This window comes from Streptomyces sp. NPDC006552, assembly GCF_040611655.1.
GTDB lineage: Bacteria > Actinomycetota > Actinomycetes > Streptomycetales > Streptomycetaceae > Streptomyces.
Genome location: NZ_JBEXOS010000025.1, coordinates 1 through 55,866, shown reverse-complemented (window position 1 = coordinate 55,866; position 55,866 = coordinate 1). Strand labels below are relative to the sequence as shown.

The 55,866-nt window shown below is 71.8% G+C and carries 55 protein-coding genes (1 of these 55 only partly in view); 34 read left to right on the top strand and 21 right to left on the bottom strand.

The window, feature by feature from the left end:
- The 9 genes from ABZY33_RS16850 to ABZY33_RS16810 all read left to right on the top strand — a co-directional run.
- Positions 1-1,364: the 3' portion of an ABC transporter substrate-binding protein gene (locus tag ABZY33_RS16850; RefSeq protein ID WP_356492331.1), read on the top strand. It extends 433 nt beyond the left edge of the window; 1,364 of the gene's 1,797 nt are visible here — the last part of the coding sequence; its start codon lies off the left edge, out of view; the stop codon is at positions 1,362-1,364.
- Positions 1,365-1,481: 117 nt separating this feature from the next.
- Positions 1,482-2,459, top strand: a complete 978-nt coding sequence (locus ABZY33_RS16845; RefSeq protein ID WP_356492330.1) for an ABC transporter permease — start codon at positions 1,482-1,484, stop codon at positions 2,457-2,459.
- A 10-nt stretch (positions 2,460-2,469) separates the two neighbouring features.
- Complete coding sequence (locus ABZY33_RS16840) at positions 2,470-3,531, top strand: ABC transporter ATP-binding protein (RefSeq protein WP_356492329.1); 1,062 nt, start codon at positions 2,470-2,472, stop codon at positions 3,529-3,531.
- A 27-nt stretch (positions 3,532-3,558) separates the two neighbouring features.
- Complete coding sequence (locus ABZY33_RS16835) at positions 3,559-4,680, top strand: dipeptide ABC transporter ATP-binding protein (protein WP_356492328.1); 1,122 nt, start codon at positions 3,559-3,561, stop codon at positions 4,678-4,680.
- Positions 4,681-5,127: 447 nt separating this feature from the next.
- On the top strand, positions 5,128-6,765 hold the full coding sequence (locus ABZY33_RS16830; RefSeq protein WP_356492327.1) for an ABC transporter substrate-binding protein: 1,638 nt from the start codon (positions 5,128-5,130) through the stop codon (positions 6,763-6,765).
- A 19-nt stretch (positions 6,766-6,784) separates the two neighbouring features.
- Positions 6,785-7,708, top strand: coding sequence for an ABC transporter permease (locus tag ABZY33_RS16825; RefSeq protein WP_356492326.1), 924 nt, complete (start codon positions 6,785-6,787; stop codon positions 7,706-7,708).
- An 88-nt stretch (positions 7,709-7,796) separates the two neighbouring features.
- Positions 7,797-8,723 carry an ABC transporter permease gene (locus ABZY33_RS16820; RefSeq protein WP_356492364.1) on the top strand — a complete coding sequence of 309 codons (927 nt, stop codon included), beginning with the start codon at positions 7,797-7,799 and terminating at the stop codon, positions 8,721-8,723.
- 5 nt (positions 8,724-8,728) lie between these two features.
- A complete protein-coding gene (locus ABZY33_RS16815; protein WP_356492325.1) occupies positions 8,729-9,712 on the top strand; it encodes an ABC transporter ATP-binding protein in 984 nt (327 codons plus the stop codon).
- The gene (locus ABZY33_RS16810; RefSeq protein WP_356492324.1) at positions 9,699-10,856 is read left to right on the top strand and encodes a dipeptide ABC transporter ATP-binding protein; all 1,158 of its coding nucleotides are present in this window, start codon (positions 9,699-9,701) and stop codon (positions 10,854-10,856) included. Before ABZY33_RS16815 ends, ABZY33_RS16810 begins: the two co-directional genes overlap by 14 nt.
- Positions 10,857-10,994: 138 nt before the next feature.
- Here ABZY33_RS16810 and ABZY33_RS16805 read toward each other — a convergent pair whose 3' ends face one another.
- The gene (locus ABZY33_RS16805; RefSeq protein WP_356492323.1) at positions 10,995-13,157 is read right to left on the bottom strand and encodes a prolyl oligopeptidase family serine peptidase; all 2,163 of its coding nucleotides are present in this window, start codon (positions 13,155-13,157) and stop codon (positions 10,995-10,997) included.
- Between the two features lie 173 nt (positions 13,158-13,330).
- Here ABZY33_RS16805 and ABZY33_RS16800 point away from each other — a divergent pair, with 173 nt between their 5' ends.
- The 4 genes from ABZY33_RS16800 to ABZY33_RS16785 all read left to right on the top strand — a co-directional run bounded on the left by ABZY33_RS16800 (position 13,331) and on the right by ABZY33_RS16785 (position 17,055).
- Positions 13,331-13,525, top strand: coding sequence for a hypothetical protein (locus tag ABZY33_RS16800; protein WP_356492322.1), 195 nt, complete (start codon positions 13,331-13,333; stop codon positions 13,523-13,525).
- 45 nt (positions 13,526-13,570) lie between these two features.
- Positions 13,571-14,503 (top strand): N-acetyl-1-D-myo-inositol-2-amino-2-deoxy-alpha-D-glucopyranoside deacetylase, encoded by a 933-nt coding sequence (gene mshB, locus ABZY33_RS16795; protein WP_356492321.1) that lies wholly within the window; start codon positions 13,571-13,573, stop codon positions 14,501-14,503.
- Between the two features lie 65 nt (positions 14,504-14,568).
- On the top strand, positions 14,569-14,937 hold the full coding sequence (locus tag ABZY33_RS16790) for a DUF6113 family protein (RefSeq protein ID WP_356492363.1): 369 nt from the start codon (positions 14,569-14,571) through the stop codon (positions 14,935-14,937).
- Positions 14,938-15,090: 153 nt separating this feature from the next.
- Positions 15,091-17,055, top strand: coding sequence for a hypothetical protein (locus ABZY33_RS16785; RefSeq protein ID WP_356492320.1), 1,965 nt, complete (start codon positions 15,091-15,093; stop codon positions 17,053-17,055).
- A gap of 62 nt (positions 17,056-17,117) precedes the next feature.
- Here the strand turns inward: ABZY33_RS16785 and ABZY33_RS16780 are convergent, their stop codons facing one another.
- Together ABZY33_RS16780 and ABZY33_RS16775 are read right to left on the bottom strand one after the other, a co-directional pair.
- On the bottom strand, positions 17,118-17,960 hold the full coding sequence (locus ABZY33_RS16780) for a transglutaminase-like domain-containing protein (protein WP_356492319.1): 843 nt from the start codon (positions 17,958-17,960) through the stop codon (positions 17,118-17,120).
- A gap of 49 nt (positions 17,961-18,009) precedes the next feature.
- Positions 18,010-19,014 carry a GNAT family N-acetyltransferase gene (locus ABZY33_RS16775; RefSeq protein WP_356492318.1) on the bottom strand — a complete coding sequence of 335 codons (1,005 nt, stop codon included), beginning with the start codon at positions 19,012-19,014 and terminating at the stop codon, positions 18,010-18,012.
- 140 nt (positions 19,015-19,154) lie between these two features.
- Between ABZY33_RS16775 and fdxA the strand changes: the two genes are divergently transcribed.
- Both fdxA and ABZY33_RS16765 read left to right on the top strand, forming a co-directional pair.
- A complete protein-coding gene (gene fdxA, locus ABZY33_RS16770) occupies positions 19,155-19,475 on the top strand; it encodes a ferredoxin (protein WP_111666449.1) in 321 nt (106 codons plus the stop codon).
- Between the two features lie 130 nt (positions 19,476-19,605).
- Positions 19,606-20,709, top strand: a complete 1,104-nt coding sequence (locus ABZY33_RS16765) for a bifunctional succinyldiaminopimelate transaminase/glutamate-prephenate aminotransferase (RefSeq protein WP_356492317.1) — start codon at positions 19,606-19,608, stop codon at positions 20,707-20,709.
- 88 nt (positions 20,710-20,797) lie between these two features.
- Here the strand turns inward: ABZY33_RS16765 and ABZY33_RS16760 are convergent, their stop codons facing one another.
- On the bottom strand, positions 20,798-21,277 hold the full coding sequence (locus tag ABZY33_RS16760) for an ATP-binding protein (RefSeq protein WP_356492316.1): 480 nt from the start codon (positions 21,275-21,277) through the stop codon (positions 20,798-20,800).
- Between the two features lie 298 nt (positions 21,278-21,575).
- Positions 21,576-22,508: a heavy metal transporter gene (locus ABZY33_RS16755; RefSeq protein WP_356492315.1), complete on the bottom strand. Its 933-nt coding sequence runs from the start codon at positions 22,506-22,508 to the stop codon at positions 21,576-21,578.
- Between the two features lie 71 nt (positions 22,509-22,579).
- On the opposite strand from ABZY33_RS16755, the gene dapE reads away from it, so the two are divergent.
- Together dapE and ABZY33_RS16745 are read left to right on the top strand one after the other, a co-directional pair.
- The gene (gene dapE / locus ABZY33_RS16750) at positions 22,580-23,662 is read left to right on the top strand and encodes a succinyl-diaminopimelate desuccinylase (protein ID WP_356492314.1); all 1,083 of its coding nucleotides are present in this window, start codon (positions 22,580-22,582) and stop codon (positions 23,660-23,662) included.
- Positions 23,663-23,749: 87 nt separating this feature from the next.
- Positions 23,750-24,499 carry a TIGR00730 family Rossman fold protein gene (locus ABZY33_RS16745; protein ID WP_356492313.1) on the top strand — a complete coding sequence of 250 codons (750 nt, stop codon included), beginning with the start codon at positions 23,750-23,752 and terminating at the stop codon, positions 24,497-24,499.
- 3 nt (positions 24,500-24,502) lie between these two features.
- Here ABZY33_RS16745 and folP read toward each other — a convergent pair whose 3' ends face one another.
- The gene (folP, locus tag ABZY33_RS16740; RefSeq protein ID WP_356492312.1) at positions 24,503-25,363 is read right to left on the bottom strand and encodes a dihydropteroate synthase; all 861 of its coding nucleotides are present in this window, start codon (positions 25,361-25,363) and stop codon (positions 24,503-24,505) included.
- 143 nt (positions 25,364-25,506) lie between these two features.
- Here folP and ABZY33_RS16735 point away from each other — a divergent pair, with 143 nt between their 5' ends.
- Together ABZY33_RS16735 and ABZY33_RS16730 are read left to right on the top strand one after the other, a co-directional pair.
- Positions 25,507-25,899 (top strand): DivIVA domain-containing protein, encoded by a 393-nt coding sequence (locus tag ABZY33_RS16735; RefSeq protein ID WP_356492311.1) that lies wholly within the window; start codon positions 25,507-25,509, stop codon positions 25,897-25,899.
- Positions 25,896-26,489 (top strand): DNA-3-methyladenine glycosylase I, encoded by a 594-nt coding sequence (locus ABZY33_RS16730; RefSeq protein ID WP_356492310.1) that lies wholly within the window; start codon positions 25,896-25,898, stop codon positions 26,487-26,489. Before ABZY33_RS16735 ends, ABZY33_RS16730 begins: the two co-directional genes overlap by 4 nt.
- Positions 26,490-26,511: 22 nt before the next feature.
- Here ABZY33_RS16730 and ABZY33_RS16725 read toward each other — a convergent pair whose 3' ends face one another.
- Positions 26,512-27,315 carry an enoyl-CoA hydratase-related protein gene (locus ABZY33_RS16725; RefSeq protein ID WP_356492309.1) on the bottom strand — a complete coding sequence of 268 codons (804 nt, stop codon included), beginning with the start codon at positions 27,313-27,315 and terminating at the stop codon, positions 26,512-26,514.
- Positions 27,316-27,636: 321 nt separating this feature from the next.
- Between ABZY33_RS16725 and ABZY33_RS16720 the strand changes: the two genes are divergently transcribed.
- The gene (locus ABZY33_RS16720) at positions 27,637-27,801 is read left to right on the top strand and encodes a DUF3117 domain-containing protein (RefSeq protein WP_356492308.1); all 165 of its coding nucleotides are present in this window, start codon (positions 27,637-27,639) and stop codon (positions 27,799-27,801) included.
- Between the two features lie 90 nt (positions 27,802-27,891).
- Here the strand turns inward: ABZY33_RS16720 and ABZY33_RS16715 are convergent, their stop codons facing one another.
- Positions 27,892-28,590 (bottom strand): O-methyltransferase, encoded by a 699-nt coding sequence (locus ABZY33_RS16715; protein WP_356492362.1) that lies wholly within the window; start codon positions 28,588-28,590, stop codon positions 27,892-27,894.
- A gap of 145 nt (positions 28,591-28,735) precedes the next feature.
- Here ABZY33_RS16715 and sigE point away from each other — a divergent pair, with 145 nt between their 5' ends.
- The 5 genes from sigE (at position 28,736) to ABZY33_RS16690 (ending at position 34,107) form a co-directional block, all read left to right on the top strand.
- Complete coding sequence (gene sigE / locus ABZY33_RS16710; RefSeq protein WP_356492307.1) at positions 28,736-29,515, top strand: RNA polymerase sigma factor SigE; 780 nt, start codon at positions 28,736-28,738, stop codon at positions 29,513-29,515.
- On the top strand, positions 29,512-30,507 hold the full coding sequence (locus ABZY33_RS16705; protein ID WP_356492306.1) for a zf-HC2 domain-containing protein: 996 nt from the start codon (positions 29,512-29,514) through the stop codon (positions 30,505-30,507). Before sigE ends, ABZY33_RS16705 begins: the two co-directional genes overlap by 4 nt.
- Positions 30,508-30,637: 130 nt before the next feature.
- Positions 30,638-32,671, top strand: coding sequence for a trypsin-like peptidase domain-containing protein (locus ABZY33_RS16700; RefSeq protein ID WP_356492305.1), 2,034 nt, complete (start codon positions 30,638-30,640; stop codon positions 32,669-32,671).
- Between the two features lie 165 nt (positions 32,672-32,836).
- Positions 32,837-33,316: a sec-independent translocase gene (locus tag ABZY33_RS16695; protein ID WP_356492304.1), complete on the top strand. Its 480-nt coding sequence runs from the start codon at positions 32,837-32,839 to the stop codon at positions 33,314-33,316.
- Between the two features lie 134 nt (positions 33,317-33,450).
- A complete protein-coding gene (locus tag ABZY33_RS16690; RefSeq protein ID WP_356492303.1) occupies positions 33,451-34,107 on the top strand; it encodes a hypothetical protein in 657 nt (218 codons plus the stop codon).
- A gap of 52 nt (positions 34,108-34,159) precedes the next feature.
- On the opposite strand, the gene ABZY33_RS16685 is transcribed toward ABZY33_RS16690, so the two are convergent.
- From ABZY33_RS16685 to ABZY33_RS16675, 3 genes are read right to left on the bottom strand one after another with little or no spacing between them, the layout of a single operon-like run.
- Positions 34,160-35,293: an Mrp/NBP35 family ATP-binding protein gene (locus tag ABZY33_RS16685; protein WP_356492302.1), complete on the bottom strand. Its 1,134-nt coding sequence runs from the start codon at positions 35,291-35,293 to the stop codon at positions 34,160-34,162.
- 44 nt (positions 35,294-35,337) lie between these two features.
- The gene (locus ABZY33_RS16680; protein ID WP_356492301.1) at positions 35,338-35,907 is read right to left on the bottom strand and encodes a DUF1003 domain-containing protein; all 570 of its coding nucleotides are present in this window, start codon (positions 35,905-35,907) and stop codon (positions 35,338-35,340) included.
- On the bottom strand, positions 35,897-37,210 hold the full coding sequence (locus ABZY33_RS16675) for a CBS domain-containing protein (protein WP_356492300.1): 1,314 nt from the start codon (positions 37,208-37,210) through the stop codon (positions 35,897-35,899). The genes ABZY33_RS16680 and ABZY33_RS16675 overlap by 11 nt, the downstream gene beginning before the upstream one ends.
- 189 nt (positions 37,211-37,399) lie before the next feature.
- On the opposite strand from ABZY33_RS16675, the gene ABZY33_RS16670 reads away from it, so the two are divergent.
- Positions 37,400-38,152, top strand: coding sequence for a hypothetical protein (locus tag ABZY33_RS16670; protein ID WP_356492299.1), 753 nt, complete (start codon positions 37,400-37,402; stop codon positions 38,150-38,152).
- Positions 38,153-38,243: 91 nt separating this feature from the next.
- On the opposite strand, the gene ABZY33_RS16665 is transcribed toward ABZY33_RS16670, so the two are convergent.
- Together ABZY33_RS16665 and ABZY33_RS16660 are read right to left on the bottom strand one after the other, a co-directional pair.
- Complete coding sequence (locus tag ABZY33_RS16665) at positions 38,244-38,759, bottom strand: hypothetical protein (RefSeq protein WP_356492298.1); 516 nt, start codon at positions 38,757-38,759, stop codon at positions 38,244-38,246.
- A 32-nt stretch (positions 38,760-38,791) separates the two neighbouring features.
- Complete coding sequence (locus ABZY33_RS16660; RefSeq protein ID WP_356492297.1) at positions 38,792-39,922, bottom strand: magnesium and cobalt transport protein CorA; 1,131 nt, start codon at positions 39,920-39,922, stop codon at positions 38,792-38,794.
- 478 nt (positions 39,923-40,400) lie between these two features.
- Between ABZY33_RS16660 and ABZY33_RS16655 the strand changes: the two genes are divergently transcribed.
- Positions 40,401-40,991: a suppressor of fused domain protein gene (locus tag ABZY33_RS16655; RefSeq protein WP_356492296.1), complete on the top strand. Its 591-nt coding sequence runs from the start codon at positions 40,401-40,403 to the stop codon at positions 40,989-40,991.
- 18 nt (positions 40,992-41,009) lie between these two features.
- Here ABZY33_RS16655 and ABZY33_RS16650 read toward each other — a convergent pair whose 3' ends face one another.
- Entirely contained in the window at positions 41,010-42,266 is a 1,257-nt protein-coding gene (locus ABZY33_RS16650; RefSeq protein WP_356492295.1) for an MFS transporter, read from the bottom strand.
- A 185-nt stretch (positions 42,267-42,451) separates the two neighbouring features.
- On the opposite strand from ABZY33_RS16650, the gene ABZY33_RS16645 reads away from it, so the two are divergent.
- From ABZY33_RS16645 to ABZY33_RS16635, 3 genes are all read left to right on the top strand, one after another.
- The gene (locus tag ABZY33_RS16645) at positions 42,452-43,102 is read left to right on the top strand and encodes a DUF6758 family protein (RefSeq protein WP_356492294.1); all 651 of its coding nucleotides are present in this window, start codon (positions 42,452-42,454) and stop codon (positions 43,100-43,102) included.
- Positions 43,103-43,443: 341 nt separating this feature from the next.
- Positions 43,444-44,316, top strand: coding sequence for a PHP domain-containing protein (locus tag ABZY33_RS16640; protein ID WP_356492361.1), 873 nt, complete (start codon positions 43,444-43,446; stop codon positions 44,314-44,316).
- A 113-nt stretch (positions 44,317-44,429) separates the two neighbouring features.
- Complete coding sequence (locus ABZY33_RS16635) at positions 44,430-45,035, top strand: MarC family protein (RefSeq protein ID WP_356492293.1); 606 nt, start codon at positions 44,430-44,432, stop codon at positions 45,033-45,035.
- Between the two features lie 81 nt (positions 45,036-45,116).
- On the opposite strand, the gene ABZY33_RS16630 is transcribed toward ABZY33_RS16635, so the two are convergent.
- Positions 45,117-45,269 carry a hypothetical protein gene (locus ABZY33_RS16630; RefSeq protein WP_181512666.1) on the bottom strand — a complete coding sequence of 51 codons (153 nt, stop codon included), beginning with the start codon at positions 45,267-45,269 and terminating at the stop codon, positions 45,117-45,119.
- Positions 45,270-45,531: 262 nt separating this feature from the next.
- Between ABZY33_RS16630 and ABZY33_RS16625 the strand changes: the two genes are divergently transcribed.
- Positions 45,532-46,443 (top strand): NYN domain-containing protein, encoded by a 912-nt coding sequence (locus ABZY33_RS16625; protein ID WP_356492292.1) that lies wholly within the window; start codon positions 45,532-45,534, stop codon positions 46,441-46,443.
- Here ABZY33_RS16625 and ABZY33_RS16620 read toward each other — a convergent pair.
- Both ABZY33_RS16620 and ABZY33_RS16615 read right to left on the bottom strand, forming a co-directional pair.
- On the bottom strand, positions 46,440-47,333 hold the full coding sequence (locus tag ABZY33_RS16620) for an alpha/beta hydrolase (RefSeq protein WP_356492291.1): 894 nt from the start codon (positions 47,331-47,333) through the stop codon (positions 46,440-46,442). The two genes, ABZY33_RS16625 and ABZY33_RS16620, sit on opposite strands and share 4 nt — an antisense overlap.
- Positions 47,334-47,436: 103 nt before the next feature.
- Positions 47,437-49,737, bottom strand: a complete 2,301-nt coding sequence (locus tag ABZY33_RS16615) for a DEAD/DEAH box helicase (protein ID WP_356492290.1) — start codon at positions 49,735-49,737, stop codon at positions 47,437-47,439.
- 513 nt (positions 49,738-50,250) lie between these two features.
- On the opposite strand from ABZY33_RS16615, the gene ABZY33_RS16610 reads away from it, so the two are divergent.
- Positions 50,251-50,997 (top strand): ferritin-like fold-containing protein, encoded by a 747-nt coding sequence (locus ABZY33_RS16610; protein ID WP_356492289.1) that lies wholly within the window; start codon positions 50,251-50,253, stop codon positions 50,995-50,997.
- 35 nt (positions 50,998-51,032) lie between these two features.
- On the opposite strand, the gene ABZY33_RS16605 is transcribed toward ABZY33_RS16610, so the two are convergent.
- The 4 genes from ABZY33_RS16605 to ABZY33_RS16590 form a co-directional block, all read right to left on the bottom strand.
- Entirely contained in the window at positions 51,033-51,305 is a 273-nt protein-coding gene (locus ABZY33_RS16605; RefSeq protein WP_356492288.1) for a hypothetical protein, read from the bottom strand.
- A gap of 222 nt (positions 51,306-51,527) precedes the next feature.
- The gene (locus tag ABZY33_RS16600; RefSeq protein ID WP_356492287.1) at positions 51,528-51,755 is read right to left on the bottom strand and encodes a DUF3107 domain-containing protein; all 228 of its coding nucleotides are present in this window, start codon (positions 51,753-51,755) and stop codon (positions 51,528-51,530) included.
- Positions 51,756-51,923: 168 nt separating this feature from the next.
- A complete protein-coding gene (locus tag ABZY33_RS16595) occupies positions 51,924-52,565 on the bottom strand; it encodes a TetR/AcrR family transcriptional regulator (protein WP_356492286.1) in 642 nt (213 codons plus the stop codon).
- A gap of 193 nt (positions 52,566-52,758) precedes the next feature.
- Positions 52,759-52,977 (bottom strand): hypothetical protein, encoded by a 219-nt coding sequence (locus tag ABZY33_RS16590; RefSeq protein WP_356492285.1) that lies wholly within the window; start codon positions 52,975-52,977, stop codon positions 52,759-52,761.
- Positions 52,978-53,159: 182 nt separating this feature from the next.
- On the opposite strand from ABZY33_RS16590, the gene ABZY33_RS16585 reads away from it, so the two are divergent.
- Positions 53,160-54,332, top strand: coding sequence for an alpha/beta hydrolase (locus ABZY33_RS16585; protein WP_356492284.1), 1,173 nt, complete (start codon positions 53,160-53,162; stop codon positions 54,330-54,332).
- 59 nt (positions 54,333-54,391) lie between these two features.
- Positions 54,392-55,663 (top strand): DUF3152 domain-containing protein, encoded by a 1,272-nt coding sequence (locus tag ABZY33_RS16580; RefSeq protein WP_356492283.1) that lies wholly within the window; start codon positions 54,392-54,394, stop codon positions 55,661-55,663.
- Positions 55,664-55,866 lie beyond the last annotated feature (203 nt).

Here is a 55,866-nt window from a genome sequence, read left to right as displayed (position 1 = left end):
GGGTCAAGGACCAGAACGGCCACGTCATCACGTCGGCCGACATCCGCCACACCATAGAGCGGCTGTACGACTCGTTCCTGACGGACGGTCCGACGTACATCCAGACGTGGCTCTCCGGCTCCGGCACCAAGTACCGCAAGGCGTACGCCGGCCCCTACAAGGGCAAGCACCTGCCGGACTCCGTCCTGGCCACGCCGGACGACAAGACCATCGTCTTCCACTTCCTCGCGCCCCACACCGACGTGCCGCAGGCGCTCGCCATGGCCGCCTACGGCGTCGTGCCGGAGAAGACGGACACGAAGCAGAAGTACGACCAGGCCCCGGTCGCCACCGGCCCGTACAAGATCGCCTCGTACAAGCCGGGCAAGAACCTCTCGCTGGTCCGCAACGACCAGTGGGACGCGAAGACCGACCCGGCCCGCCACGCCTACGTCGACGGCTGGAACATCGACTACAACGTCTCCAAGGCCGACCAGACCAAGACGATCCTGGCCGACCGCGGCGAGGCCAAGAACGCGATCATGTTCTCCGGCCAGATCGACGCCACCCAGCTGCAGAAGATCACGCGCGACAAGGCCGTGATGAAGCGCACCGTCCAGGGCTACGCCCCGTACGTGTGGCAGCTGAACATGAACATGGACCGCGTCAAGGACAAGAAGGTCCGTGACGCCATCGCCCTGGCGATCCCGGCCACCGCGGCCGCGCACGCCGACGGCGGTGCCTACGGCGGTGACCCGGCCAACTCGCTCATCTCGCCGGCCACCCCGGGCTACGACAAGTCGTCCGACCCGTTCAACCGGGCCAAGAAGCCCAACGGTGACATCGCCGCGGCGAAGAAGCTCATCGACGAGGCCGGCGCCAAGGGCATGAAGCTGACCTACGGCTACGCCCAGACCGACGTCCGCGTCACCCAGGCGAACCTGATCATCAACAACCTGAAGAAGATCGGCCTCGACATCCAGAAGAAGGACATCGACGCCGCGACCTGGTACGAGCAGATGGGCAAGGTCAAGAACGGTCTTGACCTCTACATGACCGGCTGGGGCCAGGACTGGGCCGACGGCAACACCGTCTTCCCGCCGTCCTACGACGGCAGCGCCATCCAGGACGGCGGCTCGAACTACTCCCACGTGAACGACAAGCACGTGAACTCGGAGATCGCCCGCATCCAGCTCATCGCGGACGCCGCCGAGCGCGCCAAGGAGTACGCGAAGCTGTCGGACTACATCTCCAAGGAGATCAACCCGGCCGCCCCGATCTACTACACCAAGGTGTTCCAGATCGCCGGCTCCAACGTCGGTGGCCTGCGGTACTCGACGGTGACGAGCTACACCGACCCGACCGCGATCTACCTCAAGAAGTAGTCGGCACCAGGCAGTCCCCGGTGGTGAGAGCGCGGCGGAGCTCTCACCACCGGGCCGCCGGACCACCCCCCCTCTCCTGGCCTCCCACCGCCGCCGTCCTGAGAGCAGCTTCCTGCCATGCTTCGATTTCTGATACGCCGGACGTCTGGCGCAGCACTCATCCTCCTGCTGATCAGCGCCTTCACGTTCTTCATGTACTTCGCCATCCCACAGGACCCGGCGCTGCTCGCGTGTGGCAAGAACTGCACCCCGGACGCGCTGGACATCATCCACAAGAACCTGGGGCTCGACTCGCCCCTCCCGGTGCAGTACTGGGATTTCCTCAAGGGCATCTTCGTGGGCCGGGACTTCGCCGTCGGGCACTGTGACGCGCCCTGCTTCGGCGTCTCGTTCCGCAACAACCAGATGGTCTGGGACACGATGATGGACCGGCTCCCGCTGACCGTCTCGCTGACCGTCGGCGGCCTGGTCGTCTTCCTCACCGCCGGTCTCGGCGCAGGTCTGCTGGCCGCCAAGTTCCGCGGCACCTGGATCGACAAGCTCTTCTCCGGCGCCTCGCTGGTGACCAGCTCCTTCCAGATCTACCTGCTCGGCCCGATCGTGATGGGCATCTTCGTCTACAGCACCGGCTGGCTGAAGCGGCCCAAGTACGTGCCGTTCACGGAGAACCCGGGCGCCTGGTTCATGGGGCTGCTGATCCCCTGGATCGTCATGGCGACGATCTTCACGGCCAACTACACGCGCATGGCCCGGTCCTCGATGATCGAGCAGCTCCAGGAGGAGCACGTACGCGCCGCCAAGGCCAAGGGCATGAGCAGCCGCTACGTCTTCTTCCGGTACGCCTGGCGCGGCTCGCTCATCCCGATCATCACCATCATCGGCATGGACATCGCCGCCCTGCTCAGCGGCGGCATGGTCACCGAGCTGACCTTCAACCTGGCCGGGTTCGGCCGCCTGGCCATCGAGTCCGTGACCAACAAGGACCTCCCGGTCCTCATGGGCGTCATGCTGGTCAGCGCCGCCTTCATCATCATCTTCAATGTCATCGTGGACGCCCTGTACGCCGTCATCGATCCGCGCGTGCGGCTGTCCTAGGAGAACGACCGTGACCACACTCACCAAGCCCGAAGGCGCTCCGGCTCCTACCGGTTCCGACGCGTTCCTGTCGGTGCGCGACCTGAAGGTCCAGTTCTCCACCGAGGACGGCGCCGTCAAGGCGGTCGACGGACTCTCCTTCGATCTGGAGCGCGGCAAGACGCTCGGCATCGTCGGCGAGTCGGGCTCCGGCAAGTCGGTCACCAACCTGACCGTGCTGGGGCTGCACCCCAAGAAGAACACCACCATCGACGGTGAGATCCTTCTGGACGGTCAGGAGCTGCTCACCGCCACGGAGTCCGAGCTGGAGAAGCTCCGCGGCAACAAGATGGCGATGATCTTCCAGGACTCGCTGACCGCGCTCTCGCCGTACTACACGGTGGGCCGGCAGATCGCCGAGCCGTTCCGCAAGCACACCGGCGCTAGCAAGAAGGAGGGGCGCGACCGGGCCATCGAGATGCTCGGCAAGGTCGGCATCCCGCACCCCAAGCAGCGCGTCGACGACTTCCCGCACCAGTTCTCCGGCGGTATGCGCCAGCGCGCCATGATCGCGATGTCGCTGGCCTGCAACCCCGAGCTGCTCATCGCCGACGAGCCGACCACCGCGCTCGACGTGACGGTCCAGGCGCAGATCCTCGACCTGCTCAAGGACCTGCAGCAGGAGTTCGGCTCCGCCATCATCATGATCACGCACGACCTGGGCGTGGTCGCGAACATGGCCGACGACCTCCTCGTGATGTACGCGGGCCGCGCGGTCGAGCGGGGCTCCACCCGCGAGGTGCTCAAGTCGCCCGAACACCCTTACACCTGGGGCCTGCTGGGCTCGATGCCGCGGCTGACCTCGGACGTCAACGAGCCGCTGATGCCGATTCCCGGCTCACCGCCCTCGCTGCTCAACCCGCCGTCCGGCTGCCCGTTCCACCCGCGCTGCGCCTTCACCGACCAGGTGTCCGGCAACCGCTGCTCGGGCGAGCGGCCGGTGCTTCCCCTCGGGCGGGGTGCCGCCTGTCACCTGACGGCGGACCAGAAGCAGCAGGTGTACATCGAGACGATTCAGCCCCGGCTGGGCTGAGCAGAGACCGGCGACTGGGGCAGAACCATGAGCGACAACAAGAACAGCACCACGGCGGTCGCCGACGCGATCCCCGGCCAGCGCGACGGTGACACCGCCCCGCTGCTGAAGGTCGAGGGCCTGCAGAAGCACTTCCCGATCAAGGGCGGCTTCCCGATCCGGCGCACCGTCGGCGCGGTCAAGGCCGTCGACGGCGTCGACTTCGAGGTCTACCCGGGCGAGAGCCTCGGCCTCGTCGGCGAGTCCGGCTGCGGCAAGTCGACGACGGGCCGCCTGCTGACCCGCCTGTACGAGCCCACCGCGGGCACCGTCACGTACAACGGCCAGGACATCAGCCACGCGACGCGCAGGCAGCTGGCGCCGATCAGGTCCGAGATCCAGATGATCTTCCAGGACCCGTACGCCTCGCTGAACCCGCGGCAGACGGTCGGCGCGATCATCTCCGGCCCGATGGAGATCAACGGCATCAACCCGCCCGGCGGCCGTGAGGCGCGGGTGCGGGAGCTGCTGGAGATCGTCGGGCTCAACCCGGAGCACTACAACCGCTTCCCGCACGAGTTCTCCGGCGGCCAGCGCCAGCGCATCGGCGTGGCCCGCGCGGTGGCCCTGGAGCCGAAGCTGATCGTCGCGGACGAGCCGGTCTCGGCGCTCGACGTCTCCATCCAGGCCCAGGTCATCAACCTGCTCCAGAAGGTGCAGCGCGAGATGGGCATCGCGTTCGTCTTCATCGCGCACGACCTGGCGATCGTGCGGCACTTCTCGCAGCGCGTCGCGGTGATGTACCTCGGCAAGATCATGGAGATCGCCGACCGCGACTCCCTCTACGCCCGGCCCCGCCACCCGTACACGCACGCGCTGATGTCCGCGGTGCCGGAGGCGGACCTCGACGTGGAGAAGAAGGAGCGGATCCGCCTGGAGGGCGACGTCCCCTCCCCGATCGCGCCGCCGTCCGGCTGCCGCTTCCGCACCCGGTGCTGGAAGGCGCAGGACAAGTGCGCCACGCAGGAGCCGCCGCTGGTGCAGATCGCCGGCAGCAAGCCGGGGCACCTCACGGCCTGCCACTTCCCGGAGGAGCCGACGATCGAGGCGCGGGCGGAGGACATCGTTCTTGACCCGGCGCTGGTGGCGCTGGAGTCCGACGACAGCTGACTCCGTCGGTCGAGCGGTACCCGGGCCCGGGCTGGATTTCCCTCCAGCCCGGGCCCGGGTGTTTTCCGTGTCGTGCCCCGGCTGCGGGCCGGTGGGGGCTGCTCGCGCAGTTCCCCGCGCCCCTGAGGGGGCTTGCGGCTTCGCCGCTGCTCCCCTCAGGGGCTCCCGATGAGATGGCGCACGAAGTGCGCATCTCGGGGGCGCGGGGAACTGCGCGAGAAGCCCCACCGGCCGGCAGTCGAAGTACTGCCTAGGGGCGCGGGGAACGGCGCGAGAAGCCCCACCGGACCCGCGGCCGAAGTACTGCCCAGGGGCGCGGGGAACTGCGCGACCCGCCTCCATCCGCCCGCGGCCGAATCTCGTAAGGGTGTCCCCAACGTGCGGCATGTTCCCTTCGCCCCGATATTTAGGCGTACGTGACTTGGGACTGGTAGAGGGAGGCACCCTATGCGTGGAGCCACGCACGCCAAGTGGGCCGCGACAGCGGCCGTCGTAGCGCTGACGGCGACGGCCTGCGGCGGCGGCGACAGCGGCGGCGGCGGTGGCGGGGGCGACGGCTCCGGTGTCGTCCGGTCCTCCTGGGGCGACCCGCAGAACCCGCTGGAGCCGGCGAACACCAACGAGGTGCAGGGCGGCAAGGTCCTGGACATGATCTTCCGCGGCCTCAAGCGGTACGACCCCAAGACGGGCGCCGCCAAGGACATGCTGGCGGAGAAGATCGAGACGTCCGACCAGACGAACTTCACGATCACCGTCAAGGACGGCTGGACGTTCTCCAACGGCGAGAAGGTCACCGCGAAGTCCTTCGTGGACGCCTGGAACTACGGCGCGAGCCTGAAGAACAACCAGAAGAACGCGTACTTCTTCGGCCAGATCGACGGCTACGACAAGGTCCACCCGGACTCCGGCAGCCAGTCCGCCGACAAGCTGTCCGGGCTCAAGGTCACCGGCGACCGCACCTTCACGGTCAAGCTGAACCAGAAGTTCTCGACCTGGCCCGACACCCTCGGCTACGCCGCCTTCGCCCCGCTGCCCAAAATGTTCTTCAGCGACCACGACGCGTACGTGAGCAAGCCCGTCGGCAACGGCCCGTACACCGTGAAGTCGTACCAGAAGGGCTCGCAGATGTCCCTGCGCAAGTGGGACAAGTACCCGGGCAGCGACAAGGCGCAGAACGGCGGCGTGGACCTCAAGGTCTACACGGACAACAACACCGCCTACACCGACCTGACCGCCGGCAACCTCGACCTCGTCGACGACGTGCCCGCCTCGCAGCTCAGCAACGCGCAGAACGACCTGAACGGCCGCTACATCAACACCCCGGCCGGCATCATCCAGACCCTCGCCTTCCCGTTCTACGACTCCGCCTGGAACAAGGCGGACAGCGACAAGGTCCGCAAGGGCCTGTCCATGGCGATCAACCGCAAGCAGATCACCGAGTCGATCTTCGAGAAGACCCGCACCCCCGCCACCGACTGGACCTCCCCGGTCCTCGGCAAGGACGGCGGCTACAAGGCCGGGCTCTGCGGAGAGTTCTGCGACTACAAGCCCGACGAGGCGAAGAAGCTGGTCAAGGAGGGCGGCGGTATCCCCGGCGGCCAGGTGAAGATCGGCTACAACGCCGACACCGGCAGCCACAAGGAGTGGGTCGACGCGGTCTGCAACTCCATCAACAACGCCCTCGACAACGACAAGGCCTGTGTCGGCAGCCCCACCGGCACCTTCGCCGACTTCCGCAACAAGATCACCCAGAAGAAGATGACGGGCCCCTTCCGCGCCGGCTGGCAGATGGACTACCCGCTCATCCAGAACTTCCTGCAGCCGCTGTACTACACCAACGCCTCGTCCAACGACGGCCACTGGTCCAACAAGAAGTTCGACTCCCTCGTCGACAAGGCGAACGGCGAGGCGGACCAGTCGACGGCGGTCAAGACGTTCCAGCAGGCCCAGGAGGTCGTCCGGGACAACATGGCGGCCATCCCGCTCTGGTACCAGAACGGCAGCGCCGGCTACTCGGACAAGGTCTCCGACGTGGCGCTGAACCCGTTCAGCGTCCCCGTCTACAACGAGATCAAGGTCAACTGACGCCAGGAGCGGAGCCCTCATGGGACGGTACGTGATCCGGCGGCTGTTGCAGATGATCCCGGTCTTCATCGGGGCGACCCTGCTGATCTTCCTCATGGTCAACGTGATGGGCGACCCCATCGCCGGACTGTGCGGCGACAAGGCCTGCGACCCCGCCACCAAGGCACAGCTCTCGAAGGAGTTCGGTCTCGACAAGCCGGTCTGGCAGCAATACCTGACGTACATGGGGAACGTCTTCACCGGCGACTTCGGCACCGCGTTCAACGGCCAGAAGGTCACCGAGCTGATGTCGACCGCGTTCCCGGTCACCATCCGCCTGACGATCGTGGCGATCCTCTTCGAGATCGTCGTCGGCATCACCCTCGGCGTCCTCACCGGCCTGCGCCGGGGCCGTCCCGTCGACACCACCGTGCTGCTGCTGACCCTCGTCGTCATCTCCGTGCCGACGTTCGTCACCGGTCTGCTGCTGCAACTGCTGCTCGGCGTGGAGTGGGGCTGGATCAACCCGGCGGTCTCCACGGAGGCCACCTTCGGCGAGCTGATCGTGCCGGGACTCGTCCTCGCCTCCGTCTCGCTGGCCTACGTCACCCGCCTGACGCGCACCTCCATCGCCGAGAACAAACGGGCCGACTACGTCCGCACGGCGATCGCCAAGGGCCTGCCCCGGCGCCGCGTCATCACCCGGCACCTGCTGCGCAACTCGCTCATCCCCGTCGTCACCTTCATCGGCGCCGACGTCGGCGCCCTGATGGGCGGCGCCATCGTCACCGAGCGCATCTTCAACATCCACGGCGTCGGCTTCCAGCTCTACCAGGGCATCCTGCGCCAGAACACCCAGACCGTGGTCGGCTTCGTGACGATCCTCGTGCTGGTCTTCCTCGCGGTGAACCTGATCGTCGACCTCCTGTACGCCGTACTCGACCCGAGGATCCGCTATGCCTGAACCGCACGCGCCCGAGCCCCCCTCCGGACGGGCCGGAGCCACCGGCGGCGGACGCGCGCCCGAGGACGGCGCCATCGCCGCGACCGGGATGGGCGGCGCGATGGACCTCGCCACGAGCGAGGGCGCGCTCGTCGAGGGGCCCGCGGTCGGACCCGGCGGGCCCGCGGGCAAGCCCCGCAGCCTGTGGTCCGACGCCTGGCGCGACCTGCGCCGCAACCCCGTCTTCATCCTGTCGGCCCTGGTCATCCTCTTCCTGGTCGTCATCTCGATCTGGCCGCAGCTGATCGCCTCCGGCAACCCGCTCTCCTGCGACCTGTCCAAACGCCAGCAGAGCTCCCAGCCGGGCCACCCCTTCGGCTTCGACGGCCAGGGCTGCGACGTCTACACCCGCACCGTGTACGGCGCGCGCAACTCCATCACCGTCGGCGTCTGCGCCACGATCGGTGTCTCCCTGCTCGGCTCGGTCCTCGGCGGCCTGGCCGGATTCTTCGGCGGGTTCTGGGACGCGATCCTCTCCCGGATCACCGACATCTTCTTCGCGATCCCCGTCATCCTCGGCGGCCTCGTCCTGCTGTCGGTCGTCACCAGCAACACCGTCTGGCCGGTCGTCGGCTTCATGGTGCTGCTCGGCTGGCCGCAGATCTCCCGCATCGCCCGCGGCTCGGTCATCACCGCCAAGCAGAACGACTACGTGCAGGCGGCCCGCGCGCTCGGCGCCTCCAACTCCCGGATGCTGCTGCGCCACATCACACCGAACGCCGTCGCGCCCGTCATCGTCGTCGCGACCATCGCCCTCGGTACGTACATCGCCCTGGAGGCGACCCTCTCCTACCTCGGCGTCGGCCTGAAGCCGCCCGCGGTCAGCTGGGGCATCGACATCTCGGCCGCCTCCGGATACATCCGCAACGCCCCGCACATGCTGCTGTGGCCGGCCGGAGCGCTCGCCCTGACGGTCCTGGCGTTCATCATGCTCGGCGACGCGGTGCGCGACGCCCTCGACCCGAAGCTGAGGTAGCGCCCATGCCGTTGCTCGAAGTACGCGATCTGCACGTCGAGTTCCGCACCCGGGACGGCGTCGCCCAGGCCGTGAACGGCGTCGACTACTCCGTCGACGCGGGCGAGACGCTCGCGGTGCTCGGCGAGTCGGGCTCCGGCAAGTCGGTCACCGCGCAGGCGATCATGGGCATCCTCGACGTCCCGCCCGGCCGGATCACCGGCGGCGAGGTCCTCTTCAAGGGCCGGGACCTGCTCACGCTCAAGGAGGAGGAGCGCAGGAAGGTCCGCGGCGCCGAGATGGCGATGATCTTCCAGGACGCGCTCAGCTCCCTCAACCCGGTGCTCTCGGTCGGCGACCAGATCGGCGAGCTCTTCACCGTCCACCGCGGGATGTCCCGCAAGGACGCCAAGACCAAGGCCGTCGAGCTGATGGACCGGGTCCGCATCCCGGCGGCCAAGGAGCGGGTCGGGCAGTACCCGCACCAGTTCTCCGGCGGCATGCGCCAGCGCATCATGATCGCGATGGCGCTCGCCCTGGAGCCCGACCTGATCATCGCGGACGAGCCGACCACCGCCCTCGACGTGACCGTGCAGGCCCAGGTCATGGACCTGCTCGCGGAGTTGCAGCGCGAACTCCACATGGGGCTCATCCTCATCACCCACGACCTCGGCGTCGTCGCCGACGTCGCCGACAAGATCGCCGTGATGTACGCGGGCCGCATTGTCGAGCACGCCCCCGTCCACGAGATCTACCGGGCCCCGGCCCACCCGTACACCAAGGGCCTGCTCGAATCGATCCCGCGCCTGGACCAGAAGGGCCAGGAACTCTTCGCGATCAAGGGCCTGCCGCCGAACCTCATGCACATCCCGCCCGGCTGCGCCTTCCACCCGCGCTGCCCGATGGCCCAGGACGTGTGCCGCACGGACGTCCCGCCGCTCTACGTGGTCTCCGACGAGCGCCGCAGCGCCTGCCACTTCTGGAAGGAGACGGTCGATGCCTCACGCTGAGGGCGGCTCGCACGTCAGCAAGGGCGACCTCAAGCGCGAGGGCGAGGTCGCCGAACACCTCCTGCACAAGTCCCAGGCGCAGTCCGCGTACGCGAAGAACGGCTCGGCCTCCGGGCGCGAACCCCTCCTCGAAGTACGCGGGCTGGTCAAGCACTACCCCCTCACCCAGGGCATCCTGATCAAGAAGCACGTCGGCGCGGTCAAGGCCGTCGACGGGGTCGACTTCGACCTCGGCCACGGCGAGACCCTCGGCATCGTGGGCGAGTCCGGCTGCGGCAAGTCCACCGTCGCCAAGATGCTGGTGAACCTGGAGCGCCCGACCGCGGGCGTCATCAAGTACAAGGGCGAGGACATCACCCGCCTGTCCGGCCGCGCCCTCAAGGCCGTGCGCCGCAACATCCAGATGGTCTTCCAGGACCCGTACACCTCCCTCAACCCCCGCATGACGGTCGGCGACATCATCGGGGAGCCCTACGAGATCCACCCCGAGGTCGCGCCCAAGGGGGACCGCCGCAAGAAGGTGCAGGACCTGCTCGACGTGGTCGGGCTCAACCCCGAGTACATCCACCGCTACCCGCACCAGTTCTCCGGCGGCCAGCGACAGCGCATCGGCATCGCGCGCGGCCTCGCGCTGCGCCCCGAGATCATCGTCGCCGACGAGCCGGTCTCCGCGCTCGACGTGTCGGTGCAGGCCCAGGTGATCAACCTGCTCGACCGGCTGCAGAACGAGTTCGACCTCTCCTACGTCTTCATCGCCCACGACCTCTCGATCGTGCGGCACATCTCCGACCGGGTCGGCGTGATGTACCTGGGCCGCATCGTGGAGATCGGCTCCGACGCGGAGATCTACGAGCACCCGACGCACCCCTACACGCAGGCGCTCCTGTCGGCCGTGCCGGTGCCCGACCCGCGGGCCCGCGAGCACCGTGAGCGCATCATCCTCAGCGGCGACGTGCCCTCGCCCGCCAACCCGCCCTCCGGCTGCCGCTTCCGCACCCGCTGCTGGAAGGCGCGGCAGCGCTGCGCCGACGAGGTCCCGCTCCTGGCCGTCCCCGAGGTCTTCCGCACCGGCGACCCCGGCCCGGCCCAGCACCCCTCGGCCTGCCACTTCGCCGAGGAGAAACAGGTCGTGCCGAGCGAGTAGACACATACTGGCAACGCGGCCGACCCACCGCCGCCACACCTGCGAGGCACGCTGTACGGGTACGGCCGTGCGGGTGCCGTGGACCGGGGCCGCAGCGCACCATGTCGCTGCGGCCCCGGTCGTCTCCCCGCGGGCCGGCTACGCCAGCCCCAGCGACCGCTTCAGGAAGTCGACCTGGAGCAGCAGCAGGTTCTCCGCGACCTGCTCCTGCGGCGTCATGTGCGTCACCCCGGACAGCGGCAGCACCTCGTGCGGGCGGCCGTCGGCGAGCAGGGCGGAGCTGAGCCGCAGGGCGTGCGCGACGACCACGTTGTCGTCGGCGAGCCCGTGCACGATGAGCAGCGGCCGGTGCGGCCCGGCGGGGTCCACGAGCCCCTCGTCCGTCACCAGCGAACTCGCCGCGTACGTCTCGGGGGACGTGGCGGGGTCGCCGAGGTAGCGCTCCGTGTAGTGCGTGTCGTACAGCCGCCAGTCCGTCACCGGGGCGCCCGCGATGCCCGCGTGGAAGACGTCGGGCCGCTTCAGCACCGCGAGCGCGGAGAGGTAGCCGCCGTAGCTCCAGCCGCGCATCGCCACCTTGGACAGGTCCAGGGGGAAGCGGCCGGCCAGCGCGTGCAGGGCGCTCACCTGGTCGTCGAGCGTCCGCGTGAAGTCGCCGCGGATCGACTTCTCGCGGCCGGGGGAGAGACCGGGAGTGCCCCGGCCGTCGGCGACGATCACCGCGAAGCCCTGGTCGGCGAACCACTGGGAGGTCAGGTACGGGTTGTGCGCCGCGTACACGCGCTGCCCGTGCGGGCCGCCGTACGGGTCGAGCAGCACCGGCAGCGGGCCGTCCCCGTCCGCGTACGACGCGGGGAGCAGGACGGCGCACGGGATGCCCTCGGCCTCCGTCAGGGTCACGCGCGGGCGGAGCAGGGGGCGCTCGGCGTACGAGGCGATCTCGGCGACGTGCTTGCCGTCGCGCTCCACACGCACCCGGGCGCCGGGGGAGTCCGGGGTGGCCGAGACCAGCACGGTGACCGCGCCCGAGCGGACGGCGGTGTGGACGCCGGGTCCGGCCGAGAGGCGCTGCACGCCCAGCTCGTTGACGCGGTAGACGTGCACCTCGCCGGTCTCCGGGGCGGTCGCGTCGGCGCCCGCCGAGGCCGACAGGAGCACATCGCCCGCGCCGACGTCCAGGACGGCCCGCACATGCAGCTGGGCCCCCGTCAGCAGCCGTTCCCCGACCGCGAGCACCCGCGCGCCGCCCTCGTCGGCGATCCGCACCAGCTGTCCGCTCGGCGACCAGCACGGCACGCCCGGGAACAGCTCCAGCCACTGGTCGTCCTCGTCGACGTGGACCATCCGCGTCGAGCCGTCGTCCGGGTCCACGGCCAGGTAGGCCGTGCTGAGCTGGTCGCGGGCCTGCACGAGGACCAGCGGGGCGCCGTCCGCCGACCAGTGGACGCGGGCCAGGTACGGGTAGGCCGAGCGGTTCCAGTTGATCTCGGTGCGGGAGCCGTCGAGGCCGTACGCGAACAGGCGGACCTCGGCGTTGGGCGTGCCGGCCGCCGGGTAGGCGGTGCGGACCGGCTCGCGGTCCGGGTGCGCGGGGTCGGCGATCCACCAGCGCCGCACGTCCGCGTCGTCGGCCCGCGCCACCAGCAGCCGGTCCGCGTCGGGCGACCACCAGAAACCGCGGGAGCGGCCCATCTCCTCGGCGGCGATGAACTCCGCGAGCCCGTAGGTGACCGTCGCGGACTCCGGGGCGGCGAGCGCCCGGTCGTCCTCGCCCTCCGCGGTGACCACCCGCAGGGCGCCGCGCGCGACGTACGCGACGTGCCGCCCGTCCGGGCTCGGGCGCGGGTCGATGACCGGCCCCGCCACCGGCAGCTCGCGGACGGTGCCGGTGCGCAGCCCGGCCGTGAAGAGGCGGCCGGACAGGGCGAACGCGGCCAGCTCGACGGCGGCGTCCGTCGCGTACCCCACGATGCCCGAGCCGCCCTCGCGGCTGCGCTCGCGCCGGGCCCGCTCCTCGGCCGACAGCCGCTCCGCGCCGCCGCCGAGCAGGGCCGCGGGGTCGGCGGCGATCCGCTCCTGACCGTCCGTCACGTCCAGGACCCACAGGGCGTTGGCCCGGTCCGTGCCGGCCGGGGAGCGCAGGAACGCGACGCGTCCGCCGTCGGGCGCCACCGTGAAGGCGCGCGGCGCGCCCGCGGTGAAGCGCTGCGTGCGCGCGTGCTGACGTGGGAAGGAATACGTCTCGTCACCGTCGCCGGAAGCGGTCGCGGACCCGGCGTCGTCGCCGTTCTCGATGGTCATCCCCGAAGCCTAGGGCTCATGCCGGGCATGCGCCCCCACGCGCTCCAGCCCGCCCCCAGTGCGACCTCGCCCCGACTCATGCGGCACGACGGATAGTTATGATTCGTTGCGCTGCGTGGGTACCCAGCAGGGGGCATCCGCCGGCGTTCGATCACTTTGGAGGAGGGACCGCTGTGGCACTCTCGATCTCGGCCGTGGTGCTGTTCGCGATCATCGTCTTCATCCTGGTCAAGAAGTCGGGCCTGAAGGCGGGACACGCGGTGGTCTGTGTGCTTCTCGGCTTCTACCTGGCGAGTTCCTCCATCGCCCCCACCATCCAGGAGTTGACGACGAACGTGGCGGGCATGATCGGCGGGATCAAGTTCTAGCCGAGGCGGCGGGGGGTCGCGGGCCCGGGGTTCTAGGCTGGGGGCATGACGGAACTGCCCCCTCGGCGTCTGCTCCTGGTGCACGCGCACCCCGACGACGAGTCGATCAACAACGGCGCCACGATGGCCGCGTACGCCGCCGACGGTGTCCACGTCGCGCTCGTGACGTGCACCCTCGGCGAAGAGGGTGAGGTCATTCCGGACGAACTGGCCCATCTCGCCCCGGACCGCGAGGACCTGCTCGGCCCGCACCGCATCGGCGAGCTGGCCGCCGCCATGAAGGAGCTGGGCGTCACCGACCACCGCTTCCTGGGCGGGCCCGGACGCTACCGCGACTCGGGGATGATGGGCGCCGAGCAGAACGAGCGGCCCGGGTCCTTCTGGTCGGCCGACCTCGACGAAGCGGCGGCCCACCTGGTCGCCGTCGTCCGCGAGCTCCGCCCGCAGGTCCTCGTCACGTACGACCCGGACGGCGGCTACGGCCACCCGGACCACATCCAGACCCACCGCGTGGCCATGCGCGCCGCCGATCTCGCCGCCGAGCCGGCCTTCCGGCGCGATCTCGGAGATCCGCACACGATCCGCAAGATCTACTGGAACCGTGTACCCCGTACGGTCGCCGAGGAACGGTTCTGCGCACTCGCGGCCGTGCTCGACCGCACGCCCTTCGCCACCGCCGCCGCCCTCACCGACGTCCCGGGCGTCGTCGACGACGCGCGCGTCACCGCCGAGATCGACGGCCGGGCCCATGCCGACCGCAAGGCGGCCGCGATGGCCGCGCACGCCACCCAGGTCGCCGTCGCCGACCTCGACGGCGACGGCGTGTTCGCCCTGTCGAACGGACTTGCGCAGCCTCTGTTCGACGTCGAGTACTACGAGTTGGTGCGGGGCAGGCCCGGATCGGCGTACGAGAAGGACCTGTTCGACGGCGTCGACGCGACCGACGGCGGCACCGGCACCGAGGGAGCACCCGCCTGATGAGCAGCAGCAAAGACGCCGGCAAGGCCACGGCGCACGAGAGCGGCCTCCCGTTCGCCGGGTCGATGACCCCGGCCCGGGCGGTGGTGCTCGTGGTCCTGTTCCTGCTCGGCGCGCTCATCGGCATCGCGGGCGCGCTCCTCCAAGGAGGCTGGTTCCCGGGCGGGTTGCTGCTCGCGCTCCTCGGCACGGCCGGTCTGTTCCACGGCGGCGCGCGGCTCACCGGCAACCGGTCCGGGGCGCTGGCGCCCGCGGCGGGCTGGCTCGTCGCGGTCATCCTGCTCACCACGACCCGGCCCGAGGGCGACTTCGTCTTCGGCGCGGGAGTCGGCTCCTACCTCTTCCTCCTCGGCGGAATGGCGGTGGCTGTGATCTGTGCCACGCTCGGCCTCGCGCAGCAACCACCCGCGTCCACTGCCCGACTTGGGAAGTGACGTCGCACTTGCGACCGCTGCGCGCGGCGCCCCGGGCGGGATTCACCATCCGTCCCAGCGTGCCGCCCGGCCGCGGCCAGTATGGTGGTGCGCGCCGCCGAGCAGCCCGCGTGAGGTCGAGACGGGCGGCGGAGCCAACCGGGAGAACCTGCTTTGAGTCGTGAAACTGACAGTTCGTCCTCCGGGCCCCAGGGGCGCGGCGCTGCCGCCTACCCGTCGGGGACGCCTCCGTACGGCACGTCCGCGCAGGGCGCGGCGTCCGGCGACACCGAACCGCTGGGCCAGGTGCCCCCGGTCGAGCCGGGCACCCCGGACACCCCGAGGACCGAGACGACGCTGACGACGCGCATCCGGATCAACATCCCGGGCTCGCGTCCCATCCCGCCGGTCGTCATGCGGACACCGATGAGTGATGTCGACGGCGGGCCCCAGGACGGCGCCGAGGCGCCGGCCGGGCCCCCCGAGCCCGACACCGGCCGCCCGTCCGCGCTCGCCGGATACGCCGCCCCGGACGCGGACGCGGACCCGGGCACCGCCACCGGTCCCGGTGACGCCCCGGCCGGCGCGTCCCGCGAGGAGAAGACCAGCGACTGGTTCGCGCCGCGCAAGGGCGCCACGAAGCCCGGCACGGGCGCGAGCGCGAACGGGGCGGGCGCGGCGGCGTCCGGCCCGGCCGCGGGCACCCCGCCGCACGGCATGCCCGGCGGAGCCCCGTCCGCCCCGTCCGGCGGCTTCGGCGCGCCCGGCGGCCCGGCACCGTCCGGCCCCGGCGACCGGGACGGCCTGCCCTACTTCTCCGGCAACCCCGGCGCCCCGGACCCCGGCGCGCCGCGCGGCGCGGGCCCGTCCGGGCCCACCACGGGCCCCGCCACCGGCGACGGCCCGATGGTCACGCCGCTCGCGCCGAACCCGGCGGTCCGCCCCGCCCAGGGCACGCGGAACCCGCCGCCGATGAGCGACGACACCGCGATCCTCACCCCGCAGAAGCCGGCGCCCGAGCCGCCCGGCGGCCATGTCTCCGGCTCCACGCTGACCAGCGGCATCCCGGTGGTGCCGCCGGGCAGCAAGGGCCCGGGCTCGCCGTTCGCGCCCGGCGCCCCGGCCCCGACCCCGCACACCCCGCCGAAGCTGCCCGACCCGGTGCCGGCGGCCCCGGCCCCCGCGAAGAAGAAAAAGGGCCGCAGCAAGCTGGTGCTGCTCGGTGCGGGCATCGTCGGCGTGGCCGGAGTCGCGTACGGCGCGGGCCTGTTGATGAACCACTCGGACGTGCCGAAGGGCACCACCGTCCTCGGCGTGGACATCGGCGGCGGCACCCGCGACGAAGCCGCCGCCAAGCTCGACGAGGCGCTCGGCAAGCGCACCGGCCAGGCCCTGAAGCTCCAGGTCGACGGGGAGAGCGTCGACCTCAAGCCGGACCAGGCGGGGCTCTCGCTGGACAGCGCCGCCACCGTCTCCGCGGCCGCGGGCAGCGACTACAACCCGGTCTCCGTCATCGGCTCGCTCTTCGGCAACCAGCGGGTCGTCGACCCGGTCATGCCCGTCGACGAGGAGAAGCTGCACGCCGCGCTCGCACAGGCCGCGGGCGGCGCCGCCGCGTCCGGCGACGGCACGATCAAGTTCGTCCCCGGCAAGGCCGTCGCCGTCTACGGCAAGGCGGGCAAGGGCATCGACGTCGACAAGTCGACCACCGCCGTCGAGCAGGCGTACCAGGCCCAGGTCGAGACGGGCGCGTCGACGCCGGTGCGGGTGGCGACCACGACCCGGCAGCCGACGGTCTCGGACGCCGAGGTCGACCGGAAGATGCAGCAGTTCGCCGAGCCGGCCATGTCCGGCCTGGTCACGATCAAGGCGGGCGCCGCCTCGATCCAGTTCGGCCCGGACAAGTCGCTGCCGAAGATCCTCGGGATGAAGGCGATCGACGGCAAGCTCGTCGAGACCTACGACCGGGCGGCGCTCAAGAGCCTGTACGGCAACGTCTTCGACGGTGTCCTCATCACCCGGGGCAACGGCGAGAAGACCCCGGTCCAGCCGACCGACGTCGCCTCGGCGATGGGCAAGGCCCTGCTGGGCAAGACCCCCGCCGAACGCACGGCGACGATCCCGACGGACGCGGGCTAGGACAGCATGCCGAGGGGCCCGCGCGACAGCCGTCGCGCGGGCCCCTCGGCATGGCGCACCGCTCAGTTCAGCATGGCCCGCGCCGCCCGCGCCTGTCCCCGCACCAGCTCCGCGGCGCCGGTGTCCACCGCCTCGACGACCTCCGCGTACGACTCCAGCTCCACGGCCCCGGTGACGAAATCGCCCCGCTGCACCAGCAGCTGGGCCCGCTCGTAGCGCAGCCGCGCCGGATGCGAGGGCAGCAGCAGGGACAGGTCCATGGCCCACAGCGCCACGTCCGAGTGCTCCGGCCGGGTCGCCGCCCAGGCCCGGATGTTGTTCAGGATCCGCAGCACCACCTCCAGCGGGCCGGCGGGCCGCAGCATCGACGCGTCGAGCGGCGCCCCGGTCGCCCCCGCCACCAGCAGCTCCGCGTCCGCCCCGGTCAGTACCCGCCCCGAGCCGAACGGATCGGCGAGCACCTGTTCGCCCGGGTCGCCGAAGCCGACGACGAAGTGGCCCGGCAGCGCCACCCCGTAGACCGGCGCACCGGCCCGCCGGGCCACCTCCATCCACACCACCGACAACAGGATCGGCAGCCCGCGCCTGCGCCGCAGGACCTCGTGCAGCAGCGACGACTCCAGCCGCTGGTAGTCGGCGGCGGACCCGTGGAACCCGAGGCGTCCGCCGAGCAGTTCGCCGAGCGCGGTGGCCCAGGAGCGGGGCCCGCCGGGACGGAACGGCAGCTGCCCGGCCAGCTCGTCCAGCGCGATCTGCGCGCCGTCCATGCCGGCCTCGTCGAGCGTCTCGTCCGCCTGGGCGGCGAGCAGCAGGCACAGCCGCGTCAGATCGGGCCGCTCGGACCGGGCCTCCTCGGCGAACCGGCGCCGCAGCTCCGTGGAACGTGGGGACAAGTGGGGGGACATACGTGCCTCGTGCCCTCTCAGACCGATCGGTGGCGCGCACGGCAGCGGCTCACCGGCTGTCGCGCTCCGGAGCACGGTAGTGGTGATACGTGTGATGGGGGGCGAAACCCAGGTGCGCGTAGAGCGCGTGCGCCCCCGCGTTGCCGTCCTCGACCTGGAGCCAGGCCGCCGACGCGCCCTCGTCGAGCGCCCGGCGGGCGAGCGCCGTCATCACGGCCGTGGCGAGCCCTTGCCGCCGGAGCGCCGGGTCGACCTCGACGGCGGCGAACCCGGCCCACCGCCCGTCGACCACGCACCGCCCGATCGCCGCGGGCACACCCCCTTCACCGGGCACCGTCGCGAACCACACCGACGGACCGGCGCGCAGCACCCGCAACGCGACCTCGCTCACCCCCTTGCGCTGGTACCGCTCCAGCCACGCGTCCCCCGGCGTCCGGCTCAGCACCACCCGCGGGTCGTCGGGCGCGTCGGCGAGGGGCGCGAGCGCCGCGATCCACAGCTCGGCGCTGACCTCCCGCCGCCACCCGCGCGCCTCCAGCTCGGCGCAGAGCAGCTCCTGCGTCCCGGTCGCGCCGGTCGCGGCCTGCACGTAAGCGGGCAGCCCCCGCGCCCCGTACCACTCCCGTACGCGCTCCAGCGCCGCGTCGAGCGGCAGCCCCGGATCGCCCGCCGGCAGCACGGAGTTGGCGCGCCGGGTGAAGCCCGCGGCGGCCCGCAGCTCCCACTCGCCGAGCCGCTCGCTCTCGACCGGCTGCCAGCCCCGGGAGGCGACGCGCGCCAGCTCCGGGTAGGTGGCGGCCGGGCCGCGGCGCCGGGCCGGTTCGGCGGGCACCACCTTCCCGGCGACGAGCGTGGCCGCGTCGACGCTCACCCGTTCCCCGGTCCGCCGTGTGATGAGCAGCACATCGTCATTCCACGATGTGAGAACACCGACCGTGTCGGTGAACTTCCGACCCGCGGGCCCCTCCTCGCTCACCCGTCGTACCGATACGCGTTTCCCCACGTCAGCGCGGGTCAGGCGAACCTCAAGCCGTCCGCTCGCAGTGAATTCCACAGCTCGGTCCACCCCTCCTGTTCGGATCATGGCCAGGAACGGAGATACTAGGGGCGGGCATCGACGACGCCGCGCTCCCGCGCGCCAGGCGGCGGAGCCTGCGGAGGCCCGCCAGCGCCCTATCGAGGAGGAACGACAGCGTGACCTACGTCATCGCGCAGCCTTGTGTCGACGTCAAGGACAAGGCGTGCATCGAGGAGTGCCCGGTCGACTGCATCTACGAGGGCTCCCGGTCCTTGTACATCCACCCGGACGAATGCGTCGACTGTGGTGCCTGTGAGCCGGTCTGCCCGGTCGAGGCGATCTTCTACGAGGACGACACTCCGGAGGAGTGGAAGGACTACTACAAGGCGAACGTCGAGTTCTTCGACGAGCTCGGTTCGCCCGGTGGTGCCTCGAAGATGGGCCTCATCGAGAAGGACCACCCGTTCATCGCCGCGCTGCCGCCGCAGAACCAGTAACTGCGCACGCGGTACGCACAGGCGCTGCCCCGGTCCCGTACGGCGTTCCACAGCCGTACGGGACCGGGGCATTTGTCCCCCCTCACCAGCACCGCACGAGGGCCCTACGCAAGAGAAGTGAGCTGACCAGGTGTCCGCAGTCCCCGCTCCCGTCGACCGCCTCCCCACCTTCCCCTGGGACAAGCTGGAGCCGTACAAGAAGACGGCCGCGGCGCACCCGGACGGCCTCGTCGACCTCTCCGTCGGCACGCCCGTCGACCCGGTGCCCGAGCTGGTCCAGAAGGCGCTGACGGATGCCGCGGACTCGCCCGGCTACCCGACGGTGTGGGGCACCCCGGAACTGCGCGACGCGCTCGTCTCCTGGTGCGGACGGCGCCTGGGCGCGCGGGGCCTGGCCCACACGAACGTGCTGCCCGTGGTCGGGTCCAAGGAGCTGGTGGCCTGGCTCCCGACGCAGCTGGGCCTCGGCCCGGGGGACACGGTGGCCTACCCGCGGCTCGCCTACCCGACCTACGAGGTGGGCGCCCGGCTGGCCCGCGCCGGGCACGTCGCCTACGACGACCCGACCGACCTCGACCCGGCCGGCCTCAAGCTGCTGTGGCTCAACTCCCCGTCGAACCCGACGGGCCGCGTCCTCGCCAAGGACGAGCTGACCCGCATCGTGGCCTGGGCCCGCGACCACGGCATCCTGGTCTTCTCGGACGAGTGCTACCTCGAACTGGGCTGGGAGGCCGACCCGGTCTCGGTCCTGCACCCGGACGTGAACGGCGGCTCGTACGAGGGCCTGGTCACGGTCCACTCGCTCTCCAAGCGCTCGAACCTGGCCGGGTACCGGGCCGCGTTCCTCGCCGGTGACGCCGCCGTCCTCGGCGACCTGCTCCAGATCCGCAAGCACGGCGGCATGATGACCTCCGCCCCGACCCAGGCGGCGGTCGTCGCGGCGCTCGGCGACGAGGACCACGTCCACGAGCAGCGCGCCCGGTACGCGGCCCGCCGCGGGCTGCTGCGCGAGGCGCTCACCGCGCACGGCTTCCGCATCGAGCACAGCGAGGCGAGCCTGTACCTGTGGGCGACCCGCGACGAGTCCTGCTGGGAGACCGTCGCCCACCTCGCGGAGCTGGGCATCCTGGTCGCGCCGGGCGACTTCTACGGCGAGGCGGGCGAGCGGTTCGTCCGCGTCGCGCTGACCGCGACGGACGAGCGCGTCAAGGCGGCGGTGGCCCGCCTGTCCTGACGGGCCGTCGGCCGCCGCGCGGGCACGGGAACGGGGGTGCGGGGAGCGATCCACTCCCCGCACCCCCGTCTCACCGGTCCTCCGGCGCTCAGCCGAGCGGCAGCTGCTTGACCGGCAGCTGGTCGGTGGGGAGCCCGCCGGCGACCGGCAGGCCCTTCGGGGCGAGCGAGTCGGTGGGCAGCTCACCGGCGACCGGAAGACCGCGGTCCGTCGCCGTGCCGGCGGTCTGGCCGACCACGTCACCGGCGCTGCCGGCCAGGTCGCCCGCGGCCTTCTGCGCCGCCGGGGTGGCGGTCTTGGCGGCCTTGCCGACCGTCTTGCCGGCGGCGGGCACCGCCGTCTTGACGGCCTTGCCGCCGGTGTCGCCCGCGAGACCGCTGACGTTCCGGGAGGCGCCGTCGACGGTGTTGCCCACGTGCGCGCCGTCCAGCGCGGTCACACCACCGAGGTCGGGCGTGGCCGGAAGCTCGGCAGCGCTCGCGGAGCCGGCCGCACCGACCACGGGGGCCGCACCCGCCGCTACGAGCAGCGCGACGCGGGCGATCCGGCGGGTCAGGGGGAGGGACATGGTGCTCCTTAGACGGGAGAGAGACTCGGTCGTCCGGCTGCCGTGCGGCGGCCGGACGCCGTGACAACAGCCCCAGGGCCCAGGAAGGTTGCGGGTCGGCGACGTAAAGGGTTCGCAATGCGTCGCATTATCGGCTCCGGATAAAAACGGGCAAACGTCATGACCAGCGCGGCGCTGCAAAACCCTTACGCCCCTGCGCCCCCAAGGCCCGTGCGGGCCGGGCGGCGCGGCGCCCGGCGGCTGCGGCCCGGGACAGCCCTGACCGGTGGGGCGCCCCTCGATCGGGTGATCGTCCGCACTATTGAGCGGTGACGATACGGACCTCGTCGCGGGCCTGCGCCGAGGCCGGGGAGGCACCCGCCGCCGGCGTCCTGCGCCATCCGTTCCCCGTCTCCCGCGCGACCCACTCCCGGCCCGCATAGGCAACGCGTTCGATACGCAACGCGGACGAGTTGGCGACGGCCCACTGCGCCAGCTCCCAGCCGCGCTGCCGCTCGCCGCCCTGCGCCGACGCGACGGACGCGGGCACGGGCACCCGCACCGAGTGCCGGTCGCGACCGCGGGCCGGTGCCACGTCCCGCCCGAAGTCCCGGACGAGCGCGGCCTCCACGCGCGCGGGAGTACCGGTCTTCGCGGGGCCGCCCGGACCTCCCTCACAGGTCAGGGTGGCCGCGGCCCGCCCGGTCAGTGAGGCGGACAGCAGCGTGGCGTCCGGCTCGTGCTTGGCGTACGCCTGCGGATAGCCACTGCGCTGCACGCGCTGCGCGGCGACCGTCAGCGGCAGCCGCGAGTAGCCGGGGACCTTGTCCAGGCGCGCGTAGAACCGCTCCGCCGCGTACGCCGGGTCCATGATCTGCTCCGCGCTGCCCCAGCCCTCCGAGGGGCGCTGCTGGAACAGGCCGAGCGAATCGCGGTCGCCGTGGCGGACGTTGCGCAGCCCCGACTCCTGCAGCGCCGTCGCGAGCGCGATGGTGACGGCGCGCTCGGGCATGCCCCGGGAGGTGCCGACCGCGGAGATGGTCGCCGCGTTGGCCGCCTGTTCGGCGGTGAACTCGTAGCGCGCTCCGGCGCCCTCGCCGTGGCCGGCCGCGACGACCGCGCATCTCGGGGTGGGCCGGCTCCCGGTGGCGTACTGCACGGCCACATAGGCGGCCACGGCGAGCATCACGACCACGGCCGCGCCGATGCGCGGCAGGCGTCCGCGCCGGACGGGGGAGGAGGGCTCTGGCACGCCTCCAAGGTACTGGAGGGCGGCACGAGGGGTTACCGACGCGTCACATGGTGGGCGATAGGGTCGGCGGCATGGACCGCACCTCACTCGACCTCACGCAGGACGCCGCTCTCCTCACCGCCCAACTGGTCGACTTCGCCTCACCCAGCGGCAGCGAGAAGGAGCTGGCCGACGCCGTCGAGGCGGCCCTGCGCCCGCTGTCGCACCTGACGGTCGACCGGTACGGGAACAACGTCGTGGCGCGCACGAACCTGGGCCGCGCCGAGCGGATCATCCTCGCCGGCCACATCGACACCGTCCCGATCGCCGGCAACGTGCCCTCCAGGCTCGACGCGGACGGCACCCTGTGGGGCTGCGGGACGAGCGACATGAAGTCGGGCGTCGCGGTCCAGCTGCGGATCGCGCAGACGGTCACCGAACCCAACCGCGACCTCACCTTCGTCTTCTACGACAACGAAGAGGTCGCCGCGCACCTGAACGGCCTCGGACACGTGGCCGAGGCCCACCCGGACTGGCTGGCGGGCGACTTCGCGATCCTCCTGGAGGGCACCGAGAGCCTGGTCGAGGGCGGCTGCCAGGGCACGCTGCGCGTCATCCTGAAGGTGAAGGGCGAACGGGCCCACTCCGCGCGCGCGTGGATGGGAAAGAACGCCATCCATGCCGCGTCCCCGATCCTGGAGAAGCTGGCCGCCTACGAGCCGCGCAAGCCGGTCGTCGACGGCCTGGAGTTCCACGAGGGCCTGAACGCGGTCCGCGTCGAGGGCTTCGTCGCCACGAACGTCATCCCTGACGCCTGCGCCGTCACGGTCAACTTCCGCTACGCGCCCGACCGCTCGATGGCGGAGGCCGAGCAGTTCGTGCGGGACTTCTTCGCCGACTGCCCGGTCGACGAGTTCGTCGTGGACGACCACACCGGCGGCGCCCGCCCCGGCCTCACCCACCCCGCCGCGGCCGCCTTCCTGGCCGCCGTGGGCGGCGAGGCCCGCCCCAAGTTCGGCTGGACGGACGTCTCCCGCTTCAGCGCGCTCGGCGTCCCGGCGGTGAACTACGGGCCTGGCAACCCGATCTTCGCCCACAAGATCGACGAGCGTGTCGACACGGCCCTCATCCTGGAGGCGGAGAAGCGGCTCGCCTCCTGGCTCACCGCTTCCTGATACTCCGAGGTCCCGCCTCCGTAACCCGCGTAGACCTACCCTTGCTCTACGTAAGCGCGCGATACCTGCGCATGGAGGGAGCGGACCATGAGCAACCCGGAGGGCAAGGGGCACCCCAAGGAGCAGCGGACGGGGCCGGTGATCCGTCGCCGCGACCAGGTGCAGCCCGGGACGAGTGACCAGCGTCTGCTCGACACGGAGGGCCCCTCGGGCTGGGTGCACACCGACCCCTGGCGGGTCCTGCGCATCCAGTCGGAGTTCATCGAGGGCTTCGGCACCCTGGCCGAACTGCCGCCCGCGATCAGCGTGTTCGGCTCCGCCCGCACCCCGGTGGACTCACCGGAGTACGCGGCGGGCGTCGAGATCGGCAGAGCCCTGGTGGAGGCCGGTTTCGCGGTCATCACCGGCGGCGGGCCCGGCGCCATGCAGGCGGCGAACCAGGGCGCGGTGGAGGCCAAGGGCATCTCGGTCGGCCTCGGCATCGAGCTGCCCTTCGAGCAGGGCCTCAACCCGTACGTCGACCTGGGCCTGAACTTCCGCTACTTCTTCGTACGGAAGACCATGTTCGTGAAGTACGCCCAGGGCTTCGTCGTGCTGCCCGGCGGCCTCGGCACCCTGGACGAACTCTTCGAGGCGCTCACCCTCGTGCAGACCACCAAGGTGACCCGCTTCCCGATCGTCCTCTTCGGTACGCAGTACTGGAGCGGCCTGGTCGACTGGCTGAAGAACACGGTGATCGCGCAGGGCAAGGCGAGCGAGGTCGACCTGCTCCTGTTCCACGTCACGGACGACGTGGAGGAAGCGATCTCCCTGGTCACCAAGGAGACCGGGAACTAGCGGTCAGGCCAGTCCCCGGCGGGCGACCGCCGGGGGCCGGTGCCCCGCGATGGACGCGACCATGTCGAGGACCTGGCGGGTCTCGGCGACCTCGTGCACCCGGTAGACCTGCGCCCCGAGCCACGCCGAGACCGCCGTCGTCGCCAGCGTCCCGATCACCCGCTCCTTGACGGGCCGGTCGAGCGTCTCGCCCACGAAGTCCTTGTTGGAGAGCGAGACGAGCACCGGCCAGCCGGTCTCCACCATCTCCGGCAGCCGCCGCGTCGCCTCCAGGGAGTGCCGCGTGTTCTTCCCGAAGTCGTGCCCCGGGTCGATCAGGACGGACTCACGCGGCACCCCGAGCGCGACGGCCCGCTCGGCGTAGGCGACCGTGACCTCCAGGATGTCCGCCATCACGTCGTCGTACGTGGCCCGGTGCGGGCGCGTGCGGGGCTCGGCCCCGCCCGCGTGCGTGCAGACGAGGCCCACCCGGTGGCGGGCCGCGACCTCGGCGAGCTTGGGGTCGACGCCGCCCCACGCGTCGTTCAGCAGATCGGCGCCCGCCGCGCAGACGGCCTCACCGACCTCGTGCCGCCACGTGTCGACGCTGATGATCACGGACGGGAAGCGGCGCCGCACCTCCGCGACGAAGCCGACGGTCCGCCGCGCCTCCTCCTCGGCGTCGACCTCCTCGCCGGGGCCCGCCTTCACGCCGCCGATGTCCACGATCGCCGCGCCCTCGGCCACCGCCTGCTCGACCCGCGCGAGCGCCGGCTCGTCCTGGAAGGTGGCGCCCTGGTCGTAGAAGGAGTCCGGGGTCCGGTTCACGATCGCCATGATCACCGGCTCGTGCGCGGCGAACTCGCGCCGGCCCAACCTGAGCATCCCTGTGACTCTCCTCTGGATCCCATCGCAACGGTCGCCTGCGACCTTAACCGTCGGTGCGGCATGGCACGATCGGGGTCGGACGGTTTCGGGACGCCCGTGTACGCAGGTACCGGCCCGGTAGAGCCCAGGGGACGGCAGCGATGGTCATGTTCTTGTTTCTGGTCGCCGCGCTCGTCGTGGTGGTCGCGGCGGTGACGCTCGCGGTCCTCGGCGGCGGTGACGGCGGCGCCCTGCGGGACGAGCCGGCCCAGTTCTACGCGGACCCGCTGCCCCCGGACCGCCCGCTGGCCCGCGGGGACGTGGAGGAGCTGCGCCTGCCCACCGCCGTACGCGGCTACCGCATGGCGGAGGTCGACGACGCGCTGAACCGGCTCGGGGCGGAGCTGGCCGAGCGCGACGCCCGCATCGCGGAGCTGGAGTCGGCCCTCGACACGGCGCACGCGCGGGCCCGCGGACCCGTCGACCGCGCGCCCGACCACGGCTACGCACCGCCCGGCGGGTACGGGGACGAGCCGGGGGAGGACTTCCGATGAGCACGCCCCCGGGAGGAGCGGTCCCCGGCCCGGACGGCAGGCTGCGCTGCCCCTGGGGCCTGTCGACCCCCGACTACGTCGCGTACCACGACCAGGAGTGGGGCCGCCCGGTCCACGGCGACGACGCGCTGTTCGAGCGCCTGTCCCTGGAGGCGTTCCAGTCGGGCCTGTCCTGGATCACGATCCTGCGGCGCCGCGAGACCTTCCGCGCCGCGTTCGCCCACTTCAAGATCGCGGACGTGGCGGCCTTCACGGACGCCGACCGCGAGCGCCTCCTCGCCGACCCCGGCATCATCCGCAACCGGGCCAAGGTCGACGCCACGCTCGCCAACGCGCGCGTGCTCGCCCAGTGGTCCCCGGGCGAGCTCGACGAGCTGATCTGGTCGCACGCCCCCGACGCGGCAAGCCGGCCGGTGCCGAGGACGCTGGGCGACGTACCGGCGATCACCGAGGAGTCGCAGGCGCTCTCCAAGGCCCTCAAGAAGCGCGGCCTGCGCTTCGTGGGGCCCACGACGGCGTACGCGCTGATGCAGGCGTGCGGCCTGGTCGACGACCACCTGCGGGACTGCGCGGTCCGGGCGGCGGCCTGAAAGCCGCGCGTGAGCGCTCCCGCTAGCGGCCGAGGTAGTCCGGCTTCTCCTTGGCGATGAAGGCCTGGACGGCGATGCCGTGGTCCTCGGAGGCCCCGGCCCGCGTCTGGAGCTCGTCCTCCTTCTCCAGGGCCTCCTCCAGGGAGTGGTCCGCGGCGAAGGCGACGGACTCCTTGAGCGCGGCGTAGGCGACGGTCGGCCCCGTGGCGAGCATCAGGGCCAGCTTGCGCGCCGTCTCCGCGAGTTCCGCGGCGGGCACGATCCGGTGCACCGCGCCCAGCTCGAACGCCTCCTGCGCGGAGATGGTCCGCGGGAAGAGCAGCAGATCCAGGGCGCGCCCGGGGCCGACGAGCCGTGGCAGCGTCCAGGAGACGCCGGAGTCGGCGGTCAGGGCCACGCCGGCGAACGAGGTGTTGAACGACGCCGTGTCCGCCACGATCCGGTAGTCCGCGCAGAGCGCGAAGCCGAAGCCCGCGCCGGCCGCCACGCCGTTCACCGCGGCCACCACCGGCTTCTTCATCCCGGTCAGCGCCCGCACGATCGGGTTGTAGTGCTCCCGTACGGTGCTCATGGTCTGCCCCGAGCCGGCCTTCCGGTCCGCCACCAGGGTCCCCACGTGCTCCTTGAGGTCCTGCCCGACGCAGAACGCGCGGTCCCCGGCCGCCGTCAGCAGCACCGCCCGCACCGTCCGGTCCCCGGCGGCGGCCTCCACCGCGTCGCGGAGGGCGACCTTGGCCTCGGTGTTCATCGCGTTCATCGCCTCGGGGCGGTTCAGCGTGATCGTCGCGAGCCCGTCGCTCACCTCGTAGAGCACGGTGTCGGCCATGGCACTCCTCCTATGCGTTCGCTCAGCGTCCGTGCTCAGCATGACGGAGATCACGGCGCCGGGAACGCCCCCGGTATGTGACCTGCGTCAAACAATTCCGCATCGGAAGTGCGGCGCGGGCGGCGCAGTATCGCAGTCACATCGCCGAATTGAGTGGTTTTGCTCAAGCGCGTTGCGTAAGCGATGCCGACCGATGTTGGTCATCGGGTCCCGCGATGCGGGATAATGGCCTGGAAGCAAGGTGTTCGATGCCGGTGACGTGTGCCCGTCCAGAGGGCCGTCGGCTGATGACGTGAGCTGGTTTCAGGAAGGGGAACGAGCATGGCGGCCATGAAGCCGCGGACGGGTGACGGCCCGCTCGAGGTGACAAAGGAGGGGCGGGGCATCGTCATGCGCGTTCCGCTCGAAGGCGGCGGTCGGCTCGTGGTCGAGCTGACGCCGGACGAGGCCGATGCCCTCGGCGACGCCCTGAAGAAGGTCTGCTGACGCGGAAGCGACCCTACCTTTTCGACTGCCCCGGCACACATTGGGTGCCGGGGCAGACGTACGTCCGGCCCGGCTCCCCGAGGGCGCCGCTCAGCGCTTGACGGCGCACAGGAGCCCGTCGCCGACCGGCAGCAGCGTCGGCATCAGCTCCTGGCTCTCGCGCACCGCCCGCAGCAGCTCGCGCAGCCGCACCACTTCCACCGGCTGCGGCCCCGAGTCCACGGTCCGCCCGTCGGCGAAGACGCCCTCGAAACAGACGAGCCCGCCCGGGCGCAGCAGCCGCAACGATTCAGCGAGATAGTCCAGGCTCTCCATCCGGTCGCCGTCGCAGAAGACCAGGTCGTACCCGCTGTCCGCGAGACGGGGCAGGACGTCGAGGGCGCGCCCGGGGATGAACCGGGCGCGGTTGCTGGCGAAGCCCGCCGCGCGGAACGCCTGCCGCGCGAACTGCTGCTGCTCCGGCTCGGGATCGACCGTGGTCAGGACACCGTCCGGTCGCATCCCGTGCAGCAGGTGGATTCCGGACACCCCGGTGCCCGTCCCGATCTCGGCGACGGCCTTCGCGCCGACCGCGGCGGCGAGCAACCGCAGCGCGGCGCCCGCGCCGGGGGACACCGAGCGCAACCCTGCCTCGCGGGCCCGGTCCCGGGCCCAGCGCACAGCGTCGTCCTCGGCGACAAAGGCGTCGGCGAACGCCCAGCTCGTCTGCCGGTTGCCGGTAATGGCCCTCTCCTGTCCCCGCGGTTGCCTGCGCGTGACTTTATCCGTTGGCGCCGGGAACTCGCAGATGGGACCGGCCGTTTAGAGAGGCAGGGGGAGAGAGCGTGCTGGAGCGGGGGGCGGCGGGACGGTGACGGCGACGAAGCGGGCGGCCGGGAGTCGACCGGCAAATCTGAGTAAAAACGCTTATCCGGAGCTAACGGGCGAGGTGGCTATGGTAGGGGCTCCACTGGACACCACCAGAGCTGACAGGGGAGGTGCGGCTGCGCCTGTGGATCGGGGAGGAGTGCTGCGGCGCCTTCTCAGGTCGGCGGGTGAGCCGAGATCCGTGACCGACACCGCTGACCGATTCCGCACCGTCGACTCCGCGCGGCAGACCGCGACCTTTGCCGCTGACGCGGAATCCCAGGCGTGGACTCCGCCCACCTGGGAGGAGATCGTCAGCACGCACAGCGGCCGGGTCTACCGCCTCGCTTACCGCCTGACGGGCAATCAGCACGATGCCGAGGACCTCACACAGGAGGTCTTCGTGCGTGTCTTCCGCTCGCTGTCCACGTACACGCCCGGCACCTTCGAGGGCTGGCTGCACCGCATCACCACGAACCTGTTCCTGGACATGGTCCGCCGCAAGCAGCGCATCCGCTTCGACGCCCTCGGGGACGACGCGGCCGAGCGCCTGCCCAGCCGCGAGCCGTCGCCCCAGCAGGTGCTGAACGACGCGCACTTCGATGCCGACGTCCAGCAGGCGCTGGACACCCTGGCCCCCGAGTTCCGCGCGGCCGTCGTGCTCTGTGACATCGAGGGCCTGTCGTACGAGGAGATCGCCGCGACCCTGGGCGTCAAGCTCGGCACGGTCCGCAGCCGCATCCACCGCGGCCGCTCGCAGCTGCGCAAGGCACTGAAGCACCGTTCGCCCGAGGCCCGCGCCGAGCGCCGCACGCTCGCGACCACGGGGGGGATCCCTGTCCTTGGAGGAGGGGGCGCGACCGCGTGAGTGGATCACGTCTCAACCCCGCCGAGCGCCGGCAGACCGCGACCGACCAGCACCTGGGTGACCGGCTGGCCGCCCTGGTCGACGGCGAGCTGGACCACGATGCCCGCGAGCGCGTCCTCGCGCACCTGGCGACGTGTCCCCGGTGCAAGACCGAGGCCGACGCGCAGCGCCGCCTCAAGAGCGTCTTCGCCGAGGTGGCCCCGCCACCGCCCTCGGAGAGTTTCCTCGCCCGCCTCCAGGGGCTGCCCGCCGGAGATGACGGCGACGACGGCGCGCCACCGTTCGGGGGAGCGGGGTTCGCCACCGGCCGGGCCTTCGGGAGCGGTCCCGGACTCGGGGGCGGCGTCTTCGCCGTGGACCCCGAGCCCTTCGAGTACGTGCCCGCGGGCGCGCACGCCGGCGCGCACGCCGGCGTGCTCCCCGGCACGCAGCGCGGCTTCCGCATCCATGAAGTGGGCCGCCCCGACCGGACCGACAGCGACCGCGCCTCCCGCGGGCGCCGCTTCGCGTTCGCCGCGGCCGGAGCGGTCTCGCTCGCCGCGATCGCACTCGGCGGCGTCACGGCCGGCACCCCGCTCGACAGCCCCGATACGCGCGGCGGCTCGGGCAGCAACGTGACGCCGTTGCGCAGCCAGGCCGCGGGCGCCACGTCCACCTCCGAGACCCAGCGCCGCCGCTCGCCGGCGCCGCTGCTCGGCCAGGGCGGCGGCGCCCTGACGGCGCCGGTCGCGTCGGTGCGGGCGAGCGCGCCGCTGCTGCCGGGCGGCGGGCACAAGGACAGCGCGAGCTATCCCTTCTCGACCCCGCTGCTCTCCGGGGCGGCCCGTCTGTCGCCCCTGATACGACCGACCGCGCCGTTCCCCAGGGTCGCCGTGGTGCTGGAACCGCAGGTGGTCTCCGAACCGCCCGGTTCCGGCACTCCGCCGGTCGGGCCCGCCGCGGCGTCGGCGTCCGCGCCGGTCCTCTCCTCCCGCGCGTCCTCGGTCCGCTGACGCCCCCTGCGCCCGGGGCGGCGAACCTGGTTGAATCCTGGTGAGCCCGCGCTCCGGGTCCGACCCGGAGCGCGCGCGTAGGAGCCCCTGGCGTGGTGCCGGGGGCGAGGTGCGGGGAGAGCGGCGGGACATGGACGAGGGCAAGCCCACAAAGGCGAAGTGGTGGAGCCGCCCCCGACCGGACGCCGGGGGCGCCGCGGATGACGGTGACTGGCATCTGCCCGCGCCTGCGTCCGCGCCGGTGGACGGTGCCGGGGACCCCGCTCTCGGTGGTTCGGCCCCGGGTGGGGCTGATCCGGCGCCCCACGTAGAGCCCGGCCCGCCTGCTGCCCCGATGGGTGCGGACGGCGGTCCCGTACAGCTCGCACAGCCCGCGGACCGGGCAGACGTGGCCGACGCCGTGCCGGACGCGTACCGGCAGCCGCCGGTGGCGGAGGCGCCGCGGCCGCTGCACGACCCCGACCCGTACAGCACGCCTCCGTACGGCGAGCCGGGGCCGTGGGCGCCGGCGCCGCCCGTGCAGCACCCGGCGACCACCCCGGCCCGCGGCACGAGCACGGTGGGCATGAGCACGGCGCCTGGGACGCACCCGGGGGAGGCCGTCGGCGCCCAGCCGGGGCCCTACCCGGGCGAACCCGGCCCGGCCCCGATACAGCCCCACCCGGGCGGCGGGGCGCACGCGGGGGAAACGATCGGCGCCCAGCCGGGGCCCTACCCGGCCGGCCCCGGCCCGGCCCCGCTCCAGTCCCACCCGGGCGGCGCCTCCGCTCAGCCCCAGCCGGGGCCCTACCCGGGCGAACCCGGCCCGGTCCCGCAGCAGCCCTACCCGGGTGACCCGGCCCCCGCCCCCCTGCCCGCGCAGCAGCCCTGCCCCGGCAGCGGTCAGGGTCCGGCCCAGCCGGGGCCCTACCCGGCCGCAGCTCAGCAACCGCCCTACCCGGCCGCGACCCAGCACCCGCCCTACCCGCCGGACCCCGACGCCGCCGCGTCCGGGGGCGGGCCCTGGCAGCGGTACGACCCCTGGGCCGCGCCCGTCGCGGCGGCGGAGCCCCGTGGCGGGAGGCCGAAGCGGGCGGTGGCGCTCGGCGCCGTCCTGCTCGCGCTCGTGGCCGGTGTCGTGGGCGGCGCCATCGGGTCCTACCTGGAACGCAACGGCGGGGCAGAGGTCGAACTCCCGCAGGCCGGCGCCGAGTCCTCCCACCGCGCCCCCGACAGCGTCGCCGGCATCGCCGCCAGCGCGCTGCCCGGCGTCGTCACCATCCACACCAAAGGCTCCTCGGAGCAGGGCACCGGCACCGGCTTCGTCCTCGACACCCGCGGCCACATCCTCACCAACAACCACGTTGTGGAGCCGGCCGGGTCCAACGGGCGGATATCGGTCACCTTCGCGGGCGGCCAGAGCGCCGACGCGGACGTGGTCGGCCACGACAGCGGCTACGACCTCGCCGTCCTCAAGGTCTCCGGCGTCCGCGGCCTCAAGCCGCTGGCGCTCGGCAACTCGGAGAACGTGCGGGTCGGCGACCCCGTCGTCGCCATCGGCGCCCCCTTCGACCTCGCCAACACCGTCACCTCCGGCATCATCAGCGCCAAGGACCGGCCCATCACGGCGGGCGGCGAGAAGGGCGACGGCACCGACGTCAGTTACGTCGACGCCCTGCAGACGGACGCCCCGATAAACCCGGGCAACTCCGGCGGCCCACTCGTCGACACGAAGGCCCGGGTCATCGGCATCAACAGCGCCATCCGCTCCGCCGACAGCGGCTCGGAGGTGGAGGGCGGCCAGTCCGGCTCGATCGGCCTCGGCTTCGCCATCCCGGTCAACCAGGCGAAGCGCGTGGCGGAGGAGCTGATCAACACCGGCAAGGCCACCCACCCGGTGATCGGCGTCACGCTCGACATGGCCTACGCGGGAGACGGCGCCCGGGTCGGTACGAAGGGCAACGACGGCGGCTCCGCCGTCAGCCCGGGCGGCCCCGGCGCCAGGGCGGGCATCGAGCCGCGTGACGTGATCACGAAGGTCGACGGTGTCCGGGTGCACTCCGGCGAGGAGCTGATCGTCAAGATCCGCGCCCACCGCCCCAAGGACGAGCTGGACATCACGCTGGAACGGAACGGGAAGCAGCAAGAGGTGACGCTCGTCCTCGGTTCGGCGGACGGGAACTGACCGGCCGTGGCGCGCGGCGAGGGCCCCGGTGATCCCTGGACGTGGCCCAGTGGCTACCGGACGGACAGCATGGCCGGGTACCGTGGACACCGGTCCGGTGCCGGACCCTGCCACAGACCTGCTACTGAAGACCGCCGCGGGCCGAGGACACGCTAGGAGCGCAAGGTGTTCAACGACATTGGCCCACTGGAGGTCGTCACCCTCGTCGTGCTGGCCGTGCTCGTCTTCGGCCCCGACAAGCTGCCGAAGCTGATCCAGGACGTCTCGCGCACCATACGCAAGATCCGCGAGTTCTCCGACAGCGCGAAGGAAGACATCCGCAGCGAACTGGGCCCGGAGTTCAAGGACTTCGAGTTCGAGGACCTGAACCCCAAGACGTTCATCCGCAAGCAGCTGGACAGTGACGAGCTGGGGCTCAAGGAGATCCGCAACGGCTTCGACCTGAAGAAGGAGATGGCCGAGGTCACCGAGGCGGTGCACACCGTCGGTGAGCTGGAGGACTCCGGCTCCGCGGGCTCCTCCCCGAGCGCGTCCGGCGCCGCTTCCGGCGCTGCGGTGAACATGCGCAAGGGCCCCGACATGGAGAAGCGCCCCGAGAAGCCGGCGGCCGCCGACCGCCCGCCGTTCGACGCCGACGCGACCTGAACCACACTGCTGGGAGCCGGGCCCGCCGGACCCGGTGTGGCATTCTGCCTTGTTGTTGCGCGGACCGGATGTGAGAACGCCCGAGGGGGGCGGGCCGCTGCGGTCCGTACGAGAGCGAGGAGGCGGCCGGGTACATGGAGACGACGAGTCGGGTGGGCGCGCAGGCGCCGGACCCCGAGGGGGCCGAGGCGGACCCCGCGGCCCGGCGCACGGTCGACGGCTACCTGCTGGCGCCCTTCCCCTGGTACGGCCTCGACGAGGCGTTCACGGGACCGCGCTGGCTGATGCAGGTCGGCAGCACGGCGGACGGGTCCGTCGAGCACGGGTCGATCGGGCACGGTGAGGAGCCCTCCGTGCGCAGCGAGGGCACGCAGGACACGGAGCGGTTCGCGGTCGTGGTGACCGTCGCCGCCAACCCCGTACGGCGCAGCGCCGACGGCACGGGCGTGCTGGACGCGACATCGGTCTCGTCCGCGGCCTGGCTGGCCGGGGTCGGACTGCTCTCGTACACCTGGCCGGGCCAGATGGATCACACCCTGCGCGACGACTGGCTCGACCAGCAGACCGAGACGGCCTGGGTGCTCGCCGACGATCTCGGCTCCGAGGACTGGGCGACGCTGTCGCTGCCGGTGGACGGGGTGCCGACGCCGTTCCACTACCGCGAGTCCGAGTACGGCTGGGTGCTGGCCGGGTCCACGCAGGCCGGGGTGCACCTGGGCGCGTACGGGCGGGGCATGAGCGCGTACGGGCTCGCCTTCTCCGTGGTCAAGGACATCGCGGAGCTGGCCTGACGCACGCAAGGCGGGCCGCACCGATCGAGGTGCGGCCCGCCTTCGCGTGCGCTCAGAACTTGTTGCGCGGGGTGAGTCCCAGGGACATGCCCGACAGGCCGCGCTGGCGTCCGCCGAGCTTGCCCGCGATGGCGCGCAGCGCCGAGCCGGCCGGGGAGTCGGGGTCGCTGAGCACCACCGGCCTGCCGTTGTCACCGCCCTCGCGCAGCCGCACGTCGATCGGGATGGAGCCGAGGACCGGCACGGTCGCGCCCGTCGTCTTCGTCAGGCCCTCGGCGACCGTCTGGCCGCCGCCGGTACCGAAGACGTCGACCATCTCGCCGCAGTGCGGGCAGGGCAGCCCCGACATGTTCTCGACGACGCCGACGATCTTCTGGTGCGTCTGCACGGCGATGGAGCCGGCCCGCTCGGCGACCTCGGCGGCGGCCTGCTGCGGCGTCGTCACGACGAGGATCTCGGCGTTCGGCACCAGCTGCGCCACGGAGATGGCGATGTCACCGGTGCCCGGCGGCAGGTCGAGCAGGAGCACGTCCAGGTCGCCCCAGAAGACGTCCGCGAGGAACTGCTGCAAGGCGCGGTGGAGCATCGGGCCGCGCCACACCACCGGCGCGTTGCCGGGCGTGAACATGCCGATGGAGATGACCTTCACGCCGTTCGCCGACGGCGGCATGATCATGTTCTCGACCTGGGTGGGCCTGCCGTCGGCGCCGAGCATGCGCGGGACGCTGTGCCCGTAGATGTCCGCGTCGACGACGCCGACCTTCAGGCCGTCGGCGGCCATCGCCGCCGCCAGGTTCACCGTCACCGAGGACTTGCCGACGCCGCCCTTGCCGGAGGCGACCGCGTAGACGCGGGTCAGGGAGCCGGGCTTGGCGAACGGCACCTCGCGCTCGGCGGTCCCGCCGCGCAGCGCGGCGGCCAGCTCCTTGCGCTGCTCGTCGCTCATCACGTCGAGCGTGACGTCGACGCGCGTGACGCCGTCGACGCGGCCGACCGCCTCCTTCACGTTGTTCTCGATCGTCGAGCGCATCGGGCAGCCGGAGACGGTCAGGTACACGGTGACCGCGACGGCTCCGTCCGCACCGATGTCCACCGATTTGACCATCCCCAGTTCGGTGATGGGTCGCTGGATCTCGGGGTCGTTCACTGTCGCGAGCGCCTCGCGCACCGCGTCTTCCGTAGCCATACGACCGATAGTACGGCGCGGTAACCGGGGCACGGAAAGCCCCGTCAGCGGTCGTCTACGTCACGTCCGCGCCCGGCCTGCGGCGGGAACACGCCGCTGCGCTGCCGCTCCTCCAGCTCCTTGAGGAGGTCCTGCAGTTCGGAGCGGATCCAGTCGCGGGTGGCGACCTCGCCCAGACCGATGCGCAGGGCCGCCACCTCGCGGCTCAGATACTCGGTGTCGGCGATCGACCGCTCGTTCTGCTTGCGGTCCTGTTCGAGGTTGACCCGGTCGCGGTCGTCCTGCCGGTTCTGCGCGAGCAGGATCAGCGGAGCGGCGTACGAGGCCTGGAGCGAGAGCATCAGGGTCAGGAAGATGAACGGGTAGGTGTCGAACCGCAGATGGTCGGGGGCCGCCACGTTCCACGCGACCCAGGCGATGATCAGCACCGTCATCCAGACGATGAACCGGCCCGTCCCCAGGAACCGCGCGATGCGCTCGGACAGCCGTCCGAAGGCCTCGGGGTCGTAGTCCGGCAGGATCCTGCGCCGGGGCGGCAGCGGCTGGTCGAGCCGGGTGCGGGGACGGCGCTGCGTCTCCGCCACGGCCCGCGGATCGCGTTCGTCAGTCGCCATGGGTCACGTCTTCCGGTACGGGGGTGCCTCCTGCGCGGGCGAAGCCGAGGGAATGGGGGAGGAACTCCTGCTCACGCCAGTCGTCGGGCAGCATGTGGTCCAGCACGTCGTCCACGGTCACGGCGCCCAGCAGCGAGCCGCCCTCGTCGACGACGGGCGCCGCGACCATGTCGTACGTCGCGAAGAACCCGGCGATCTCCGGGAGTTGCGCGTCCGGTGAGAGGGCCTGGAGATCCTCGTCGAGGATCGAGCTGACCATCGTGTACGGGGGGTCGCGCAGCAGCCGCTGGAAGTGGATGGTGCCGAGGTACTTGCCGGTCGGCGTCTCGTCGGGCGGTCGGCAGACGTAGACCTGCGCGGCGAGCGCGGGCGACAGGTCGGGGTTGCGGACGCGGGCGAGGGCGTCGGCGACGGTCGAATCCGGGCGCAGCACGATGGGCTCCGTGGTCATCAGGCCGCCCGCGGTCTTGTCCTCGTAGGCCATCAGGCGCCGCACGTCGGCCGCGTCGCCGGGCCGCATGAGGGCGAGCAGGCGCTCCTTGTCGGCCTCGGGGAGTTCGCCGAGGAGGTCGGCGGCGTCGTCCGGGTCCATCTCCTCCAGCACGTCGGCGGCGCGCTCCTCCTTCAGCTTGCCGAGGATCTCGATCTGGTCGTCCTCGGGCAGCTCTTCGAGGACGTCGGCGAGGCGCTCGTTCGTGAGGGCGGCGGCGACCTCGGCGCGGCGCTTGGGGGAGAGGTGGTGCAGCACGTTGGCGAGGTCGGCGGGGCGCAGCTGTTCGAAGGTGGCGAGGAGGTTCTCGGCGCCCTGGCCGTGCTCCTCCACCGAGAAGCCGTCGACGGCGGACCAGTCGACGGTCAGCGCCTCTCCCTTGCGCCGGAAGGTGCCGCCCTTGCCCTTGCGGACGAAGACCCGGTCGATCTCCCAGTCCCGCCGGGCGGGCAGCTGCTGGATGGAGACGTCCAGGACGGTGACCTCCTCGCCCGTCTCCACGAGCCGGACGCGGCGGTCGAGCATCTCGCCGAGGACGAGGCGTTCGGTGGGGCGCTGTTCGAAGCGCCGGACGTTGAGCACGCCCGTCGTGATCACCTGGCCCGACTCGATACCGGTGACCCGGGTCATGGGCAGGAAGATGCGGCGGCGGGTGGAGAGCTCGACGACGAGCCCGAGCAGCCGCGGCGGGCGCCGCCCCACCCGGACCATGGCGACGAGATCGCGTACGCGCCCGACCTGGTCCCCGTTCGGGTCGAAGACGGCGATACCGGAGAGGTGGGAGACGAAGATCCGCGGAGCCACTGCTGCCATGCCTTCGCTTACCACCTTTACTGCTGATTCATCCCTGTATGCGGCCGATTCCGTGGTCAGGCTATCCGGTGCCCGTCGAACACGCCTTTGCGCCTGGCGTCTTCGGGACCCGTACGAGTAACCGCAGATGTCACAGGTACGCTGCCGTACGGCCGCCGAGCCCCATGCCGTACGAGAGGTAGCCCGCCCGTGACCGCACTTCCCCTGCCCCGCCGTGTCCGCAGGACACTACTGGTCGGCGCGCTGTGCACGGGAGCCGCGGCCGGACTCGCGGGCTGCGGCGGGGACGACCCGGACGCCGGCACCAACGGGGTCGGCAAGCTGGCACCCGCCGCTATCCAGAGCCGTACGGTCAAGGCGGCGCAGGGCGCGCAGACCGTGCACCTGGCCGGCACGGTGGTCAGCGGCGGCCGGACGTACAAGCTCGACATGCGGCTGCGGGGCGACGGCGGCTCGGGCTCGGTGACCAGCGGCGCCAGCACGTTCCGGCTGCTGCGCGTCGGCGAGCACCTGTACCTCAAGGCGGGCGCCGACTTCTGGACGCACTCCGACGACGCCGGCAACGGGCCGGGGGACGGCGCGGCCGCGCAGAAGCTGGACGGCAAGTACGTGAAGGTGCCGGCCGGCGATCCGGCGTACAAGCGGCTCAGCACGTTCACGGACAAGGACGTGCTGCTCGACGGGTTGCTCACGCTGCACGGAGCCCTCAAGAAGGGCGACCACGGCACGTCCGGCGGCACCCGCACCATCCAGCTCACCGGCGACGAGGGGGCCGGCGGCACGCTCGACGTCTCCCTGGAGGGCACGGCGTACCCGGTGCGCCTGGAGCGGGCCGGTGGCGCGGGCACCCTGCGCCTGACGGACTGGGGCCACGACTTCACCCTGACGGAACCGAAGTCGACGGAGACGGTGGACTACGGGCGGGCACTCCCGACCTCATAGAACACAGCGGCGAAGATCAAGCCCGTCCGGCGATGGAGGACCGGGGGTCCGGGGGCAGAGCCCCCAGGACTCCACCCCGACCCGGGGGCCCTTATGGCCGACGGCGCCGCCCGAGCAGCCGAGGCAACCCCGCGGGCACCGCGTCACGCGTGGTCGCAGGCGTCGGCACAGGCGGCGCCGCGAGATCACCCTCCGAGGCGGCCGGCAACCCCGCCCCCAGATCGGGCTCCAGCCGGACGATCCGGCACTCCCGGGCCCACCGCGCGGGCATCTCCTCCCCGTCGGCCGCGTTCAGCCGCTTGCCCTTGAGCTCCGCGACGGCCGCGTCCCACGCCTGCGTACCGGCCGCGACCTCCACGACCGTCGCCCGCCAACCGACGATCCGCCCGCCCTTGTCCTTGCTGCGTACGGTGACCGTGGCCGCGCCGCCGTCGGCGAGGCCGGGCAGCGGCTGCTCGCCGGGCCCGTCGCCGACCACGAGCGCCGCGCCCTCGTGCCACACGTGCCACAGCGCGCGCTCCACACCCTGTGCGCCGCGGACCCAGATGAGCCCGGACTTCTTGGTGGCCTCCTCGACGAGGGCGGCATCGAGCAGTTCAGTCGTCATGCGGCCAGCCTAACGAGGGCGGCCCCGGCCGCTCACAGCCAGCCGTTGCGCTTCAGGGTCCGGTGGATCGCGAAACAGGCGGCGACGGTGACGCTCAGGACGAGCGGATAGCCGAACCGCCAGTGCAGCTCGGGCATGTGCTCGAAGTTCATGCCGTACACCCCGCAGACCATGGTCGGCACGGCGACGATCGCGGCCCACGAAGTGATCTTGCGCATGTCCTCGTTCTGCGCGACGGAGGCCTGGGCGAGATTGGCCTGGAGGATGGAGTTGAGCAGTTCGTCGAAGCCGACGACCTGCTCCTGCACGCGCTCCAGGTGGTCGGCGACGTCCCGGAAGTACTTCTGGATGTCCGGGTCGATCAGCCGCATCGGCCGCTCGCTCAGCAGCGCGAGCGGACGGCGCAGCGGAGCGACGGCACGCTTGAACTCCAGTACCTCGCGCTTGAGTTGGTAGATGCTGCCCGCGTCGGAGCCGCGCGGGGCGCCCTTGCCGGTCTGGGAGAAGACCTCGGTCTCGACCTCGTCGATGTCGTCCTGCATCGCGTCGGCGACCGCGAGGTAGCCGTCGACGACGTGGTCGGCGATGGCGTGCAGCACCGCGCTCGGCCCCTTGGCGAGCAGCTCCGGGTCCTCCTGGAGCCGGTGGCGCAGCGCCCGCAGCGAGCCCTGGCCGCCGTGGCGCACCGTGATGAAGAAGTCCCGCCCGGTGAAGCACATGACCTCGCCGCTCTCCACGACCTCGCTGGTGGCGGTGAGTTCGGCGTGCTCGACGTAGTGGATGGTCTTGAAGACGGTGAAGAGGGTGTCGTCGTACCGCTCCAGCTTGGGCCGCTGGTGCGCGTGGACCGCGTCCTCGACGGCGAGCGGGTGCAGTCCGAACTCGGCGGCGATCCCGGCGAACTCGGCCTCGGTCGGCTCGTGCAGGCCGATCCAGGCGAAGCCCCCGTCCCGGCGCACCTGGAGGCGGGCCTCGCGGGGCGTGAGGCAGGCGGGGGAGTCGGCGCGGGCCCCGTCGCGGTAGACCGCGCAGTCGACGACCGCGGAGACGGCCGAGGGGTCGCGGGTGGAGTCGTAGGAGGCACGGGCCTCATTGCCGTACGGGGCCACGCTCTTGCGCAGTGAGGGGCGGACGGCGGCACGCAGGTCGCGGATCATCGACATGGGCAGGCTCCTTCGCGGGCGGGAGCCGCGCCGTGACGGGTGGAACTACCCGGAATGAGGACGTCCGTGCCGATGGGACATGCTGCACGTCCACAAAGCGGGGAGCACCGACCGACGCTGGGCGGCTTCGCTTACTGATTCCGACCAGGAAGACCGGAATGATCAGGCGGTGATGAAGCGCTCTTCCGGCTTACGCGGGCAGCCCGATGAGCAGAGAAACCTGCTGACTGCGAAGGGGCGTGCGGGCCTAGAGGCGGGAAGAACGGGTGATACTGCACGGTCGACTTCGATCCATGACAGCCCCACCTCCTCCGGCCGGTCCCCCGTGGGGGACATGTGTGGTTCGGTTCTTCGAAGGCTCCCGGAGCCTCCGGCGGGTACGCGCTGCGCACCATCCCGACCAGCGGCCAAGACTATCAGCCGACTGAAGAAGCGATCCCCTTCTTTACCCGTTGCATGCGAGTTCTATGCTCGCGGGATGGCAGAAGTTCTGGCGTTGGTGGAAGCCCGGCTGAGCACGGCCCTCGGCGAGCCGGACGCGCGCGCGGCGGTCACGTTCCTCGGCACCGACCGGATCGAGGTGCTGCGCTTCACCGACCACGATCAGGGCCTGGTCCGGTACGCGAGTCTCGGCATGTCGGCGTCCCCGATGGCCGACCCCACCGCGACCCTCGCCGACCCCGTCGCGGGGCCGCGCGCCGAACTGGTCCTGACGGTCCGCGCGGGGCTCGCCGACACGGACAAGGTGTTGCGCCCGCTCGCCGTCCTGGCCGCCTCACCACAGGTCGAGGGTGTCGTCGTGGCCCCCGGCGCCTCGCTCGACGTGGGCGAGCCGCTGTGGCCGGGCGCCCCGTTCACCTCGGTCCTCGTGGCGGAGCCGGGCGGCCTGGTCGAGGACCTGGACCTGGACGAGCCGCTCGACCCCGTACGGTTCCTGCCGCTGCTGCCCATGACACAGAACGAGGCGGCGTGGAAGCGGGTGCACGGCGCGGCCGCGCTCCAGGAGAAGTGGCTGAACAGCGGGACGGACCTGCGCGATCCGCTGCGCAGGCCCGTGACGTTCGACTGACGCTCCCTATCGCGGTCCCTACTGCGCGAAGACGCTCACGCTGTCCTCGGCGGCGTGCCGGGGCTCCAGCTCCTCGGCCTCGTGGGTGAGCGCGTTCCTGCGGACCCACACGACGAGGGCGCCGAGCACCGCCGTGACGGCGGCGACCACGAACGGGACGTGGATGTTGCTCCACTCCTCGATCTTCGGCGCGAAGAACGGGGCGGCGGCCGCGGCGAACCAGCGCACGAAGTTGTAGCCGGCGCTGGCCACCGGGCGCGGCGCGTCGGAGACGCCGAGCGCGAGTTCGGTGTAGACGGTGTTGTTCACGCCGATGAAGGCGCCGGACAGGATCGTGCAGACGACCGCCGCGGTGTGGTCGCCGTAGCCGAGGACGAGCACGTCCACGGCGAGCAGCACCAGCGAACCGCCGAGCACCTTCAGCGAACCGAACCGGGCCTGCATGCGCGGTGCGACGATCACCGAGAACAGGGCGAGCAGGACACCCCAGGCGAAGAAGACGCCGCCCGATTTGTACGGCGTCATGTTCAGCACGAACGGCGTGAAGGCCAGCACCGTGAAGAACGTGTAGTTGTAGAAGAACGCGGAGATCGCCGCCGAGGCGAGACCGCCGTGGCCCAGCGCCTTGATCGGGTCCAGGATCGACGTCTTGGTGGCGGGCTTGGGCTGCTCCTTCAGGAACACCGTGATGCAGACGAACCCGATGGCCATCAGCGCGGCCGTGCCGAAGAACGGGTAGCGCCAGCTCGCGTTGCCGAGCAGGGCGCCGACGAGCGGCCCGCACGCCATGCCGAGGCCCAGCGCGGACTCGTAGAGCAGGATCGCGGCGGCGCTGCCGCCGGCCGCGGCGCCGACGATGACGGCGAGAGCGGTCGAGACGAAGAGGGCGTTGCCCAGGCCCCAGCCGGCGCGGAAGCCGACGAGTTCGCCGACCGAGCCGGAGGTGCCGGCGAGCGCGGCGAAGACCACGACGAGCGCGAGCCCGGCGAGCAGGGTCTTCTTGCCGCCGATCCGGCTGGAGACGAACCCGGTCACCAGCATCGCGACGGCGGTGATGAGGAAGTAGGAGGTGAAGAGCAGGGAGACCTGGCTGGGCGTCGCCTGGAGCCCCTTGGCGATGGAGGGCAGGATCGGGTCGACGAGCCCGATGCCCATGAAGGCGACGACGGATGCCCCGGCGGTCGCCCAGACCGCCTTCGGCTGACGCAGCAGGCTGGTCGCCCCCGCGTCGAGCGTGTCCCCTTCGGCGGGACCTCCTGTGGTGCTGTGGCTCATACCGGCTCCTTGTTTCCACGTCTCCACGGATCGTTGGCCTATGCACATAATAAGTTAGCCGAGCTAATTAATGCAAGTTACATCTAGATCGGTACGGGGGTCCGCTCCGGCCACCCCGCCGCGGCCGCCTCCGGACGGGTGATCGTCCTTGACGCGACGCGGGACGGGGAGGACCGTGGAGCTTTATGAGGGGCGAACCCAGTTGCCCGAAGTGTGGTGGCCGGGTCAGGGCTCCCGGCCTCTTCTCCGACTCCTGGCAGTGCGACGCGCACGGCCCGGTGCACCCGCTGCAGCCCGTGATCCCGCCCAGCGTCGAAGCCCTCGGCGTCGTGGTGCGCCGCGCCCAGGTGCCCGTCTGGATGCCGTGGCCGCTCCCGGTCGGCTGGCTCTTCACCGGCGTGGCCGACGCGGGGGACGACCGCACCGGCGGCCGCGCCACCGCCGTCGCCTGCTCCGGGCCCGGCCCCCTCGGCGGCATCGGTGAGCTGGTGCTCGTCGCCGAGGAGCTCGGCGTCGGACTCGGCGCGCGCTACGCGGGCATCGACGGCCCCGACCCCGGCCCGTCCCTGGACGTCTCCGGACCGCCGCAGGTCAAGCTGCTCGCGGCCGGCCGGCCGACGCCGATGTGGCATGTCGCGGGCGCGCCCCCCGACCGCGCCGTCTTCGCGGGCGAGGCGTGTGGGCTGTGGCTGTGGGGCATCGTCTGGCCCGAGCAGTCCGGATTGCTGATGTACGACGAGCTGGTCCTCACGGACCTGCGGGACGCGGGCGCGGAGGTCGACCTGCTGCCGTGCGGGGCGCTGTCGCCGCGGATCCTGGAGGGCGGAGAGCTGTAGCGCTCCGCGTCGGGTCAGGGCGGGGGGCCGTATGGGGTGCGGGCCTTGTCGTGGGTGGTAGCCGTACGGGGCCTCGGGTCCGGCTGGGGTGGTGAGCTGTAAGAGACCCGCGCCCGGCCGGGGCAGCGAGCCGCAAGAGACCCATGTCCGACCGGGGCGGTGTCCCGTACGGGCCCGGGCCCGTACGGGGCAGCGAGCCGCAAGGGCCCGGCGCCGGTCGGGCAGTGGCGGCGGTGTCCGGAAGTCCCGTTACCCTTGAGCGGTCCCCTCTGTACGAACTGTCCGCCGTGAGCCGTACGAAGGGGACCGTTCCCGTCCGTCCGAGCCTGGAGTACGCAGCCGTGCGCATCGACCTGCACACCCACTCCACCGCCTCCGACGGCACGGACACCCCGGCCGAGCTGGTGCGGGGCGCGGCGGCGGCCGGACTGGACGTCGTGGCGCTCACCGACCACGACTCCACCCGCGGCCACGCCGAGGCGATCGCCGCGCTGGACGGGCTCCCGGACGGACCGACCCTGGTCACCGGCGCCGAACTCTCCTGCCGCCTCGACGGCGTGGGCCTGCACATGCTGGCCTACCTGTTCGACCCCGAGGAGCCCGCGCTGCTCGCCGAGCGCGAGCTGGTCCGCGACGACCGCGTCCCGCGCGCCAAGGGCATGATCGCCAAGCTGAACGAGCTGGGTGTCCCCGTCACCTGGGACCAGGTCGCCCGGATCGCCGGGGACGGCTCGGTCGGCCGCCCGCACATCGCCTCCGCCCTCGTCGAGCTGGGCGTCGTGCCCACGGTCTCCGACGCGTTCACGCCCGAGTGGCTGGCCGACGGCGCCCGCGCCTACGTCGCCAAGCACGAGACGGACCCCTTCGAGGCGATCCGCCTGGTCAAGGCCGCGGGCGGGGTCACGGTCTTCGCCCACCCGGGCGCGGCCAAGCGCGGCAGGACGGTCCCGGAGTCGGCGATCGCGGAGCTGACCGCGGCCGGTCTCGACGGCATCGAGGTCGACCACATGGACCACGACGCGGCGACCCGGGACCGGCTGCGCGGCCTGGCCGCCGACATCGGCCTGCTCACCACCGGCTCCTCGGACTACCACGGCAGCCGCAAGACGTGTGTGCTCGGCGAGTACACGACGGACCCCGAGATCTACGGGGAGATCACGCGCCGTGCCACGGGCGCCTTCCCGGTGCCCGGCGCCGGCGGACGCTCCGTCTGACCCTCCGGCCCGCCCCTCCTTCTTCTCCCGGTCCGCCCCCTCATCTCCGCTCGCCGGCCGCGCGCGCCCTTCTGCCGCGCTCCGGCTCAACACCCGCAAGGCAAGCCCACATCGTGTTCGACGTCGCCGTTTTCGGATCCCTTTTTCTCACGCTTTTCGTGATCATGGATCCCCCCGGAATCACTCCGATCTTCCTCGCCCTCACCGCGGGCCGCCCCGCCAAGGTCCAGAAGCGCATGGCCTTCCAGGCGGTGTGCGTCGCCTTCGGCGTCATCGCCGTCTTCGGCGTCCTGGGTCACCAGATCCTCGACTACCTGCACGTCTCGGTCCCGGCCCTGATGATCGCGGGCGGTCTGCTGCTCCTGCTCATCGCCCTCGACCTGCTCACCGGCAAGAACGACGAACCGCAGCAGACGAAGGACGTGAACGTCGCCCTCGTCCCGCTCGGCATGCCGCTGCTCGCCGGACCCGGCGCGATCGTCTCGGTGATCCTGGCGGTCCAGAAGGCGCACTCGGTCACCACGCAGCTCTCCGTGTGGACGGCGATCCTCGCCATCCATGTGGTCCTGTGGCTGGTGATGCGCTACTCGCTGGTGATCATCCGCATCATCAAGGACGGTGGCGTGGTCCTCGTGACCCGGCTCGCCGGCATGATGCTCTCCGCGATCGCCGTGCAGCAGATCATCAACGGCGTGACCCAGGTGATCCAGAACAGCTGACCGCCCGCTCGGGCCCGGACACGCGAAGCCCCCGTACGCGTCGTGCGCACGGGGGCTTCGAAGAGTGTGAGTCGCTCGCCGTTATGAGGCGGACGACTCGGCCGGGCGGATGTAGAGGCGCTGCCCTATGGCGGCCGCCTGCTGAACGATCCGGTTGACGGAGGCGGCGTCCACGACGGTGGTGTCCACGGCGGTACCGTCGACGTCGTCAAGACGCATGATTTCGAAGCGCAAGGGCTTCTCCCTTCGTCTGGTGATCCTCCTGAAGGAGAACTACTGGTGCAGGTTCACCATGGTGAACCTGCCGTACGGCCAGGCGGTTGCCTGACCGTTAAGAGTGGATTGCGGGGCCAGAGTGCCCCACGTTCTGTAGGGGATAACGAGTTGCCCCCAGCAAACATTCCCTACGCTAAAGAAATTTTTCGAGAACCTAATTACTTGCGGGTAGCGGGGCCGGTCGTGCACGGTCCGTGACGCCCGGGGACAATGGACGGCGATGAACGCAACCCACCCGGACGGCCCCCTCGCCGCCGTCGAGGACCGCCTCGCCACCACGAACGATCTGCTCAGACGGATGCTGGCCGAGGTCGCCAAGACCCCGTCCACGAACGCGATCTTCGTGGACGCGGGGTACCTGTACGCGGCCGCGGGCCGCCTCGTCGCCGGCACCGAGGACCGGCGCTCCTTCGACCTGGACGCCGAAGGGCTCATCGACGCCCTGATCGACAAGGCCCGCACGATCTTCGCGGACAGCCGGCTGCTGCGCGTCTACTGGTACGACGGCGCGCGCCGCCGCATGCACACCACCGAGCAGCAGTCCATCGCCGCACTGCCCGACGTCAAGGTCCGCCTCGGCAACCTGAACGCGAACAACCAGCAGAAGGGCGTCGACTCCCTCATCCGCAGCGACCTGGAGTCCCTCGCCCGCCACCGCGCCATCAGCGACGCGGCCCTGCTCGGCGGCGACGAGGACCTGGTCTCCGCCGTCGAGGCCGCCCAGGGCTACGGCGCCCGCGTCCACCTGTGGGGCATCGAGGCGGTCGGCGGACCCAACCAGGCCGAACCGCTCCTGTGGGAGGTCGACAGCCAGCGCACGCTCGACCTCGACTTCTTCAAGCCGTACGTGTCCCGGCGCGCCCTCACGTCGTACGAGGCCGGGGACGCGCCGCGCCCCACCCGCGAGCAGGTCCGCTTCGCCGGGGCGCGGATCGCGGCGCAGTGGCTCGGGGAGCGCGGCCGCGAGGCGTTCGCCGAGGTGCTGCCCGGCCACCCCTACCTGCCGGGCCCGGTCGACCAGGAGCTGCTGGTCGAGGCGGAGGCCATCCTCCAGTACTCCCTGCGCGGCCAGTCCGATCTGCGGCGGGCGCTGCGGGACGGGTTCTGGGCGCATCTTCAGGCGCAGTTCTAGAGGTGCGGGACGCCGTCCGCCCAGACCGGGTGGCGGTCCCAGAAGGCACTGAGGGCCGCGGCCGTCTCGTCCGGGCGGTCCGTGTTGGGGGAGTGCTCGGCGCCCGTGATCACGGTCCGCTCGGCCTTGAGCCGCCGTGCCATCTCGTCGAGCAGCGGCACCGGCCAGGCCTCGTCCCGCTCGCCGGACAGGACGTGCACGGGCAGCGCGAGCGCGGCCAGTTCGTCGACCCGGTCCGGCTCGCTCCGCAACTGCCGCCCGGTCGCGATGAGTTGGGCCGGACTGTTGCTCAGCCAGCGCTCGCGCAGCTCCGCCTCGTCCCCGCGCGCCTCGATCACGTCGTCGGCCGGGTCGGCCGCCTCCATGGCCTGCACGGCCTCCAGCACCTGCGCCAGGTCGAGCGTGGCCAGCGCGGCCTGCAGCAGTTCGACGCGCTGCTGCTGCGCCGGGGTGACCGCAGCCGGGCCGGACGCCATCAGCGTCAGCGAGGCGAACGGGGCCGGGTCGGCGAGGACCGCGGCGCGCGCGATGAGCCCGCCGAGCGAGTGGCCGAGCAGATGGATCTTGGCGGGGCCGAGCGCGGCGGCCTGGGCGAGTACGTCCCGCGCCAACTCCGGTTGCGCGTAGGGGCGTTCGTCGTCCCTGGGGCCGGCCGTCTGGTACTGGCCGCGGCCGTCGACGCTGACGGTGCGGTATCCGGCGGCGGTCAGGGGCACGTGCAGCGCGATGAAGTCCTCTTTGCTGCCGGTGAACCCCGGCACCAGCAGCGCGGTACCCCGTACGGGGCCGGACGCGGGCTCACCGACGAGCGCGGCGAAGTCGCCTCGGGCGGTGCGCAGGACGTGGGCGCGGGTGCCGGGCGGCGGGGTGAAGGTGTGGGGCCTGCTCATGCGGTGAGGTTACGCGGCCGCGGGGTTCGGGCGTCCCGGGGGCCCACGGCAGAGGCCCGGACCCCGCGGTGCGGGATCCGGGCCTCGTCGGGCGCGGTGCGGATCAGGCCTCGGGGGCCTTGGCCACGGCCTTCTTGCGCGTGCGCTTCGGCTTCGCCTCGGCGTCGGTCCCGGCCTCGGCCTGCGCCGGAACCGCGGCGACGGCCTTCTTGCGGGTCCGCTTCGGCTTGGCCTCGGCGGCCTCGCCCTCGGCCTGCGCCGGAACCGCGGCGACGGCCTTCTTACGAGTCCGCTTGGGAGCGGCCTCGGTGACGTCGGCGGCGGTCTCGACCGGCGCGACAGCCTTCTTGCGCGTGCGCTTGGGTGCGGCCTCGGCCGCCTCCGTGGTGGTCTCGACCGGCGCGGTGGCCTTCTTGCGGGTCCGCTTGGGTGCGGCCTCAGCCGCCTCCGTGGTGGTCTCGACCGGCGCGACAGCCTTCTTGCGGGTCCGCTTGGGTGCGGCCTCCGCGGTCTCCGTGGCGGCCTCGACCGGCGCGACAGCCTTCTTGCGCGTGCGCTTCGGCGCGGCCTCGGCCGCCTCCGCGGCGGCCTCGACCGGCGCGGTGGCCTTCTTGCGCGTGCGGGCCGGCTTGGTCTCGACGGCCTCCGCCGGGTCGACGGTGACCTCCGGCTTCTTGCGCGTACGGCGCGGCGCGGTCACCGCGGCCTCCGCCTGGACGGGCTCGGCGACCGGCGCGACGGCCTCGGCCGTCACGGCGACGGCGTCCGCCCTCTTGCGCGTCCGACGACGGGGCACGGCCGGAGCCTCGGCCTCGACGGCGGCCGGCTCGGCCACCTGCGCGGGGACGGCCGCGACCGTCTCGACGACGGCCTCGGCCACAGAAGCGGCGGCGGGAGCGGACTGCGCGGCACCGCGCGTACGGCGACGGCGGCGCGGCGTGCGCGGTCCGGCGGCGTCCTCGACCACAGGTGCGGGCGTGACGGGCGCGGACGTGACGGGCGCCGGGGCGACGGTGGTCGCCTCCGCGGCCACCGGCTCGCCGTTGCGCGTGCGGCGACGGCGGCGCGGGGTGCGAGCCGCACGCTCCTGATCACGGTCACGGTCGCGGTCGTGGTCCCGGCCACCGCGGTCGCGGTCACGGCCACCCCGGTCGCGGTCCCGGTCCTGCGACGGACGGCCACCACGGCCACGCTGCGAGGCGCCGCGGCCCCCGGTCTCACCCAGGTCCTCGATCTCCTCGGCCGCGAGTCCGGCGCGCGTCCGCTCGCCGCGCGGCAGAACACCCTTGGTGCCGGCCGGGATGTTCAGCTCCTCGTACAGGTGCGGCGAGGAGGAGTACGTCTCGACCGGGTCGTTGAACTTCAGGTCGAGCGCCTTGTTGATCAGCTGCCAGCGCGGGATGTCGTCCCAGTCGACCAGCGTGATCGCGATGCCCTTCTTGCCCGCGCGGCCGGTGCGGCCGATGCGGTGGAGGTACGTCTTCTCGTCCTCGGGCGTCTGGTAGTTGATGACGTGCGTGACGTCGTCCACGTCGATACCGCGCGCGGCGACATCGGTGCAGACCAGCACGTCCACCTTGCCGTTGCGGAACGCGCGCAGCGCCTGCTCGCGCGCGCCCTGGCCGAGGTCGCCGTGGACGGCGCCGGAGGCGAAGCCGCGCTTCTGCAACTGCTCCGCGATGTCGGCGGCGGTCCGCTTGGTCCGGCAGAAGATCATCGTGAGCCCGCGGCCGTCGGCCTGCAGGATGCGCGCGACCATCTCGGGCTTGTCCATGTTGTGCGCGCGGTACACGTGCTGCGCGGTGTTGCGCACGGTCGCGCCCTCGTCGTCCGGCGAGGTGGCGCTGATGTGGGTGGGCTGCGACATGTACCGGCGGGCCAGGCCGATGACGGCGCCCGGCATGGTCGCCGAGAACAGCATCGTCTGCCGCTTCGGCGGAAGATAGTTGATGATCTTCTCGACGTCGGGCAGGAAGCCGAGGTCCAGCATCTCGTCGGCCTCGTCGAGGACGAGCACCCTCACGTGCGAGAGGTCGAGCTTCTTCTGGCCGGCGAGGTCGAGCAGGCGGCCCGGGGTGCCGACGATCACGTCGACGCCCTTCTTCAGAGCCTCGACCTGGGGCTCGTAGGCACGGCCGCCATATATGGCGAGCACGCGCACATTGCGCACCTTGCCGGCGGTCAGCAGGTCATTGGTCACCTGCGTGCACAGCTCGCGCGTCGGGACGACGACGAGCGCCTGCGGGGCGTCGGTCAGCTGCTCGGGCCTGGCCCGGCCCGCCTCGACGTCCGCGGGGACGGTGACGCGCTCCAGGATCGGCAGCCCGAAACCGAGGGTCTTGCCCGTGCCGGTCTTGGCCTGGCCGATGACGTCCGAGCCCGAGAGGGCGACGGGGAGCGTCATCTCCTGGATGGGGAAGGCGGTGACGATGCCGACGGCCTCCAGGGCCTCGGCGGTCTCGGGCAGGATGCCCAGTTGACGAAAGGTGGAAGTCTGCGTAGTCAGGGTGCTGCCTCTTCTGTGAGGTGCGGTGCGAGGCGAACGCGGGGGTCGTGACCGTGCCGGTGTTACGCCGGTCTCGATCCGCGGGTGCGGGTGGACCGGGTGACGCGGGACCACTGCCGACGCTCGAGCGCTCGTACCGCTGAGGGCCCCTCCTCGTGCCGTACGTCGTGTGACGGACCGGCTGGAGGGCTGTCGGGTCGGAGCCGATCGGGCCTCCGACCGGGCATCCTCATTCGTGCGGCCCGTCGCGTGTATGCGCAAGCGCCAAGAATTCGGGCTTGCACTCGGCGGGCTCTTTACCACCATACCCCGGAAACCCGCAGGCGCGATGGCCGAATTGGTCACGTAGTCGTTGTCACACTCCTTGACCAGGGAGTTCCGGGGGGCGGCGAGCGGGCTATTGTGCGCTTCATGGAGACGCCTGACAACGCCACGCCGTCCGCCGAAGCGACCCCCGCACCGACCGGGATCGCCGCCCAGGACTGGGCCACCGCGTCCGCGGACGCGCACTACCGCGCCGCCGTCGTCGACCTGCTCGGCGCCCTCGCGTACGGGGAGCTGGCCGCGTTCGAGCGCCTCGCTGAGGACGCCAAGCTGGCGCCGACCCTGGCCGACAAGGCGGAGCTGGCGAAGATGGCCTCCGCCGAGTTCCACCACTTCGAGCAGTTGCGCGGCCGGCTCTCGGCGATCGGCGTCGAGCCGACCGACGCGATGGACCCTTTCGTCGGCGCCCTCGACGGCTTCCACAAGCAGACCGCCCCGTCGGACTGGCTGGAAGGGCTGGTCAAGGCGTACGTGGGGGACTCGATCGCCAGTGACTTCTACCGTGAGGTCGCGGCCCGGCTCGACTCCGACACCCGCTCCCTGGTGCTCGCCGTGCTCGACGACACCGGGCACGCCTCGTTCGCCGTCGAGAAGGTGCGCGCGGCGATCGACGCCGACCCGCGCGTGGGCGGCCGGCTCGCTCTGTGGGCACGCCGGCTGATGGGCGAGGCCCTGTCGCAGTCGCAGCGGGTGGTCGCCGACCGTGACGCGCTGTCGACGATGCTGGTCGGGGGCGTGGCCGACGGGTTCGATCTTGCCGAGGTCGGCCGGATGTTCTCGCGGATCACCGAGGCGCACACCAAGCGGATGGCGGCCCTGGGCCTCGCCGCGTAGCCCTGCACGCGGTCACGCGCCCCGCTGGAGCCCGGCTACGGGTTCGGGCTCAGCCGGTGCGCTCTGCCCCGCGCCGGGCGCAGCAGCAGCGACAGCAGGGCCGTCGCCAGGACGAACGCGCCGACGAGCGTGGCGAGCGCGTGGCCCGCGCCCAGCGCGCTGTGAGTGATGAAGGCTCCGAACAGAGCGCCCGCGATCCCGGTCGGCAGCACCAGGGTGCGCGACGGAAGGCGGTGCGGTACACGCTGGCCGGCGGCCCATGCGAGGGCCAGGCCGAGCAGTGCGGAGCCGAGAGCTTCAAGAAGCATGATGAGGGTCCCTCCCGCGCTGCCAGTGGGTGCAAATCGGTTCTAGCCGGTCTACCCCCGGCACCCGGAACGCAACCCTCCCCGTGTGAGCCCGATGTGCGTGCCCTGTGAACGCAGGGCGGCATCCGCGGGTACAGAGCGAGTAACCCAGTACGGGTAAGGGCCCGACGGCACAGTCGCCGTCGGGCCCTTACCCGTACTGCTTCGCTGCTGGTCGGTGCTTTACAGCGGGCCGAAGCCCACCTTGCGCACCGACGGCTCGCCGATCTCCACATAGGCGAGGCGCTCCGCCGGCACCAGCACCTTGCGGCCCTTCTCATCCGTCAGGGAGAGCAGCTGCGCCTTGCCGGACAATGCCTCGGACACCGCGCTCTCGACCGCCTCGGCGGACTGGCCGCTCTCCAGAACGATCTCGCGGGGCGTGTGCAGCACGCCGATCTTGACCTCCACGGCCTTGTCCCTCCGACGATCCGTGATGTGCGCGGACGACCGCGCGCCGTACGCAGCAAACACTAGCCCGGCGAGACGAGGCACCCGGCGCCCCGGTAGCACGCCAAGAGCGAACACCGGGACGGGAACAAATTCGTGTGACGGGTGCGCGGCGTGGGCACAGGGCCCTCAGTGCTGGTCCGCGCCGTGCAGCGGGAACCCGGCGATGCCGCGCCAGGCCAGCGACGTCAGCAGCTGGACGGCCTTGTCCCGCTCGACCGGGCTGGCACTGGAGAGCCAGTAGCGGGCGACGACCTGCGAGACGCCGCCCAGGCCCACGGCGAGCAGCATCGACTCGTCCTTGGACAGGCCGGTGTCCTCGGCGATCACGTCCGAGATGGCCTCGGCGCACTGCAGGCTGACCCGGTCGACGCGCTCGCGCACCGCCGGCTCGTTCGTCAGGTCCGACTCGAAGACCAGCCGGAAGGCGCCGCCGTCGTCCTGTACGTACGCGAAGTAGGCGTCCATCGTCGCCGCGACGCGCTGCTTGTTGTCCGTCGTGGAGGCGAGCGCCGTACGGACCGACTGCAGCAGCGATTCGCAGTGCTGGTCGAGCAGGGCCAGGTAGAGGTCGAGCTTGCCCGGGAAGTGCTGGTAGAGGACCGGCTTGCTGACCCCGGCCCGCTCGGCGATGTCGTCCATCGCGGCCGCGTGGTACCCCTGCGCGACAAAAACCTCCTGGGCCGCGCCCAGGAGCTGATTGCGTCGGGCTCGGCGCGGCAGGCGCGTGCCCTTGGGGCGCGCTGCCTCCGTCTGCTCGATGGCTGTCACGCCGCCTCCCAAAATCGTCCGTGCGCGGTGTGCGCCGCGCCGTCATCGTACTTTTGGGTAACCGTGATGTGCGCGGTGCGAGCGCAGAATTTCACGGACCGGACGCCTGGGAAAGCGGCGTCCGGCGCACCTATGTCCGCAAAGCGGCGCATACTGCCACGCCTTTCATGACGTCACCGCCACTGGCTCACGGTCACCGGTAGTCGTCCTCGTCGAGCGCGACGATCCGCGCCTGTTCCGCCCGGTCCCCCTCGTCCGCGCTGTCCGGTCGCGCGGTCGCTCCGAGGTCGGCGTCCTGGCCGGGGGAGACCTCCGTCAGCTGCTCGGCGGTGTCCGCCTCCGGGGCCTCCACGTCGATCTCCGGGGGTTCCTCGGTGGCGAAGGTCTCGGGATCACTGGGGTCGACGGTCATGAATGGCTCCCTTCCTCACGTGTACGTGCGGGGCGGGTGCCCTGAATCGAGCGTAGGAGACACCCGAAGGGGCCGCTATGTGATCTCCGGCCGGATGAGAGCCGGGCTTTGGGCAGAACTATGAGCTATCTGTGACGGCGAACACACGAATCGGCGCGTGATCGTCTCGTAACATATCCCGCATGTCTTCGTCCGATTCGCCGCGCGTGCCTCCCGTCATCGCCGCCGCGGTGCCCAAGCCGGGCACCGTCGAGGTCGCGGAGGGGGAGCGGCTCCGCTCGGTCGGTCTGCCAGGGCTCACACTGTCGGTCCGGTCCCGCCCGGCCGCGCGGGACGGGCTGCCGCCCGCGCTGTACGTGCACGGACTCGGCGGTTCCTCGCAGAACTGGTCGGCGCTGATGCCGCTGCTGGAGGACAGCGTGGACGGCGAGGCGGTCGACCTCCCCGGCTTCGGTGACTCACCGCCGCCGGACGACGGTGACTACTCGGTGACCGGGCACGCGCGCGCGGTGATCCGTTTTCTCGACGCGCGCGGCCGCGGCCCGGTCCACCTCTTCGGGAACTCGCTCGGCGGCGCCGTCACCACCCGCGTCGCCGCCGTCCGCCCCGACCTCGTCCGAACCCTGACGCTGGTCTCGCCCGCCCTGCCCGAACTGCGGGTGCAGCGCACCGCTCTGCCGACGGGGCTGCTCGCCCTGCCCGGTGTCGCCGCTCTCTTCACGCGCCTCACCAAGGAGTGGACGCCCGAGCAGCGGGTGCGCGGCGTGACGGCCCTCTGCTACGGCGACCCGGGCCGGGTCTCGCCCGAGGGTTTCCGGGCCGCCGTGGAGGAGATGGAACGCCGGCTGCAACTGCCGTACTTCTGGGACGCGATGGCCCGCTCCGCGCGCGGGGTGGTGAACGCGTATACGCTCGGCGGCCAGCACGGGTTGTGGCGCCAGGCCGAGCGGGTCCTCGCGCCGACCCTGCTCATCTACGGGGGGCGCGACCAGCTCGTCTCGTACCGGATGGCGGCGCGCGCGGCGCGCACCTACCGGGACTCGCGCCTCCTCACGCTGCCGGACGCGGGGCATGTTGCCATGATGGAGTACCCGGAGCGGGTCGCCGCGGCGTTCCGGGAACTTTTCGCGGACACCGAGGCGTTGAACCCGCAGCGCGATCGTGCGCCCGCGACCGCGCCGGACATCACCCGGGACGGGACGGCGGGAAGCACGGACAGCGCCGCCAGGAGCAGCACGAGCGGTACGAGCAGTACGAACGGCACGAGGAAGAGCGCGACGAGCACCACGACGGACAGCACGGCGAACAGCACGACGGACGGTACGACCAAGAGCACGACCGAGCAGGGGAGCTGAGGCGGCGAGTGGGACGGCACAGCCGCCTAGAACCGGCAGACAACGGCGACACCGCCGACATGCCACGCGTACCCGCGGCGTCCGCCGCACCCGGGCCGGCGCACCCTGGCACCGGGCGGCGGCGCCGGACGCCGGTCCAGATGCCTGCCGAGATGCCGGTGGAGATGCCGGTCGAGGCGCCTGCCTCCGCCACCCGCCCGCACCCGGGGGCCGAGCCGCCACGCGTGCGCGGCGGCCACCCCGAGCAGCGGGAGCCCGGCGGCGGCTGGGGCGCGCCCGGTGGCTCCCGGAGTGCCGCGAGCGGCGCCACGACGCCGCACGGCCCTCCGTTCGTGCCGCGCCAGCGGCCCCGCCAGGAGTACGTCGACGCCTTCGGCAAGGGCACCTCCAAGGACCCGTACGCCGCCGTCACGGCGTGGGACGACGAGGCGGCCGCGGTCTCCGAGGTGCTCGCGGTCCCGGATGCGGGACCGGCCCCGACCGGGCCCGACGGCGGGCGGGAGAAGCGCGGCAAGGGCCTCACCTACACCGGCATCGCCGCCGCGGCCGTCACCACGGTGCTCGCCGTCGTCGTCGCCGGGCAGGTCACCGGCCGGGACGGCGGTTCCACCGCCGAGGCGCAGGCGCGGTCCGCCGGGGGCGCCCGCGTCCACGACGGTTCGGCCTCCCGTTCGGACGACCGCGCCACCCCGTCGAAGGCCGCCCCGGCGGTTCCGGCGACGTATGCGCAGAAGATGAGCACGAAGTACCCCCTGGCCGCGAACCTGAAGGGGCCGGGGAAGTTCGAGGCGGTCCCGGGGTTCGAGAAGGCACCGGGGCGCGGGGAGAAGTTCCGGTACCGCATCGACGTGGAGAAGGGGCTCGGGCTCGACGGCGCGCTCTTCGCGCAGGCGGTGCAGAAGACCCTGAACGACCGCCGGAGCTGGGCGCACAACGGCGCCCGTACGTTCGAGCGCATCTCCTCCGGCGAGCCGAACTTCGTGATCACCCTCGCCAGCCCCGGGACCACGGCCACCTGGTGCGCCAAGTCGGGACTGGACACGACCGAGGACAACGTGTCGTGCGACTCCGCCGCCACCAAGCGCGTGATGATCAACGCCTATCGATGGGCGCAGGGTTCGAAGACCTACGACGACGTGCTGCACGGCGGCGCGATCTACCCGTACCGGCAGATGCTCATCAACCACGAGGTCGGCCACCGGCTCGGCCACAACCACGTGACCTGCTCACAGAACGGCGCGTTGGCCCCGGTCATGCAGCAGCAGACCAAGTTCCTGAGCCTCGATGGCATCACGTGCAAGCCCAACCCCTGGGTCTATCCCAAGGGTTGACCCTCCGTAGCTTTCTGTAGCGGAATGATCCCTTAGCGCGACCAAACGTCACGCGCGCGGGAAAGTTACGACCGTTCACCCCTTTTGGTGGCGCGATGGACAACCGTCCCGTCCGGGTCCTGCTCGACGCCGGTCAGGCGCACGCCCCACTCGGTCTCGACGCCGAGCCGGGCCACCGCCGCGCGCAGCACGTCCTCGGTCTC

Coding starts and splice junctions, on each gene's coding strand:
- ABZY33_RS16660 (WP_356492297.1), bottom strand. CDS start 39,922: ATGTCGATGATCCGCGACCTGCGTGCCGCCGTCCGCCCCTCACTGCGC.
- ABZY33_RS16735 (WP_356492311.1), top strand. CDS start 25,507: ATGGTCATGTTCTTGTTTCTGGTCGCCGCGCTCGTCGTGGTGGTCGCG.
- ABZY33_RS16685 (WP_356492302.1), bottom strand. CDS start 35,293: ATGGCTACGGAAGACGCGGTGCGCGAGGCGCTCGCGACAGTGAACGAC.
- ABZY33_RS16690 (WP_356492303.1), top strand. CDS start 33,451: ATGGAGACGACGAGTCGGGTGGGCGCGCAGGCGCCGGACCCCGAGGGG.
- ABZY33_RS16620 (WP_356492291.1), bottom strand. CDS start 47,333: ATGAGCAGGCCCCACACCTTCACCCCGCCGCCCGGCACCCGCGCCCAC.
- ABZY33_RS16760 (WP_356492316.1), bottom strand. CDS start 21,277: ATGTCCCTCCCCCTGACCCGCCGGATCGCCCGCGTCGCGCTGCTCGTA.
- ABZY33_RS16625 (WP_356492292.1), top strand. CDS start 45,532: ATGAACGCAACCCACCCGGACGGCCCCCTCGCCGCCGTCGAGGACCGC.
- ABZY33_RS16720 (WP_356492308.1), top strand. CDS start 27,637: ATGGCGGCCATGAAGCCGCGGACGGGTGACGGCCCGCTCGAGGTGACA.
- ABZY33_RS16810 (WP_356492324.1), top strand. CDS start 9,699: ATGCCTCACGCTGAGGGCGGCTCGCACGTCAGCAAGGGCGACCTCAAG.
- ABZY33_RS16845 (WP_356492330.1), top strand. CDS start 1,482: ATGCTTCGATTTCTGATACGCCGGACGTCTGGCGCAGCACTCATCCTC.
- ABZY33_RS16605 (WP_356492288.1), bottom strand. CDS start 51,305: ATGCTTCTTGAAGCTCTCGGCTCCGCACTGCTCGGCCTGGCCCTCGCA.
- ABZY33_RS16820 (WP_356492364.1), top strand. CDS start 7,797: ATGGGCGGCGCGATGGACCTCGCCACGAGCGAGGGCGCGCTCGTCGAG.
- ABZY33_RS16585 (WP_356492284.1), top strand. CDS start 53,160: ATGTCTTCGTCCGATTCGCCGCGCGTGCCTCCCGTCATCGCCGCCGCG.
- ABZY33_RS16815 (WP_356492325.1), top strand. CDS start 8,729: ATGCCGTTGCTCGAAGTACGCGATCTGCACGTCGAGTTCCGCACCCGG.
- sigE (WP_356492307.1), top strand. CDS start 28,736: ATGGTAGGGGCTCCACTGGACACCACCAGAGCTGACAGGGGAGGTGCG.
- ABZY33_RS16680 (WP_356492301.1), bottom strand. CDS start 35,907: ATGGCGACTGACGAACGCGATCCGCGGGCCGTGGCGGAGACGCAGCGC.
- ABZY33_RS16700 (WP_356492305.1), top strand. CDS start 30,638: ATGGACGAGGGCAAGCCCACAAAGGCGAAGTGGTGGAGCCGCCCCCGA.
- ABZY33_RS16745 (WP_356492313.1), top strand. CDS start 23,750: ATGAGCAACCCGGAGGGCAAGGGGCACCCCAAGGAGCAGCGGACGGGG.
- folP (WP_356492312.1), bottom strand. CDS start 25,363: ATGCTCAGGTTGGGCCGGCGCGAGTTCGCCGCGCACGAGCCGGTGATC.
- ABZY33_RS16825 (WP_356492326.1), top strand. CDS start 6,785: ATGGGACGGTACGTGATCCGGCGGCTGTTGCAGATGATCCCGGTCTTC.
- ABZY33_RS16675 (WP_356492300.1), bottom strand. CDS start 37,210: ATGGCAGCAGTGGCTCCGCGGATCTTCGTCTCCCACCTCTCCGGTATC.
- mshB (WP_356492321.1), top strand. CDS start 13,571: ATGACGGAACTGCCCCCTCGGCGTCTGCTCCTGGTGCACGCGCACCCC.
- ABZY33_RS16835 (WP_356492328.1), top strand. CDS start 3,559: ATGAGCGACAACAAGAACAGCACCACGGCGGTCGCCGACGCGATCCCC.
- ABZY33_RS16645 (WP_356492294.1), top strand. CDS start 42,452: ATGAGGGGCGAACCCAGTTGCCCGAAGTGTGGTGGCCGGGTCAGGGCT.
- ABZY33_RS16610 (WP_356492289.1), top strand. CDS start 50,251: ATGGAGACGCCTGACAACGCCACGCCGTCCGCCGAAGCGACCCCCGCA.
- ABZY33_RS16780 (WP_356492319.1), bottom strand. CDS start 17,960: ATGTCCCCCCACTTGTCCCCACGTTCCACGGAGCTGCGGCGCCGGTTC.
- ABZY33_RS16665 (WP_356492298.1), bottom strand. CDS start 38,759: ATGACGACTGAACTGCTCGATGCCGCCCTCGTCGAGGAGGCCACCAAG.
- ABZY33_RS16590 (WP_356492285.1), bottom strand. CDS start 52,977: ATGACCGTCGACCCCAGTGATCCCGAGACCTTCGCCACCGAGGAACCC.
- ABZY33_RS16830 (WP_356492327.1), top strand. CDS start 5,128: ATGCGTGGAGCCACGCACGCCAAGTGGGCCGCGACAGCGGCCGTCGTA.
- ABZY33_RS16650 (WP_356492295.1), bottom strand. CDS start 42,266: ATGAGCCACAGCACCACAGGAGGTCCCGCCGAAGGGGACACGCTCGAC.
- ABZY33_RS16655 (WP_356492296.1), top strand. CDS start 40,401: ATGGCAGAAGTTCTGGCGTTGGTGGAAGCCCGGCTGAGCACGGCCCTC.
- ABZY33_RS16725 (WP_356492309.1), bottom strand. CDS start 27,315: ATGGCCGACACCGTGCTCTACGAGGTGAGCGACGGGCTCGCGACGATC.
- dapE (WP_356492314.1), top strand. CDS start 22,580: ATGGACCGCACCTCACTCGACCTCACGCAGGACGCCGCTCTCCTCACC.
- ABZY33_RS16580 (WP_356492283.1), top strand. CDS start 54,392: ATGCCACGCGTACCCGCGGCGTCCGCCGCACCCGGGCCGGCGCACCCT.
- ABZY33_RS16615 (WP_356492290.1), bottom strand. CDS start 49,737: ATGACGCTCCCCGTCGCCCTCTCGGGCTCGGACGTCATCGGCCAGGCC.
- ABZY33_RS16790 (WP_356492363.1), top strand. CDS start 14,569: ATGACCCCGGCCCGGGCGGTGGTGCTCGTGGTCCTGTTCCTGCTCGGC.
- ABZY33_RS16730 (WP_356492310.1), top strand. CDS start 25,896: ATGAGCACGCCCCCGGGAGGAGCGGTCCCCGGCCCGGACGGCAGGCTG.
- ABZY33_RS16805 (WP_356492323.1), bottom strand. CDS start 13,157: ATGACCATCGAGAACGGCGACGACGCCGGGTCCGCGACCGCTTCCGGC.